Origin of the sequence: Nonomuraea sp. NPDC049646 (genome assembly GCF_044465525.1) — a bacterium.
In the GTDB taxonomy this organism is placed as follows: domain Bacteria; phylum Actinomycetota; class Actinomycetes; order Streptosporangiales; family Streptosporangiaceae; genus Nonomuraea.
On record NZ_JBITLU010000002.1, the window covers coordinates 500984 to 556182 of the forward strand.

Annotated in this window: 54 protein-coding genes and 1 riboswitch (1 of these 55 cut by a window edge); of the genes, 21 read left to right on the forward strand and 33 right to left on the reverse strand. The window is 72.8% G+C overall.

Annotation, left to right across the window (positions count from 1 at the left end; genetic code table 11):
* Positions 1-415: DUF2804 domain-containing protein (locus ACIBQ8_RS07200; RefSeq protein ID WP_397191438.1), on the forward strand; the 415-nt coding region annotated here is incomplete at its 5' end.
* A gap of 14 nt (positions 416-429) precedes the next feature.
* Here ACIBQ8_RS07200 and ACIBQ8_RS07205 read toward each other — a convergent pair.
* The 4 genes from ACIBQ8_RS07205 to ACIBQ8_RS07220 all read right to left on the reverse strand — a co-directional run bounded on the left by ACIBQ8_RS07205 (position 430) and on the right by ACIBQ8_RS07220 (position 6216).
* A complete protein-coding gene (locus ACIBQ8_RS07205) occupies positions 430-972 on the reverse strand; it encodes an FxsA family protein (protein ID WP_397174093.1) in 543 nt (180 codons plus the stop codon).
* A gap of 119 nt (positions 973-1091) precedes the next feature.
* The gene (locus ACIBQ8_RS07210; RefSeq protein WP_397174092.1) at positions 1092-1838 is read right to left on the reverse strand and encodes a polyprenol monophosphomannose synthase; all 747 of its coding nucleotides are present in this window, start codon (positions 1836-1838) and stop codon (positions 1092-1094) included.
* The gene (lnt, locus tag ACIBQ8_RS07215) at positions 1835-3529 is read right to left on the reverse strand and encodes an apolipoprotein N-acyltransferase (RefSeq protein WP_397191439.1); all 1695 of its coding nucleotides are present in this window, start codon (positions 3527-3529) and stop codon (positions 1835-1837) included. The genes ACIBQ8_RS07210 and lnt overlap by 4 nt, the downstream gene beginning before the upstream one ends.
* Positions 3530-4050: 521 nt before the next feature.
* A complete protein-coding gene (locus ACIBQ8_RS07220; RefSeq protein ID WP_397191440.1) occupies positions 4051-6216 on the reverse strand; it encodes a HelD family protein in 2166 nt (721 codons plus the stop codon).
* Positions 6217-6557: 341 nt separating this feature from the next.
* On the opposite strand from ACIBQ8_RS07220, the gene ACIBQ8_RS07225 reads away from it, so the two are divergent.
* The 6 genes from ACIBQ8_RS07225 to ACIBQ8_RS07250 are packed head-to-tail and all read left to right on the forward strand — an operon-like array spanning position 6558 to position 13198.
* Positions 6558-7754, forward strand: a complete 1197-nt coding sequence (locus ACIBQ8_RS07225) for an ROK family protein (protein ID WP_397174087.1) — start codon at positions 6558-6560, stop codon at positions 7752-7754.
* A gap of 47 nt (positions 7755-7801) precedes the next feature.
* Complete coding sequence (locus ACIBQ8_RS07230; RefSeq protein WP_397174086.1) at positions 7802-9133, forward strand: ABC transporter substrate-binding protein; 1332 nt, start codon at positions 7802-7804, stop codon at positions 9131-9133.
* A gap of 6 nt (positions 9134-9139) precedes the next feature.
* The gene (locus ACIBQ8_RS07235) at positions 9140-10081 is read left to right on the forward strand and encodes a carbohydrate ABC transporter permease (RefSeq protein WP_397174085.1); all 942 of its coding nucleotides are present in this window, start codon (positions 9140-9142) and stop codon (positions 10079-10081) included.
* Complete coding sequence (locus ACIBQ8_RS07240) at positions 10078-10968, forward strand: carbohydrate ABC transporter permease (protein WP_352350803.1); 891 nt, start codon at positions 10078-10080, stop codon at positions 10966-10968. The genes ACIBQ8_RS07235 and ACIBQ8_RS07240 overlap by 4 nt, the downstream gene beginning before the upstream one ends.
* Complete coding sequence (locus ACIBQ8_RS07245) at positions 10965-12224, forward strand: 6-phospho-beta-glucosidase (protein ID WP_397191441.1); 1260 nt, start codon at positions 10965-10967, stop codon at positions 12222-12224. Before ACIBQ8_RS07240 ends, ACIBQ8_RS07245 begins: the two co-directional genes overlap by 4 nt.
* Positions 12224-13198, forward strand: a complete 975-nt coding sequence (locus ACIBQ8_RS07250) for an N-acetylglucosamine kinase (protein ID WP_397191442.1) — start codon at positions 12224-12226, stop codon at positions 13196-13198. The genes ACIBQ8_RS07245 and ACIBQ8_RS07250 overlap by 1 nt, the downstream gene beginning before the upstream one ends.
* 212 nt (positions 13199-13410) lie before the next feature.
* Here ACIBQ8_RS07250 and ACIBQ8_RS07255 read toward each other — a convergent pair whose 3' ends face one another.
* From ACIBQ8_RS07255 to ACIBQ8_RS07275, 5 genes are all read right to left on the reverse strand, one after another.
* Positions 13411-13896: an Lrp/AsnC family transcriptional regulator gene (locus ACIBQ8_RS07255; RefSeq protein WP_352350809.1), complete on the reverse strand. Its 486-nt coding sequence runs from the start codon at positions 13894-13896 to the stop codon at positions 13411-13413.
* Between the two features lie 23 nt (positions 13897-13919).
* The gene (locus tag ACIBQ8_RS07260; protein WP_352326803.1) at positions 13920-14513 is read right to left on the reverse strand and encodes an ATP/GTP-binding protein; all 594 of its coding nucleotides are present in this window, start codon (positions 14511-14513) and stop codon (positions 13920-13922) included.
* 248 nt (positions 14514-14761) lie between these two features.
* A complete protein-coding gene (locus tag ACIBQ8_RS07265) occupies positions 14762-15628 on the reverse strand; it encodes a terpene synthase family protein (RefSeq protein ID WP_397191443.1) in 867 nt (288 codons plus the stop codon).
* Between the two features lie 292 nt (positions 15629-15920).
* Positions 15921-16685 (reverse strand): protein phosphatase 2C domain-containing protein, encoded by a 765-nt coding sequence (locus ACIBQ8_RS07270; RefSeq protein WP_397191444.1) that lies wholly within the window; start codon positions 16683-16685, stop codon positions 15921-15923.
* A 4-nt stretch (positions 16686-16689) separates the two neighbouring features.
* Positions 16690-17805 carry a M24 family metallopeptidase gene (locus tag ACIBQ8_RS07275; RefSeq protein ID WP_397174076.1) on the reverse strand — a complete coding sequence of 372 codons (1116 nt, stop codon included), beginning with the start codon at positions 17803-17805 and terminating at the stop codon, positions 16690-16692.
* Positions 17806-17981: 176 nt separating this feature from the next.
* Here ACIBQ8_RS07275 and ACIBQ8_RS07280 point away from each other — a divergent pair, with 176 nt between their 5' ends.
* Both ACIBQ8_RS07280 and ACIBQ8_RS07285 read left to right on the forward strand, forming a co-directional pair.
* Complete coding sequence (locus ACIBQ8_RS07280; protein ID WP_397191445.1) at positions 17982-19226, forward strand: PP2C family protein-serine/threonine phosphatase; 1245 nt, start codon at positions 17982-17984, stop codon at positions 19224-19226.
* 10 nt (positions 19227-19236) lie between these two features.
* Positions 19237-20130 (forward strand): 5'-3' exonuclease H3TH domain-containing protein, encoded by an 894-nt coding sequence (locus ACIBQ8_RS07285; protein WP_397191632.1) that lies wholly within the window; start codon positions 19237-19239, stop codon positions 20128-20130.
* Here the strand turns inward: ACIBQ8_RS07285 and menD are convergent.
* Together menD and ACIBQ8_RS07295 are read right to left on the reverse strand one after the other, a co-directional pair.
* Positions 20120-21781 (reverse strand): 2-succinyl-5-enolpyruvyl-6-hydroxy-3-cyclohexene-1-carboxylic-acid synthase, encoded by a 1662-nt coding sequence (gene menD, locus ACIBQ8_RS07290; RefSeq protein ID WP_387675445.1) that lies wholly within the window; start codon positions 21779-21781, stop codon positions 20120-20122. The genes ACIBQ8_RS07285 and menD overlap by 11 nt on opposite strands.
* Positions 21778-22671, reverse strand: coding sequence for an o-succinylbenzoate synthase (locus ACIBQ8_RS07295; RefSeq protein ID WP_397191633.1), 894 nt, complete (start codon positions 22669-22671; stop codon positions 21778-21780). The genes menD and ACIBQ8_RS07295 overlap by 4 nt, the downstream gene beginning before the upstream one ends.
* An 82-nt stretch (positions 22672-22753) precedes the next feature.
* Here ACIBQ8_RS07295 and ACIBQ8_RS07300 point away from each other — a divergent pair, with 82 nt between their 5' ends.
* From ACIBQ8_RS07300 to ACIBQ8_RS07310, 3 genes are all read left to right on the forward strand, one after another.
* Complete coding sequence (locus tag ACIBQ8_RS07300; protein WP_397191446.1) at positions 22754-23899, forward strand: AMP-binding protein; 1146 nt, start codon at positions 22754-22756, stop codon at positions 23897-23899.
* 44 nt (positions 23900-23943) lie between these two features.
* Entirely contained in the window at positions 23944-24294 is a 351-nt protein-coding gene (locus ACIBQ8_RS07305) for a hypothetical protein (protein ID WP_397191447.1), read from the forward strand.
* A gap of 171 nt (positions 24295-24465) precedes the next feature.
* Positions 24466-25803 (forward strand): RNA polymerase sigma factor, encoded by a 1338-nt coding sequence (locus ACIBQ8_RS07310; RefSeq protein WP_397191448.1) that lies wholly within the window; start codon positions 24466-24468, stop codon positions 25801-25803.
* 109 nt (positions 25804-25912) lie between these two features.
* Here the strand turns inward: ACIBQ8_RS07310 and ACIBQ8_RS07315 are convergent, their stop codons facing one another.
* Positions 25913-26311, reverse strand: coding sequence for a hypothetical protein (locus ACIBQ8_RS07315; RefSeq protein ID WP_352331214.1), 399 nt, complete (start codon positions 26309-26311; stop codon positions 25913-25915).
* Positions 26312-26420: 109 nt separating this feature from the next.
* Between ACIBQ8_RS07315 and ACIBQ8_RS07320 the strand changes: the two genes are divergently transcribed.
* Both ACIBQ8_RS07320 and ACIBQ8_RS07325 read left to right on the forward strand, forming a co-directional pair.
* Positions 26421-26981 carry a TetR/AcrR family transcriptional regulator C-terminal domain-containing protein gene (locus ACIBQ8_RS07320; protein ID WP_397174065.1) on the forward strand — a complete coding sequence of 187 codons (561 nt, stop codon included), beginning with the start codon at positions 26421-26423 and terminating at the stop codon, positions 26979-26981.
* A gap of 198 nt (positions 26982-27179) precedes the next feature.
* Complete coding sequence (locus ACIBQ8_RS07325; RefSeq protein WP_125637444.1) at positions 27180-27377, forward strand: DUF5999 family protein; 198 nt, start codon at positions 27180-27182, stop codon at positions 27375-27377.
* Here ACIBQ8_RS07325 and ACIBQ8_RS07330 read toward each other — a convergent pair.
* On the reverse strand, positions 27334-27969 hold the full coding sequence (locus tag ACIBQ8_RS07330) for an alpha/beta family hydrolase (RefSeq protein ID WP_397191449.1): 636 nt from the start codon (positions 27967-27969) through the stop codon (positions 27334-27336). The two genes, ACIBQ8_RS07325 and ACIBQ8_RS07330, sit on opposite strands and share 44 nt — an antisense overlap.
* An 82-nt stretch (positions 27970-28051) precedes the next feature.
* Between ACIBQ8_RS07330 and ACIBQ8_RS07335 the strand changes: the two genes are divergently transcribed.
* On the forward strand, positions 28052-28408 hold the full coding sequence (locus ACIBQ8_RS07335; protein WP_397174061.1) for a hypothetical protein: 357 nt from the start codon (positions 28052-28054) through the stop codon (positions 28406-28408).
* Between the two features lie 20 nt (positions 28409-28428).
* On the opposite strand, the gene ACIBQ8_RS07340 is transcribed toward ACIBQ8_RS07335, so the two are convergent.
* The 8 genes from ACIBQ8_RS07340 to ACIBQ8_RS07375 all read right to left on the reverse strand — a co-directional run bounded on the left by ACIBQ8_RS07340 (position 28429) and on the right by ACIBQ8_RS07375 (position 38379).
* Positions 28429-29229 (reverse strand): hypothetical protein, encoded by an 801-nt coding sequence (locus ACIBQ8_RS07340; protein ID WP_397174059.1) that lies wholly within the window; start codon positions 29227-29229, stop codon positions 28429-28431.
* 127 nt (positions 29230-29356) lie between these two features.
* On the reverse strand, positions 29357-32182 hold the full coding sequence (gene gcvP / locus ACIBQ8_RS07345; RefSeq protein WP_397191450.1) for an aminomethyl-transferring glycine dehydrogenase: 2826 nt from the start codon (positions 32180-32182) through the stop codon (positions 29357-29359).
* A gap of 166 nt (positions 32183-32348) precedes the next feature.
* A riboswitch (glycine riboswitch) is annotated at positions 32349-32445 on the reverse strand.
* Positions 32446-32493: 48 nt separating this feature from the next.
* Positions 32494-33114 carry a MerR family transcriptional regulator gene (locus ACIBQ8_RS07350; RefSeq protein WP_352325612.1) on the reverse strand — a complete coding sequence of 207 codons (621 nt, stop codon included), beginning with the start codon at positions 33112-33114 and terminating at the stop codon, positions 32494-32496.
* Between the two features lie 147 nt (positions 33115-33261).
* Positions 33262-33732, reverse strand: coding sequence for a bifunctional nuclease family protein (locus tag ACIBQ8_RS07355; RefSeq protein ID WP_090771501.1), 471 nt, complete (start codon positions 33730-33732; stop codon positions 33262-33264).
* Positions 33733-33864: 132 nt separating this feature from the next.
* Entirely contained in the window at positions 33865-34491 is a 627-nt protein-coding gene (locus ACIBQ8_RS07360; RefSeq protein WP_397174055.1) for a MerR family transcriptional regulator, read from the reverse strand.
* Positions 34492-34514: 23 nt separating this feature from the next.
* Positions 34515-35027: an FHA domain-containing protein gene (locus tag ACIBQ8_RS07365; protein WP_352325615.1), complete on the reverse strand. Its 513-nt coding sequence runs from the start codon at positions 35025-35027 to the stop codon at positions 34515-34517.
* A gap of 261 nt (positions 35028-35288) precedes the next feature.
* A complete protein-coding gene (locus ACIBQ8_RS07370) occupies positions 35289-37793 on the reverse strand; it encodes a sugar phosphate nucleotidyltransferase (protein ID WP_397191451.1) in 2505 nt (834 codons plus the stop codon).
* 4 nt (positions 37794-37797) lie between these two features.
* Positions 37798-38379: a CDP-alcohol phosphatidyltransferase family protein gene (locus tag ACIBQ8_RS07375; RefSeq protein ID WP_364337341.1), complete on the reverse strand. Its 582-nt coding sequence runs from the start codon at positions 38377-38379 to the stop codon at positions 37798-37800.
* Positions 38380-38537: 158 nt separating this feature from the next.
* Here ACIBQ8_RS07375 and ACIBQ8_RS07380 point away from each other — a divergent pair, with 158 nt between their 5' ends.
* Positions 38538-40172 (forward strand): hypothetical protein, encoded by a 1635-nt coding sequence (locus ACIBQ8_RS07380; RefSeq protein WP_397191452.1) that lies wholly within the window; start codon positions 38538-38540, stop codon positions 40170-40172.
* A gap of 31 nt (positions 40173-40203) precedes the next feature.
* On the opposite strand, the gene ACIBQ8_RS07385 is transcribed toward ACIBQ8_RS07380, so the two are convergent.
* The 5 genes from ACIBQ8_RS07385 to ACIBQ8_RS07405 all read right to left on the reverse strand — a co-directional run bounded on the left by ACIBQ8_RS07385 (position 40204) and on the right by ACIBQ8_RS07405 (position 44316).
* Entirely contained in the window at positions 40204-40953 is a 750-nt protein-coding gene (locus tag ACIBQ8_RS07385; RefSeq protein ID WP_397174049.1) for a GNAT family N-acetyltransferase, read from the reverse strand.
* Positions 40946-41536, reverse strand: coding sequence for a phosphoribosylanthranilate isomerase (locus ACIBQ8_RS07390; protein ID WP_397191453.1), 591 nt, complete (start codon positions 41534-41536; stop codon positions 40946-40948). Before ACIBQ8_RS07390 ends, ACIBQ8_RS07385 begins: the two co-directional genes overlap by 8 nt.
* A gap of 10 nt (positions 41537-41546) precedes the next feature.
* Entirely contained in the window at positions 41547-41966 is a 420-nt protein-coding gene (locus ACIBQ8_RS07395) for a hypothetical protein (protein WP_397174046.1), read from the reverse strand.
* Between the two features lie 62 nt (positions 41967-42028).
* Positions 42029-42727: a response regulator gene (locus tag ACIBQ8_RS07400; protein WP_397174044.1), complete on the reverse strand. Its 699-nt coding sequence runs from the start codon at positions 42725-42727 to the stop codon at positions 42029-42031.
* Positions 42724-44316, reverse strand: coding sequence for a sensor histidine kinase (locus ACIBQ8_RS07405; protein WP_397174042.1), 1593 nt, complete (start codon positions 44314-44316; stop codon positions 42724-42726). Before ACIBQ8_RS07405 ends, ACIBQ8_RS07400 begins: the two co-directional genes overlap by 4 nt.
* Before the next feature lie 128 nt (positions 44317-44444).
* Here ACIBQ8_RS07405 and ACIBQ8_RS07410 point away from each other — a divergent pair, with 128 nt between their 5' ends.
* On the forward strand, positions 44445-45035 hold the full coding sequence (locus ACIBQ8_RS07410) for a class I SAM-dependent methyltransferase (RefSeq protein WP_397174040.1): 591 nt from the start codon (positions 44445-44447) through the stop codon (positions 45033-45035).
* 26 nt (positions 45036-45061) lie between these two features.
* Complete coding sequence (locus ACIBQ8_RS07415; RefSeq protein WP_397174038.1) at positions 45062-46243, forward strand: acyl-CoA dehydrogenase family protein; 1182 nt, start codon at positions 45062-45064, stop codon at positions 46241-46243.
* A 6-nt stretch (positions 46244-46249) separates the two neighbouring features.
* Here the strand turns inward: ACIBQ8_RS07415 and ACIBQ8_RS07420 are convergent, their stop codons facing one another.
* Genes ACIBQ8_RS07420 through ACIBQ8_RS07435 form a run of 4 tightly spaced genes read right to left on the reverse strand, consistent with a single transcriptional unit; the run spans position 46250 to position 49232 of the window.
* On the reverse strand, positions 46250-46801 hold the full coding sequence (locus ACIBQ8_RS07420; protein ID WP_397191454.1) for a hemerythrin domain-containing protein: 552 nt from the start codon (positions 46799-46801) through the stop codon (positions 46250-46252).
* 44 nt (positions 46802-46845) lie between these two features.
* On the reverse strand, positions 46846-47625 hold the full coding sequence (locus tag ACIBQ8_RS07425; RefSeq protein ID WP_397174034.1) for an enoyl-CoA hydratase/isomerase family protein: 780 nt from the start codon (positions 47623-47625) through the stop codon (positions 46846-46848).
* Positions 47622-48536 (reverse strand): alpha/beta hydrolase, encoded by a 915-nt coding sequence (locus tag ACIBQ8_RS07430; RefSeq protein WP_397191455.1) that lies wholly within the window; start codon positions 48534-48536, stop codon positions 47622-47624. Before ACIBQ8_RS07430 ends, ACIBQ8_RS07425 begins: the two co-directional genes overlap by 4 nt.
* 9 nt (positions 48537-48545) lie before the next feature.
* Positions 48546-49232, reverse strand: a complete 687-nt coding sequence (locus tag ACIBQ8_RS07435) for a gamma-glutamyl-gamma-aminobutyrate hydrolase family protein (RefSeq protein WP_397191456.1) — start codon at positions 49230-49232, stop codon at positions 48546-48548.
* 349 nt (positions 49233-49581) lie between these two features.
* Between ACIBQ8_RS07435 and ACIBQ8_RS07440 the strand changes: the two genes are divergently transcribed.
* A complete protein-coding gene (locus ACIBQ8_RS07440; RefSeq protein ID WP_397174028.1) occupies positions 49582-50700 on the forward strand; it encodes a globin domain-containing protein in 1119 nt (372 codons plus the stop codon).
* Between the two features lie 22 nt (positions 50701-50722).
* Here ACIBQ8_RS07440 and ACIBQ8_RS07445 read toward each other — a convergent pair whose 3' ends face one another.
* Entirely contained in the window at positions 50723-51493 is a 771-nt protein-coding gene (locus tag ACIBQ8_RS07445) for a helix-turn-helix transcriptional regulator (protein ID WP_358009331.1), read from the reverse strand.
* 213 nt (positions 51494-51706) lie between these two features.
* Here ACIBQ8_RS07445 and ACIBQ8_RS07450 point away from each other — a divergent pair, with 213 nt between their 5' ends.
* Together ACIBQ8_RS07450 and ACIBQ8_RS07455 are read left to right on the forward strand one after the other, a co-directional pair.
* A complete protein-coding gene (locus tag ACIBQ8_RS07450) occupies positions 51707-52786 on the forward strand; it encodes a WD40/YVTN/BNR-like repeat-containing protein (RefSeq protein WP_397174026.1) in 1080 nt (359 codons plus the stop codon).
* 3 nt (positions 52787-52789) lie between these two features.
* Positions 52790-53110 carry a hypothetical protein gene (locus ACIBQ8_RS07455; protein ID WP_352330107.1) on the forward strand — a complete coding sequence of 107 codons (321 nt, stop codon included), beginning with the start codon at positions 52790-52792 and terminating at the stop codon, positions 53108-53110.
* 4 nt (positions 53111-53114) lie between these two features.
* Here ACIBQ8_RS07455 and thyX read toward each other — a convergent pair whose 3' ends face one another.
* Positions 53115-53897 carry an FAD-dependent thymidylate synthase gene (thyX, locus tag ACIBQ8_RS07460; protein ID WP_352350875.1) on the reverse strand — a complete coding sequence of 261 codons (783 nt, stop codon included), beginning with the start codon at positions 53895-53897 and terminating at the stop codon, positions 53115-53117.
* Positions 53898-54030: 133 nt separating this feature from the next.
* A protein-coding gene (locus ACIBQ8_RS07465; RefSeq protein ID WP_397191457.1) for a M4 family metallopeptidase crosses the window boundary here: on the reverse strand, positions 54031-55199 show its final stretch. Its footprint extends 1471 nt past the window's final position; the window shows 1169 of its 2640 coding nt (coding positions 1472-2640); its start codon lies beyond the right edge, outside the window — the gene reads right to left on this strand; the stop codon is at positions 54031-54033.

The window sequence follows — 55199 nt, forward strand, 5'->3', positions numbered from 1 at the left end:
CCGGGGGCGCGGGCGCGGGCCCGGCGACACCCGCTGGAACTGGGGCGCGGCCGCCGGGCGTCCCGGCGGCCGCGACGTCGCCCTGCAGCTCGGCGGCAAGTGGACCGACGGCACCGGCAGCGTGGAGAACGGCCTGATCCTCGACGGCCGCCTGCACAAGATCAGCGAGGAGCTGGTCTGGCGGTACGACACCACCGACTGGCGCGCTCCCTGGCGCATCGAGGGCGAGCGCGTGGACCTGGAGTTCGTCCCCGAGCACGTGCGCGAGGCCGACGTGCGGCGCGCGTTCTACATGCGCAGCCAGGAGGCCCAGGCGTTCGGCCACTACCGCGGCACGGTCGTCGCCGACGACGGCGAGAGCGTGACGGTCGACGGCCTGTACGGCTGGGCCGAGGAGGTCTACCGGCGCTGGTAGCGGCGGTGGCGCCGTCAGGCGTCGCGGTCGCGGCGGACGACCTCGCCGTGCACGACCCCGTCGCGCCCGGCCTCGTCCCGCCGGGGCTCGTCGTGGACGACCTCGCCGTGCACGACCTTGCCGCCCTGCGGGGCCCGGTCCGCTCCGGAGCCGGGCGGGAACAGGTTCGCGTACGGCGAGGCCGCCGCCATCCGCTTGACCCGCCGGTCGAAGAACCCCGAGGCCAGCCGCCGCATCAGCGGCCGGGTGAAGGGCAGCACGAAGACGAAGCCGACGAGGTCGGTGAAGAAGCCCGGGATCATCAGCAGCGCGCCGCCGGCCAGCAGCAGGCCGCCGTCGGCCAGCTCGCGGTCGGGCACCCGGCCCTCCGACAGGGCCGCCTGCAGACGCCGCCACACCCGGCGGCCCTCGCGGCGCACCAGCCAGGCGCCCAGCAGGCTGCCCGCGACGAGCAGGCCGACGGTCGGCCATCCGCCGATCATCGATCCGACCTGGATCAGCAGCCAGACCTCCAGCACCGGGACGCCCAGCAGGGCCAGCAACAGCAGCAGCCGCATCGTTTCCTCGATTCCGCGCACACGTACATCAGGAACAACGTCCGGCGGGCCGCGCGCGTTCCTGGACGCGGATCCTCAGCGCCCGCCAGCCGCCCCTCAGCCGCCCGTCAGCCGGCCGGTCAGCCGCGGGTGCGGCGCAGGCGGCGCGGCAGGCCGGTGACGCCCCACATGCCGATGCGCCACAACGCCTCGGACATGACCTTGCCGTTCATCTTGCTCTTGCCGACGGTGCGCTCGACGAACGTGATCGGCACCTCCACCACCCGCAGGCCGTGCCTGGCCGTGCGGAGCGTGAGGTCGACCTGGAAGCAGTAGCCCTGCGACTCGACCCCGGCCAGGCCCACCTTCTCCAGCGTGGCGGCCCGGTAGGCGCGGAACCCGGCGGTGGCGTCGCGCACCGGCAGGCCGAGCATCACCCGGGTGTAGATGTTGGCGCCCTTGGACAGCAGCTCGCGCCGGTGGGGCCAGTTGACCACCTTGCCGCCGGGCACGTAGCGGGAGCCGATCGCCAGGTCGGCGCCGTCGGCCAGCGCCTGCAGCAGCTTGGGCAGCTCCTCGGGCTGGTGGGAGCCGTCGGCGTCCATCTCGACCAGCACGTCGTAGCCCTCGCCCAGGCCCCAGCGGAACCCGGCGATGTAGGCCGCGCCGAGCCCCTGCTTGCCCGGCCGGTGCAGCACGTGGACGTGCTCGTCGGCCTCGGCCAGGGCGTCGGCGACCTCACCGGTGCCGTCGGGGCTGTTGTCGTCGGCCACCAGCACGTGCGCGTCGGGCAGGGCGGCGCGCACCCGCTCGACGATCGCGGGCAGGTTGTCGCGCTCGTTGTAGGTCGGGACGACGACCAGCACCCGGCCGACAGTCTCCATCATGAGCCGTTCCCCATTCGGTCGCCTCGCCTGCCGCGCCGTGCGGCGACTCCGACAGCCACCGCTCCCATCAACATCAATGCCCATTCAGGAAGCTCGCCCACCTTTGTGGCGATCGTTTCCTGGGTGCGCACGGGCACCTTGACCACGTTCATGTCAGGGACAAGTTCACGGGTCTGCCAGGAGACTTTACCGTCAGGCGTGACATATGCGGAGATCCCGGTCGTGGCGGCCGTAACGACGGCCCTGTTGTGCTCGACGGCCCGCAGCTTGGACATCGCGAGCTGCTGCGGCGGCAGGTTGGACAGCGCGTAGCTGGCGTTGTTGGTCTGCACCACCAGCGGGGTGCCGCCGGCGCGCACGGTGCCGCGCACGGTGTCGTCGTAGGCCACCTCGTAGCAGTTGACCGCGCCGACCGTGACCGGGCCGAGCTTCAGGTCGCCCGGCTTGGTGCCCGCGACCGACTGCCGGCCCACCAGGTTGGCCCGCTCCCACAGGGCCAGCACGATCTCCTTGAACGGCGTGTACTCCCCGAAGGGCACCAGGTGCTGCTTGTCGTAGTAAGCGCCGGGACCGCTCACCGGGTCCCACACCAGGCTGCGCGTGGCGCGGTGCTCGTCGCCGATGGCCACGACGGCGCCGACCAGGGTGGGGACGCCGACGTACTTGACCGACTCGTCGATGACCTGGCGGGCGAAGGCGCTGGTGTAGGGGTCGATGTCGGTGGAGTTCTCGGGCAGGACGACGATGTCGGGCCTGGGCAGGGCCCCGGCGCGCACGGCGTCGGCCAGCCGCTTGGTCTCCTCGGCGTGGTTGCGCAGGACGACGGCCGGCTCGTCGCCGAGCGGGTGCATGCCGCGCCCCGGGACGTTGCCCTGCACGATGCCGACGTTGATCGAGCGGCCCTCGTCGCCCGGCCGCGGCAGCGCGAGCGTGAGCAGCGGCACGGCCAGCGCCAGTGCCACCGGGACGGCCCTGCGCACGGCCGTGTTCACGGCCGGGTTAACGGCCTTGTCCACGGCCTTGTCCACGGCCTTGTCCACGCCGGCGGCGGGCCGCACCAGGACGGCGTGGGCCAGCAGGGCGCCGCACAGCGTGACGGCGAAGGACACCAGCGGCGCGCCGCCCAGCGCGGCGTAGGAGGTGAACAGCGACTCGCCCTGGCTGAAGGCCACCCGCGCCCACGGGAAGCCGCCGACGGGCACCAGGCCGCGGGCCCACTCCATCATCACCCACAGCGCGCCGAACCACAGCGGCCACAGCCGCAGCCGGAACACCAGGGCCGCCAGCGCGGCCATGACGGCGTAGAACACGCTCTCGGTGGCCACCAGCATGACCCAGACGTCGTCGCCGATCGTGCGCACCCAGGCCAGGGCCGGGAACAGGAACACGGCGCCGCCCAGATACCCCAGCCACGCGGCGCGCCGCGGACGGGCCCGGTAGAGGGCGGCCACGATCAGCCCGATGCCGACCGGCGCGCACAGCCACCAGTCGAGCGGCGGGAAGGCGGTGTAGAGCAGCAGCCCGCCGGCCACCATGGCCACGACCCGCGCGACCAGGACCCACCGGCCCTCGCCCGTGGCGCGGACCCCGTCGCCCTCACCCGAAGAAGAGGCGGCGGTGTCGGAGGCGTCCGCCTCGGGAGCCGGTTCGCGCCCGGGGACGGGCGGAACGCTCGTCTTGTCCTGAACCACGCCGGGTCTCCTCGCAAAATCGCACGCCTGCTTGCGAAAACGCTACCGCCCCCGGGCCGCGCTCAGACCGGCGGCGCACACGGAGATCGAAAACGGCCGCTCACAGGCGGCCGGCTGGGTGATCCCGTTTCGGGACGGGATCACCCGGCGCGATCCGCGATCCTGCGCACGAGAGCGGGAAGAGGGCCCGGAAACCCTTCGGACCGGACCCGTCTCGTCGGCGGCGAGCGCGGAATTCCGTTGTCTACTGGGCTCCCGGACCCGTCCCGGGTCCAACCCCCCAACCGGTTGGGGTGCCCCGACTCGACGGACCGACGGCCCTGCACCTGGCTGTGTGGACGAAGTCACGCTCCGTCACGGACGCAGGATCCGGCGATGTCAGAGACGGCCAACCGGCCAAGTCCCGTGCTGGACTGCGCAGCAAACTACCGACTCCACCTCAGATGTCAACCGTGTCCCGATCAGCGGGAACATCAAGTTTCCGCAGGTGGGACATGTTCGGCCTGCCGTCGTAAAGCGGGTCAAAGCCCATTTGCCGACGTCGGGGACCTGCCCGGCAGGCCCGACAGCGCCTGCGACAACGGCCCTTCGTGGACGACGCCCAGCCGTTGCGTGGCACGCGTCAGAGCAACATACAGGTCGCTCGGCCCGCGTGGCGACTGGGCGGCGATGAGGTCCGGCTCGGCCACGATCACCGAGTCGAACTCCAGGCCCTTGGCGTCGGCCACGCCCATCACCGCGAGGGGCGCGTCCAGGGCGGCGGCCCCGGCGGCCCGTCCGGCGCCGGGCGTGACCACCGCGGCGCCCTCCACGGCCGCGACCAGCCGCGCGCCGAGCGTGTCCAGCAGCGCGTCGGGCACCACCACGGCGACCTTGCCGCCCTCCCGGACCTCGGACCCGGCCAGCTCGGGCAGCGCGGCCAGCGGCGCCGACCAGGGCCGCGCGCCGAGCTCGCGCACGGACGTCGGCGCCTCCAGGGCCGGGTCGATGGTGGCCAGCACCCGCGCGGCCACCTCCATGAGCTCCACGGGCGTGCGGTAGTTGACCGTCAGGCGCTCCTGACGCCAGCGCCCGGCCACGTACGGGTCCAGCACCTGCGCCCACGAGCGCGCCCCTGCCGCCGAGCCGGTCTGGGCGATGTCGCCGACGATCGTCATCGACCGGGTCGGGCAGCGCCGCATGACCGCCCGCCAGGCCATCGGCGACAGCTCCTGCGCCTCGTCCACGATCACGTGCCCGTAGGCCCAGGTGCGGTCGGCGGCGGCGCGTTCGGCCGTGGTGAGGTAGGGGCCGTCGCCGCGCTGGCGATCGGCCAGCCGCTCGGCCTCCATGACGTCGGACAGCCCGGTCAGCTCCAGCACCTCGCGCGCGTAGGCCAGCTCGGCCTCGCGCTGGTGCTCCTCGGCCTGGCGGGCCGCGGCCAGCTCCTCCTCGGCCTGCATCGCCGAGGCGCGCAGCACGTGCTCGTCGATGTCGCCCAGCAGTTCGGCGGCCTCGTCCAGCAGCGGCACGTCGGCGTCGGTCCACTCGGCCGAGTCGCGGCGCAGCAGCGCCCTCTCCGCGGGGCTCAGGACGCCCCCCGCCGCGTCGAGCCGCTCGGGCGACCCGTACAGGCCCAGGAGCAGCCGCTGGGGCGTCAGGTACGGCCACAGCCGGTTCAGCGCCGCCTTGACCACCGGCTCGGTCCGCAGTTCCTCGCGCAGGTCGGCCAGCTCGTCGTCGTCGATGAGCCCCTTGCCGATCTTGCGGGCCTGCTGCCGGGCCAGCGCGTTCAGCAGCGACCTGACGAACACCGCGCGCGCCTGGTTGTGCGGGCGGCGCGAGCGCACGGCCTTGTTCTTGGCCGCGTCCAGCATGGCGCGGTCGACGGTGAGCGTCAGCCGCCCCAACGGCAGCTCGACGGGCTTGCGCGGCACCTTCTGCCGCTCGCGCACCGCGCGCTCGATCACCTGGGCCATCCGCGCGTCGCCCTTGACCGCGGCCACCTCCGGGCGGTCGCGCCGGGTCGCGGTCACGCCCGGGTACAGCTCGCCCACGGTGGACAGCAGCACGTCGGTCTCGCCGAGCGAGGGCAGGACCTGCTCGATGTAGCGCAGGAAGGTGAGGTTGGGGCCGAGGATGAGCACGCCGCGGCGCTCCAGGCGCTCCCTGTGGGTGTAGAGCAGGTAGGCGGCCCGGTGCAGGGCCACCACGGTCTTGCCCGTGCCGGGACCGCCCTGCACGACCAGGACGCCGTTGAGGTCGCTGCGGATGACGCGGTCCTGCTCGGCCTGGATGGTGGCGACGATGTCGCGCATGCGGCCGGTGCGGCGCTCGTCGAGGGCGGCCAGCAGCGCGGCCTCGCCGTTGAGGGTGGCGCGGTCGTCGTCGGTGAGCGCGTCGAGGTCGAGCAGGTCGTCGTCGACGCCGACGACGCTGCGCTCCCTGGTCTGCAGGTGGCGGCGCCTGGTCACGCCCATGGGCGCGGCGGGGGTGGCGCGGTAGAACGGCTGCGCGACGGGCGCGCGCCAGTCGATGAGCAGGCGGCGTTGCTCGTCGTCGGTGAGGCCGAGCTTGCCGATGTAGAGCCGGCCCTCCTCGACGTGGTCGAGCCGGCCGAAAACCAGGCCGCGCTCCACCGCCCACAGCCGGGCCAGCCGCCCGGCGTACATGTCGGCGAAGGAGTCGCGCTCGGATCTGTTCTGCATCGTGCCGACGGCGCCCGTGGCCAGCACCTCCTTGAGCCGGCGCTGGGTGCGCTCGCGCAGCTCGTCGAGGCGGTCGTACAGACCGGTGACGTAGGACTGCTCCTTGGCGAGCTCCGTTTGACGAGTTGCCGCCTGACCATTATTGTGGTTAATGGGACACTCCGGGCCATTCTGCTTGTTGTTGCGACAAACGATGACATTAGCACGCCTGTCGAGGCACTCCCATCTTCCCTTCCCCCTTCCGGGTCACGGCTTGGTTTCGCCCTCTTGACCAGCATGGGAGAACTCCCTATGTTCACGAGTTAGGAAAGTTTCCTAACTTCGTCGAAGGGGTCCTCCTGATGAGCGGTCCGGTTCCGGGAACGCCCAGTCTGCTGCGTGCGATCAACGACCGCGCGGCCCTGCGGGCGCTCCTCGAGCGCGGGTCGCTGACCCGTCCGGAGCTGGGCGCCCTGACGGGCCTGTCCAAGCCCACCGCCTCCCAGCTCCTGTCGCGCCTTCAGGACGCCGGGCTGGTGGTCCTGGACGGCATCAGGGAGGGCCTGCCGGGCCGTACCGCCGAGGTCTACCGGATCAACCCGGCGGCGGCCTACGTGGGCGCCCTCGACGTCACCCCCGACCGCATCGAGGCCCGCGTCGCCGACATCACCGGCACGGTCGTGGGCTCGTACACGCTGCCGACGGCGCGGCGGCCGGGCGGCGAGCTGGTCGACCGGCTGGGCGCGGCGCTGGCCGGCGCGAACCCGCCGGACAAGCTGCGCCGGGTCGTCATCGGCGTGCAGGCGGCGATCGACCCGGCCACCGGCCGGCTCGGCTACGCCGCCGCCAAGGACGTGCCCGGCTGGCAGATCGACGACCTCGTGCCCACCCTCAGCGCGGGTCTCGGCACGGCCGTGGACGTGGAGAACAACGTCAACCTCGTCGCGCTGGCCGAGCAGGCGCACGGCGCGGCGCGCGGGCACTCCGACTTCGTGCTGCTGTGGGCCGACGAGGGCATCGGCTCGGCCATCGTGCTCGGCGGGCGCATGCACAGGGGCGCGACCGGCGGCGCGGGCGAGGTGGGTTACATGCCGACCCCGGGCGCGCCGACGGCCCGCGAGGCCGGCCGCTACGCCAACCACGGCTACCAGGCGCTCACCGGCGGCCCGGCCGTGCTGCGGCTGCTGCGCTCCTACGGCGTGCACGGCACCGACTTCCGCCAGGCCATCGCCAAGGCGGTACGCGTGTCGGAGGGCTCGGGGCAGAAGGCCGACGACGCCAAGGCGGGGCTGCGCGACATCGCCGCCCGGCTGGCGGTGGGCCTGGCGGCCATCACCTCCGTCATCGACCCCGGCCTGATCGTGCTGACCGGCGGCGTCGTGCTGTCGGGCGGCGAGCCGCTGCGCGAGCTGGTCGAGCACGAGCTGCACGCGCTCACCATCCCCCGCCCCGTCGTGCGGCTGTCGCACGTGGAGGGCAACCCGGTGCTGGCGGGCGCGCTCGACCTGGCCCTGGACACCGTGCGCGACGAGGTCTTCAGCTCGACCGTCCCTTCGTGAGCCATTTTTTCCCTTTCATGATCCCCCAGCGGTAGGAGGCACCCCCCGTGCGCTTCGTCCCCCTGGCGGCTGTCGCGATCCTCGCGCTCGCCGCCTGCACCGCCGGCAGGGAGGCCGGGCCCTCGCTCGGCTCCCAGCCAAGGCCCTCGGGCTCGGCCTCCGCGGCCCTCCCGGCGGCCACGATCCAGCTCTGGCACGGATTCTCCACCGACGCCGAGGTCAAGGCGTTCGAGGAGGCCATCGCCGGGTTCCACGCCAAGTTCCCGCAGATCACCGTCAAGGCCACCAAGGGCGTCCAGGACGACCAGATCACGCAGGCCATCCGGGGCGGCAACGCGCCGGACGTGGCGGCCTCGTTCACGACGGACAACGTCGCCCAATGGTGCAGGTCGGGATCGTTCCAGGACCTCACCCCGGTCATCAAGCAGGACGGCATCGACCTGTCGGTGCTGCCCGAGGTGGCACGTTCCTACACCGGCTTCGGCGGCCGGCAGTGCACGCTGCCGCTGCTGGCCGACGCCTACGGCCTCTACTACAACAAGGCCCTGATGAAGGGCAACCAGCCGCCCAGGACGCTGACCGAGCTGGCCGAGCTGACCAAGAAGCTGACCGTGCGGGACGCGAACGGCGACATCAAGGTGGCCGGGTTCGTCCCCAGCACGCAGTACTACGAGAACAGCCCCAGCCACCTGGCCCCCATGGTCGGCGCCACCTGGTACAACTCCGACGGCACCTCGGCCATCGGCACCGACCCGGCGTGGAAGGCCCTGCTGCGCTGGCAGAAGGACCTCATCGACTGGTACGGATACGACAAGCTGGAGAAGTTCCGCAAGAGCCTGGGCGACGAGTGGAGCGCCGACCACCCGTTCTACAAGGGCAAGATCGCGATGGTCCTGGACGGCGAGTGGCGCAACGCCATGATCGCCAACGACGCCAAGAAGCTCGACTACGCCACCGCTCCCCTGCCGGTCGCCGACGACAAGCCCGACCTGTACGGCAGCGGCTTCACCGCCGGCACCGTCATCGGCGTCCCCAAGGGCGCCAAGAACCCGCAGCAGGCCTGGGAGCTGGTCAAGTACCTGACCACCGACACCAGCTCGCTGGTGACGCTCTCCAACGCCCTGCGCAACGTCCCCACGACCAAGGCGGCGATGGAATCGCCCGACCTGGCCAAGGACGCGAACTTCGCCACCTTCCTCGACGTCTTCTCCCACCCCAAGACCTCGACGCTGCCGCCGAGCGTCAACAGCGTGTTCAACCAGGAGGCGCTGGCGACCTTCGTCGTCAAGTGGGAGAAGGGCGCGGTCACCGACCTCGACGCCGGGCTCAAGGGCGTGGACAAGCAGATCGACGACAAGCTGAAGCTGTCCGGGGGCTGATCGGCGATGGCCTCCTCCCCCCACGCCGCGCCGCCCAGGCGGCGCGGCGAGGGCCTGCGCGCCCTGCTGTGGCTGTCGCCGTGGATCGTCGGCGTGTCGGTCTTCTTCGTCTATCCGCTGCTGTCCACGGTGTACTTCTCCTTCTACCGCTACGACATGACCAGCACGCCGGAGTTCATCGGGCTGGACAACTACGCCTACCTGCTGCACGACCCGCGGGTGGCGATGTCGGCCAAGAACACGCTGTGGCTGGTGGCGATCATGGTGCCGGCCACGGTGCTGTTCTCCCTGGCCCTGGCGCAGCTCGTGGTCCGCCTCAAGGCCGGCGTCGGCGTGCTGCGGACGATCTTCTACCTGCCGTCGCTGGTCCCGCTGGCGGCCGGGACGATCACCTTCGTCTTCCTGATGAACCCGGCCACCGGGCCGTGGAACAAGTTCCTGGCCCTGTTCGGCATCCACGGGCCCGACTGGTTCGGCGACCCGGCCTGGTCCAAGCCGAGCCTGACGCTGCTGTCGCTGTGGAGCTGCGGCCAGCTCGCCGTGATCTTCATGGCGGCGCTGCTGGACGTCCCCCGCCACCTGTACGAGGCCGCCGCCATCGACGGCGCCGGGGCCTGGCGGCAGTTCCGCAGCGTGACGCTGCCGACGATCGCGCCGGTGCTGATGTTCGCCCTGGTCACCAACGTCATCTACGCCCTGCAGTACTTCACCCAGGCGATGATCGCCTCGCGGGTGGCCTCGGGCTCGACCGACTCCCCCGGCTCCACCTTCACCCCCGGCTACCCGGACGAGTCGCTGCTGACACTGCCTCAGTGGCTCTTCCAGTCGGGTTTCCGCGACTGGACGATGGGCTACGCGTGCGTGCTGGCGCTGCTGCTGTTCGCCACGTCGATGATCTTCACGTTGATCCTGCTGCGGCAGTTCCGCCGGGCCGAGGAGGCGATATGAGCGCGACCATGACCGCCCCGGCCCCGCCCGCGGCGCCCGCGCGGCGGCAGGGGGTCAGGGCGCGGCGGCGGCGCACGCTGATGTGGATCGCCACGCACGCGACGGCGATCGTGCTGGCCCTGATGTTCCTGGCGCCGGTGGTGTTCCTGACGCTGACCGCGCTGATGACCGACGAGCAGGCGCTGACCGGCGACCTGTGGCCGCGCACGTGGAACTTCGACAACTTCGTGGTGGTGTTCGAGAAGTCGAAGCTGCTGCGCTGGGGGATCAACACGCTGCTGTACGCCGGCCTCGGCACGGTCTTCACGCTGGCCTCCTCGATCCCGGTGGCCTACGCGCTGGCCCGCTTCCGCTTCCGGGGACGCCGGGCGGCGTTCCTGCTGGTGATCACCGCCATGATGCTGCCGCCGCAGGTCATCGCGGTGCCGATCTACCTGGTGTGGGCCCGGCTGGGGCTGACCGACAGCCTGTGGCCGCTGATCCTGCCGATGCTGTTCGGCGACGCGTTCTCGATCTTCCTGCTCCGCCAGTTCCTGATCACGATCCCGCGCGAGTACATCGACGCGGCGAAGGTGGACGGCTGCTCGGACTTCAGGACGCTGGTGCGGGTGATCCTGCCGATGGCCCGTCCGGCGGTCGCCGCCGTCGCCCTGTTCCAGTTCTTCTACTGCTGGAACGACTACTACGGGCCGCTGCTGTACGCCGGCGTCGAGCAGGAGGGCTGGACGCTCTCGCTCGGCCTGGCCACGTTCAAGGCGTTCCACAGCGTCCAGTGGAACCTCACCATGGCCGCCACCCTGCTGGTGACCGCCCCGGTGATCATCGTGTTCTTCCTCGCCCAGAAAGTCTTCATCGAGGGCGTGACCTTGACAGGAGTGAAGGGTTGAAACTCGCCGTGGTCGGGGGCGGCTCGACGTACACGCCGGAGCTGATCGACGGGTTCGCGCGGCTGCGCGACGAGCTGCCCGTGACGGAGATCGCCCTCATAGATCCGGATCCGTCCCGTCTTGAGCTGGTGTCGGGGATGTCGCGGCGCATGCTGGCGCACGCCGGGCATCCGGCGCGCGTGCTGGCCACCTCCTCGGTGGCCGAGGGGGTCGCGGGGGCCGAGGTCGTGCTGTTCCAGCTCCGGGTGGGCGGGCAGGCGGCCAGGAACGTCGACGAGACGCTGCCGCTGGAGTGCGGCTGCGTGGGCCAGGAGACGACCGGCGCGGGCGGCCTGGCCAAGGCGCTGCGCACGGTCCCCGTCGTGCTGGAGCTGGCCGAGATCGTACGCCGGGAGGCCCCGGACGCCTGGATCATCGACTTCACCAACCCGGTCGGCATCGTCACCAGGGCGCTGCTCGACGCCGGCCACCGGGCCATCGGGCTGTGCAACGTCGCGATCGGCTTCCAGCGCCGCTTCGCCGCGGGTCTGGGCGTCGCCCCCGGCCGGATCTCGCTGGGTCACGTCGGGCTGAACCACCTGAGCTGGGAGCGTTCGGTCCACCTCGACGGCCGGGACGTGCTGCCCGAGATCATCGACCGGGCCGGTGAGGAGATCGCCGAGGCCCTCGGGCTGCGGGTGGAGCTGATCCGGCGGCTCGGCGTCATCCCGTCGTACTACCTGCGCTACTTCTACGCCCACGACGCGGTGGTGCGCGAGCAGCGCGCCAAGCCGTCGCGGGCGGCCGAGGTGGCCGAGATGGAGACCCGGCTGCTGGAGCTGTACGGCGACCCGTCGGTGGTGACCAAGCCGGAGCTGCTGGACCGGCGGGGCGGCGCGTTCTACTCCGAGTCGGCGGTGGCGCTGATCGCCTCGCTGCTCGGAGACCGGGGCGACGCCCAGGTCGTCAACGTGCGCAACCAGGGCACCCTGCCCTTCCTGGACGACGACGCCGTCATCGAGGTGCCCGCGGCCATCACCGCCGCCGGCGCCGCGCCGCTGCCGGTGCCGCCCGTCGAGCCGCTGTACGCGGGGCTGATCGCGCACGTGTCGGCGTACGAGGCCCTGGCCCTGGAGGCCGCCCGCCGGGGCGGCGCGGACCGCGTGCGCGACGCCCTGCTGGCGCACCCGCTGATCGGCCAGGACGACGTCGCCGAGGAGCTGACCGGCCTGCTGCTGGCGGCCAACCGCGAGCACCTGCCCTGGACGGTGGGCTAGTGGCGGGCCCCCGGCTGCTCCTGGCCGTCGACGGCGGCAACAGCAAGACGGACGTCGCGGTGGTCGCGGACGACGGCGAGGTGGTCGCGACCGGCCGGGCGGGCCCCTTCGAGCCGCAGAGCGCCGGCGTGGCGGCGGCCGTGGACGTGGTGGCCGAGGCGGCGGCCCGCACCGGCCTGCCGGCCCAGGCGTTCGGCCACGTGTCGGCCTGCCTGGCCGGGGCCGACTTCCCGGTGGAGGAGGAGGCGCTGGCCGCCGAGTTCGCCGCCCGCGGGTTCGGCGACGTGGTCGTGCGCAACGACACCTTCGCCCTGCTGCGGGCCGGTACGTCGGCCCCGTGGGGGGTCGCGGTGGTGTGCGGCGCGGGCATCAACGCGGTCGGCGTCTCCCCCGGCGGGCAGGTCGCCCGCTTCCCCTCGCTCGGCCGGATCAGCGGCGACTGGGGCGGCGGCCAGGGCGTGGCCGAGGAGGCGCTGTGGCACGCCGTGCGCGCCGAGGACGGCCGCGGCGCGCCGACGGCCCTGGCGGAGCTGGTCACGGCCCACTTCGGCACGGCCACCGTCGAGGAGCTGGTGCTCGACCTGCACTTCGGGCGCGTGGACGAAGGGCGGCTGCACGAGCTGGCCCCCGGCGTGCTGGCCGTCGCGGCGGCCGGGGACGCGGTCGCCCGGTCGCTGGTCCAGCGGCAGGCCGAGGAGGTGACCGTGATGGCCGAGGTCTGCCTGCGGCGGCTCGGCCTGCTGGGGACGCCGGTCGAGGTGGTGCTCGGCGGCGGCATGCTGACGGCCCGTGACCCGCTGCTGACGCCGCTGCTGGAGGCGGCGTTCGCGGCCAGGGCGCCGCAGGCCGAGCTCGTGGTGGCCGACCTGCCGCCGGTGGCGGGGGCGGCGCTGCTGGGGCTGGAGCACCTGGGTGCTCCGGAGGCCGCGCTGGCCCGGCTGCGCTCGCACTTCGCGCTCCCGGTCACCCGCTGACGGGCCCGTCCCGCTCATCGGGTACGCCCCCGGGCGCCGGTCCTGCGGGGACGGCGCCCGGCTGGGCGTTCAGGGGAAGGCGTTTCACGGTCGGGCCCGGCGGGCGTTCCGGCAGAAGGGGCACCGGCCGGGCCCGGCGGTCTTCGGGGGAAGGCGTTCCGGTCGGGCCCGGCGGTCTTCGGGGGAAGGCGTTCCGGTCGGGCCCGGCGGCTTCAGGCGGAGGCGTTCTGGTCGGGCTCGGCGGGGGTGACGTCGGGGGCGACGACGGGGGCGCGGTGCTCGTAGGGCGTGCTCAGGACCACGGTGGTGCGGGTGGAGACGTTGGCCGAGGCGCGGATCTGCTGCAGCAGGTCCTCCAGCGCCACCGGCGAGGCCACGCGGACCTTGAGGATGTAGCTCTCGTCCCCGGCGACGCTGTGGCAGGCCTCGATGGCGCTCAGATGGGCCAGCCGCTCGGGGGCGTCGTCGGGCGCGGCGGGGTCGATCGGCTTGATCGACACGAACGCGGTCAGCGGCAGCCCGATCGCGTCGTGGTCGATGACGGCGGCGTAGCCGCGGACGACGCCGCGCTTCTCCAGGCGGCGTACGCGCTGGTGGACCGCGGAGACGGAGAGGCCGGTCTCCCTGGCCAGGTCGGTGAAACTCATGCGGCCGTCGTGGGCGAGCAGCGTGACGATCCGGCGGTCGATCTCCTCCATCGGTCAAAGGTAGCCGGTGATGGTCACGACATGGTCCCGACGGGAGCGACCCCTCGGTTCATCGCGTGCTCGACCAGGGTGATGAGCACCTGGCGGCCGGAGTCGCGCCGGCGGGCGTCGCACAGCACGATGGGCACGTCCGGTTCCAGCCCGATGGCCGAGCGCACCTCGCCGACGGTGAACGGGCGGGTGCCCTCGAAGCAGTTGAGCGCGATGATGAACGGCTGCTCGCGCTTCTCGAAGTAGTCGACGGCCGGGAAGCAGTCGGCCAGGCGGCGGGTGTCGGCCAGCACCACGGCCCCGAGCGCGCCCATGGCCAGCTCGTCCCAGACGAACCAGAAGCGTTCCTGCCCCGGGGTGCCGAACAGGTAGAGCATGTAGTCGTCGCGGATGGTGATGCGGCCGAAGTCCATCGCGACGGTGGTGGTGAGCTTGCGCTCGACGCCCGACAGGTCGTCGACGTGCGTGCCGACGTGGGTGAGCGCCTCTTCCGTGCGCAGCGGGCGGGTCTCGGAGACGGCGCCCACCATGGTGGTCTTGCCCGCGCCGAAACCGCCGGCGATCAAGATCTTGATCGCGGTCGGCAGCCGCCAACGGTCGACGCGACCGAATTCCATCCAGCACCGCCCGTACAGGTCCCGCGCACGTCGCGGCCTTCGCGCATGGTCAGTGATATCTGTCAAGGCGCGTGGTGAAGGCCGTTCGACGTGCCTGGCATCGAGTCACCCTAGCAACGCCACATTTTCCACTCAAGACATAAACTTTTACAACGAACCAAATGTCACGATTTATCGTCGCTAGTCCCATAAATCGCCTGGCGGGCGACGGGCGGTCAAGAGACTTGTCAGCTTATTCGACGAGATCGTTAGGTCGCGGGGCCCAGGTCCGAAATGCCGGTGAAGCCGGCGTTGAAGCCGATCCGTCGGCCCAGGTAGGCGGCCGTCCGCGGGCTGCAGCCGCACAGCGCCTCGATCAGGCCGGTCGCCTCGCCGGCCAGGGCGGCCATCGCCGTGGTGACCTCGCCGCCGGTGACCCCGAGCCCCAGGACGTTCAGGTCGCCCCAGCTCAGGTCCCTGCGGTAGGAGGCGACGTCGCCGAGCAGGTGCAGGTATCGCTGCACCTGGCGGCTGACCGTCCGCAGCTCGTCCAGGTGGCCCCTGGTCCAGCCGTCGCCGGTGTAGATCCAGTGGGACAGGTCCACGAAGCAGGAGCCGCGGCTGTCGGCGTTGTCGAGGTAGCGCTCCAGCGTGGGCACGGCCCTGGTGTCCCGCCACACCCAGGCCCTGGCCATCCCGGCCAGCGTCCGGGCGAGCTGGTCGTGCCAGAGCCGCCGCGCGAGGCCGAACCCCTCGACGGTGGCCAGCTCGTCACGCAGGTCGGCCAGGAAGCGGGTGACCGGCGACCGCGGCACCGCGCCGCCGGCGACCTCGACGCACTCGCGCGTCAGCCGGTCGACCTGCTCGCGGGTGGTGGCGGTGTGGTCGACCAGACGGCCGACGGCCAGCACCCACAGGGCGCTGCGGTTGACCGCCTTCAGCCCGCCCGCGCCCGCCCAGGGGGCGCTGAAGGCCGTGCCGAGCGTCAGGGCCTGGTAGAACTCGGCGTCGAAGGCGGCGCCGGGGAACAGGCCGTCGTACAGCTGGGCGCAGCGCCGCAGGTCCCTGCCGCACTCGGCGGCCAGGGCGCAGGTGCGGCCGAGCCGGTACGCCTCCTCCAGCTCCTCGCCGGGCACCCTAGGGCCACCCGCACGGTACACGGCTCATGGCGACGCCCCCCAACCCCCCGGCCGGACGAATGCACCTGCCGAAGAATTCTTTCATGATCACATACACCCCATCAACCCATCCCCCGGCAACGCGGAAGGCGGCATCACATGGGAGCGGCGCCGGGTGGGAGCGGGGGGAAGTCAAGGGACAGGGAAGGCAGCCCAGAGAGCCGGGGCGGCGCCGGGTGAGAGCGGGGCGAAGTCGGGACGGAGGCAAGGCGGCCCAGAGGGCCGGGGCGCCGGGCGAAGCGGGGCGAAGTCAGGAGGGAGGGAAGGCGGCCCAGAGGGCGGTGGCGTCGTCGTGGGGCTTGCCGCGGACCGCCCCGCGTTCGGCCTCCAGCCCCCGTACGGCCGAGATCACCGCCCCCGGCCCCCCGGCGGACAGCTCGGCCAGCACCGACTCCCAGCTCCACCCGTACCACTCCACCAGCCGGGTCACCCCGTCGGTGAACAGCCCGGCCCCCAGCAGCCCGGACGCCTCCACGACCCCGCTGACCGCCTGACCGGCGGCCTCGGGCCGGGTGGAGGCCACCCAGAACCCGCCCTCGGCGTTGCGCATGCGCCGCACCAGCTCCGGCGAGTACGGCCGCCCGCCCGGCAGCCGCTCCACCCGGTCGTCGCCGATGACCTCGGCCCCGCCGTCGGCCCGCGCGAGCACCACCGGGGAGTCCCCCAGCACGAGGTACTCCACCGCTCCCCCGCCGAGGCGCATCATGGCCACGGTCGTGGACGGCGAGTCGGGGTCGCCCAGGTCGCACGTGCCCGCATGGGCGCCCATGGTGACGGAGATGGCCTCGGCCAGGATGTCGGCCAGCGGCGAGCGCCCGCCGGCGGCCAGCCCGGCGGCCAGCGCCCCGCCGAGCCGCCCGACCAGCCAGGCGACGCCATGGGCGCAGCCGCCGCCGGCCCCGGCCGCCGCCGTGGCCCCGTCGAGCACGACCGCCCACGAGGGCCCGGCCACCGCCAGGTCCTCGTTGGGCCGCGCCGACCCGGGCCGGGTGGCGTACCTGACCTCGGTGAACATGCCGTTACGGCTGGACGGTCACCAGCTCGCGCGGCGTGTTGTTCAGCCGCTCGCCGCCGGTCTCGGTGCAGACCACGATGTCCTCGATGCGGGCGCCGTGGCGGCCGGGCAGGTAGATGCCGGGCTCGACGGAGAAGGCGAACCCGGCCTCCATCGGCTCGTCGTTGCCCGCGACGATGTAGGGCTCCTCGTGCGTCTCGATGCCGATGCCGTGGCCGGTGCGGTGGATGAAGTAGTCGCCGTAGCCGGCCTCGGCGATGACCTCGCGGGCCGCCGCGTCGATCGACTCGCACGACACGCCCGGCCGCACCGCGGCGCAGGCGGCTTCCTGGGCGCGGCGCAGCACCTCGTAGTAGGCGGCGAACTCGGCGGGCGGCTCGCCCACGCAGTAGGTGCGGGTGGAGTCGGAGCAGTAGCCGTTGTGGAGCTGGCCGCCGATGTCGACGACGACCGGCTCGCCGGCCTGGATCACCCGGTCGGACACGTCGTGGTGGGGGCTGGCGCCGTTGGGCCCGGAGGCGACGATGACGAAGTCGACCGTGGCGTGGCCGGCGGCCAGGATCGCCTCGGCGATGTCGCGGCCCACCTCGCGCTCGGTGCGGCCGGCGCGCAGCAGCTCGGGCACCTGCCGGTGGACCGCGTCGATGGCCTCGCCGGCCTCGCGCAGGGCCGCCACCTCGGCCGGCGACTTGCGCATGCGCAGGTCGCGCAGCACCGTGCCGGCCAGCACCTGCTCGGCCTCCGGCAGCACGTCGCGGAAGCGCAGCGACGACATGGCCCACATGCGGTCGGCCAGCCCCACCTTGGCCACCCGGCCCAGCCGGGCGGCGGCGATGGCGTAGGGGTCGTCGGTCTCGTCCCAGGCCACGAACTCCAGCCCGAGCCGGGAGGCGGGCGAGGCCTGCGCGGCCGGCAGCTCAAGGCGGGGCACCATCATGTACGCCTCCCCCGAGGCGGGCACCACGAGGCAGGTCAGCCGCTCCAGCGGCTTGGCGTCGTAGCCGCTGACATAGCGCAGGTCGGGCCCGGGGGTGAGCAGCAGGGCGTCGAGACCGGCCTTGGCGGCGGCCTCCTGCGCGGCGGCAAGACGGGACACGGGATACAGGTCTGAGGACGTCACGAGCCAAATCTACTCGGACGCCCGGCGCCCCCACTCCAGCAGGCCGCTTGTCCGCCGAGGGCTAAAATCCGCGAAAACTTCTCACAACATGAGAGCCCATGACTACACTCCGTTCCACATTGATCACGTAGTGTGGGACCAATTGTCCAGTTCCACTGCACTTTGAGAGTGAGGCCATGGTCGACTTCGCAGGCGCGGCAGAGCTGGTCAGGGAGGCCCCGCACGGGCGGGCGCGCACGGCGGGGGCGGAGCTGCTGGCCGTCCGGCTGGCCCACGCCGAGCGGCTGGGCAACATGGGCTGGGCCGAATGGAACCTGCGCACCGGGGCCGCCATCTGGTCCGACCAGGTCTACGCGATCTTCGGAAGAGACCGTGAGGAGGGGCCACTGTCCCTTCCCGACCTGGCCGCCATGGTCGAGCCGGCCGACCTCGACGCGCTCGACCGGCTGCTGTGGCACGTGGTGGAGGGCGTCGAGCCCGTGCACGCCGAGTTCCGCGTCAGGCGCGGCACGGGCGAGCTGCGCGACCTGCGCGTCGTGCTCGAACCGCTGATGTCACCCGGCGGCCCGGTCGGCATGCACGGCGTCATCCAGGACATCACCGGCCGCCGCAGGGCCGAGCGCATGATGTCGGAGTCGCGCCGCCAGCTCCTGGAGGCCCGCGAGCAGGCGGCCGAGGAGCGCCACGTGATGCTGGCGCTGCGCGAGGCCATCCTGCCCGCGCCCACCGGCTGCCTCGATCTGCCGGGGGCCAGGATCGCCGTCCGCTACGTGCCGGCCGAGAAGACCGCGAGCCTGGGCGGCGACTGGTTCGAGGCCGCCACCACGCCCGACGGCCGCCTGCTGCTGGCCATCGGCGACGTGTCGGGCCACGGGCTGCCCGCCATCGCCCACATGGCCCACCTGCGCCACGCCCTCGTCGGCCTCGCCATGACCGGCGGGCCCGCCGACCGCCTGCTGTCGTGGCTCAACGACCTCGTCCTGCACCAGCTGAAGGACACCACCGCCACGGCCGTCATCGGCCACCTCGACCCCGGCGCGCTGCTGTTCACCTGGGGGCAGGCGGGCAACCTCGCCCCGATCCTGGTGCGCGAGGGCCGGGCGTCCCTGCTGGAAAGGCCGCTGGGCGTGCTGCTCGGCGCGGTCTCCGGGCGGCCCTACGAGCTGGCCCGCACCCGGCTGCGCCCCGGCGACCTGCTGCTGATGTTCACCGACGGGCTGGTCGAGCGGCGCACCCGCGACATCGACGTCGGCCTGGAACTGGTGCTGGCGGCCGCCGCGGGCCTGTCCGCCCACGACCTCGAGGCCGGGCTCGACCGCCTCCTGGCCGACATTGGCGGCCCCAACCCCGAGGACGACGCGTGCCTGCTGGCCGTCGCCGTCCCGGAGCCGGACGGGAGGGCGGCGGGAGTGCGACCATAGACGGGTGCTCATGCTTCTGGACACACCGTCCCTCTACTTCCGCGCCTTCTACGGCGTGCCCGAGTCGGTCAAGGCGCCCGACGGCTCCCCGGTCAACGCGGTGCGCGGGCTCATCGACATGATCGCCACGCTGGTCCGTCAGCACTCCCCGGCGGCGCTGGCCGCCACCATGGACGCCGACTGGCGGCCCGCCTTCAGGGTGGCGGCGATCCCGACCTACAAGGCGCACCGGGTGGCCCACGGCGACGTCGAGGAGGTGCCCGAGGCGCTGGTGCCGCAGATCGCCGTGATCAACCAGGTCCTCGACGCCGTGGGCATCGCCCGTCCCGAGTCGCCCGGCTACGAGGCCGACGACGTGATCGGCACCCTCACCCACCAGGCGCGCGGCGCCGTCGAGATCGTCACCGGCGACCGCGACCTGTTCCAGCTCGTCGACGACTCCCGCCCGGTCCGCGTCCTGTACACCGCGCGCGGCATCCGCAACCTGCAGTTCGTCGACGAGGCGTTCGTCACCGCCAAGTACGGCGTCCCCGGCCGCGCCTACGCCGACTTCGCCACCCTGCGCGGCGACCCCAGCGACGGCCTGCCCGGCGTGCCCGGCGTCGGCGAGAAGACGGCGGCGGCCCTGATCACCCGGTTCGGCTCGCTCGCCGCGCTGCTGGAGGCGCTCGACTCCGGCGTCACCGAGGGCTTCCCGGCCGGCAGCCGCAACCGCCTGGCCGCCGCCCGCGACTACCTCGACGCCGCGCCCGCCGTGGTCGAGGTGGCCTCCGACGCGCCGCTGCCCGGCGCCGACCTCACGCTGCCGGACAAGCCGCGCGACCCGGAGGCCCTGGTGGCCCTGGCCGACCGCTACGGCCTCGACAGCCCGCTCAACCGCCTGCTGGAGGCGCTCAGGAGCTGAGGAACTCGCGCACGGCGTCCTGGGCCGCTTCGCGCAGGCGGCCGTGCACGGCGGCGTTCTCCTCGCGGTCGGTGCGCACCTCCACCACCCGCGGCCCCTCGCCGCGCATCGCCTTGGACAGCTCGCTGACGTCCCCGAGCAGCGTGTACGGCGTCCCGCTCGCGGCGGCGGCGTAGGCCAGGTCCACGCCGTGCGGCGTGCCGAAGACGCGCTCGAACGGGTCGCGCACCGCCGCCTGCGGCAGCAGCGAGAAGATGCCGCCGCCGTCGTTGTTGACGACCACCATGCACAGGTCCGGCCTGGGCTCGCGGGGGCCGAGGATCAGCCCGTTCTGGTCGTGCAGGAACGACAGGTCGCCGAGCAGCGCGTACGAGGGCCCGTTGTGCGCCAGCGCGGCCCCCATGGCCGTGGACACCAGCCCGTCGATGCCCGAGGCGCCGCGGCTGGCCATGAGCCTGATGCCGCGCCGCGGCCGCATGAACTGGTCGAGGTCCCTGATCGGCATCGAGGAGCCGCAGAACAGCAGCGCGCCGTTGGGCAGCGCGTCGGCCAGGTCGCGGGCCAGGCGCGGCTCGGAGGTGCCGGAGACGTCCAGGACCGCGTCGAGGGCCGACCGGACGGCCGCGTCGGCCTGCCGCCAGGCGTGCAGCCAGCTGTCGTCGCCGGAGGCCACCGGGATCTCCACGGCCTGCGCGACCTGGGTGGCCGACCGGGTCGGGTCGGGCCAGCGGTCGAGGTCGGGGGCGACCACGATGTGCTCGTCCGTCCGCTTCAGCCACGACAGCAGCGGCCGTGACAAGCCGGGGCGGCCCAGCGTGACGACCACGTCGGGGCGGTGGGAGTCGGCGAACTCGGGCGTGCCGAGCAGGTAGTGGTAGCTGGAGATGGAGTGGTCGCCGTAGCGGGCGCCGCCGTTGGGCTCCGACAGCACCGGCCAGCCGGCCATGCCGGCGGCGGCCACGTAACGCCGGACGTTGGCCGCGCCGTCGCCGACGACCAGCACGCCGCGCCTGGTGGGCGGGATGTGCAGGGCGATGGGCGGGGGCGCGACGCGGGCCCGCACCCAGGGGCCGTTCGCGCCGCCGTCGAGCGGCTCGGACCAGCTCGTGTCGCCGTCGGGGATGAGCGGTTCCCGGAAGGCCAGGTTGAGGTGGACGGGGCCGGGGTTGGCCGCCCCGGCGGCCCGCTGGTAGGCGCGGCAGGCCAGCGAGCGCCAGTAGGCGACCATGCCGGGACGGTCCTCCGGCACGCCGACCTCGGCGAACCAGCGGACGGCGGTGCCGTACAGCTTGATCTGGTCGATGGTCTGGTTGGCGCCGGTGCCGCGCAGCTCGGGCGGACGGTCGGCGGTCAGGACGAGCAGCGGCACGCCCGACTCGTCGGCCTCGATCACGGCCGGATGGAAGTTGGCCGCGGCCGTGCCGGAGGAGCAGATCAGCGCCACCGGCCGCTCGGAGCGCTTGGCCAGGCCGAGCGCGAGGAAGGAGGCCGAGCGCTCGTCGATGCGCACGTGCAGGCGCACCCGCGACTCGGCGTGCAGCGCCAGGGCGAGGGGGGCCGAGCGGGAGCCGGGGGCGAGCACCACGTCGGTCAGGCCACAGCGCACCAGCTCGTCGACGAGCACGGTGGCCAGCGCGGTTGCGGGGTTCAAAGTGACGCCTCCTGCATCCGGCCGAGCCACTGGGGAGATTCAATCTCAAATTCCGACAAATGCTGAAAATTCACCGAGGGGCGGCGCACCGGGAGCCATCCGTCCACGGGCACCAGCGAGTCCTCCACCACGTCGCCCGCCAGCAGCGACATCGTGCCCAGCCCGCACGCGTACGGCAGCGACGGCAGCGCCGCCGCCAGCGCGACCCCCGCGGCCAGCCCCACCGACGTCTCCACGGCGCTGGAGACCACGGCGGGCAGCCCGCACGCCTCCACCACCCGCAGCGCGGCGCGCACCCCGCCCAGCGGCTGCACCTTGACCACCGCGATGTCGGCCGCCTCGGCCGCCCTCACCTTCAGCGGGTCCTCGGCGCGCCGGATCGACTCGTCGGCCGCGATCGGCACGTCGACCGCCTTGCGCACCGCCGCCAGCTCCTCCAGGGTCGCGCACGGCTGCTCGGCGTACTCCAGGCCGAACCGGTCGAGCTGCTTGAGCCGGGTGACGGCCTCGCCGACCTCCCAGGCGCCGTTGACGTCGACCCTCAGCCGCCCGGACGGCCCCAGGGCGTCGCGCACCGCCTCCACCCGCGCCAGGTCGTCGGCGAACGTCTGGCCGCGCTCGGCCACCTTGACCTTCGCCGTGCCGCAGCCGGCCCCCCGCACCAGCTCGTGGGCCTGCTCGGCGTCGACCGCGGGGACGGTGGCGTTGACCGGGACGCGGTCGCGCACCGGCTCGGGCCAGCCGTCGAAGGCGGCCTCACGGGCGCACGCCAGCCAGCGGGCGCACTCGCGCGGACCGTACTCGGGGAACGGGGAGAACTCGCCCCAGCCCGCCGGGCCGTGCAGCAGCACGCCCTCCCTGACGGTCTGCCCGCGAAACCGCGTCCGCATCGGAATCCGGAAGACCACGGGAGAACGCGTCACGACCCTACCCTGCACCTGTGTCCGACCTGTCGCCATTAACCTTACGAGCATGTGGAGGAACCCGTCGCATCCGGACCGTCCGCTGCATGCCATTGTGCAGCCTCCCGGCCCCGGCCTTTTCACCGCGATCCGCGACGCGCTCTCCGGCGACGGCCCGGCCGTCCTGCCGCTCCAGCCGGGCCACGAGCACCAGGCCCTCCAGGCGCTGCGGCCCACGCACGCCGGCGGTGAGCCGCGGCCCGGCGGCGAGGGCGTCCCCGCCGACGTGGCGGTCGTCATCGCCACCAGCGGCAGCACCGGCGTGCCCAAGGGCGTGCAGCTGTCGGCCACAGCCCTGCGCGCCTCGGCGTCGGCCTCGCTGAACAGGATCGGGGCCGCCGAGGGCGACCGGTGGCTGTGCTGCCTGCCCGTCTCCCACGTCTCCGGCCTGCAGGTGCTGGTCCGCGCCCTGCTGTCGGGCAGCGAGCCGATCATCCACCCCTCCTTCGACGTGCGGGCCGTGCTGACCTCCGGCGCCCACCACGTCTCCTTGGTGCCGACGCAGCTCCACCGGCTGGTCGAGACGGGCGCCGACCTGTCGGTGTTCCGCACGATCCTGCTCGGCGGCGCGGCGCCCAGGGCGGGGCTGGTCGAGCGGGCCGTGGAGCTCGGCGCCCGGGTGTTCACCACGTACGGGATGAGCGAGACGTGCGGCGGCTGCGTCTACGACGGCCGCCCCCTTTACGATGTAGATCTCAAAATCGGCGAGGACGGCCTGATCAGGATCGCCGGGCCCGTCCTCTTCTCCGGCTACCGCTTCGCCGGTCGTAGCGCCTTCGACGGCGACTGGTTCGTCACCTCCGACCTCGGCGAGCTGCACGAGGGCCGGCTGCGCGTGCTCGGCCGGGCCGACGACGTCGTCAACACCGGCGGCGAGAAGGTCGTGGCCGCCGTGGTCAGCGCGGTGCTCGGCACCCACCCCGAGGTCGCCGACGTGGCCGTGGCCGGCCTGCCCGACCCGGAGTGGGGCGAGGCGGTCACGGCGTTCGTGGTGCCGGCCGACCCGGCCGCGCCGCCCACGCTGGCCGAGCTGCGCGCCTACTGCCGCGACCGGCTGCCCGCCCACGCCGCGCCGCGCGACCTGCGGCTCCTCCCCCGCCTGCCGCTGCTGCCCAACGGCAAGACCGATCTCGTACGGCTGCGCACAGGAACCTGACGCGGTGCGGCTGCGTCATAACGGGGAGAAGGAAGGGAGCCTTCATGAACCAGACCCGCAAGATGTGGGCGTCCGCGGCGGTCGTCGGCGCGATCGTCGTCGGCGGCGCGTCGGTCGCGGCGGCCGCCTCGGCGGGCAAGCTCGACGCGGTCGCCAGGGAGACCCGGGCCGTGGTCGACCAGACAGCCGAGCAGGCGGCCGACCAGGCAGCCGAGCAGGCGTCGCCGACCGGCCGTCCGGTGCCCTCGCCCGGCGACACCGACGGCGTCGTGGTGTCCACGGAGGTCAATCCCGACCCGCGCGAGGTCATCGACTACTGGACCGACAAGCGCATGGAAGAGGCCGAGCCGATGCCCATGCCCGAGGGGACCGGAAGCTTCGAGGTGGCGGAGTAGTTCCCGCCTTCCAGGGGGTGGCACGCCCTCTGGGCATTCCGCCCCTTTTTCATCCCTCCGGGAACAAATAGCGGTGGATGGCGTTATTGATACTGGTGCGCCGTGCGGAGTGACCACCGCCCCACCACAACCTGCCTGATCGCTTCGACTCCGTACGGAGGAGGTGTCCTCATGCCCAGAACCGCCGTGGCGACCCCACCCGCGACTCTCGACCAGCTCATTGAACGAGGGCGAGCCCAGGGTCACCTTTCTCTGGCGGAGCTGCGCGACGCGTTCGCCGAGGCCGGCATCAGCCCCTCGGAAGGCCGCACGATCCTGCGCGAGCTCTCGGAGGCCGGTGTGAGCCTGGCTGCCGAGAACGAGCCGTCGCTGACCAAGACCGCCGCCAGGAAGACCACCCAGAAGACCGCGACCAAGAGCGCCCCCAAGCCGAGGAAGGCTTCCGGGGCAAAGGCTACCGGCCGCACGGCCGCCGAGGCAAAAAACCCGGTGGACGGCAAGCCGGAGCACGAGGAGGACGTGGCCCCCGACGACCTCGAACTGACGGCCGAGGACGCCGAGATCGAGACCGAGGCCATGGACCTCGACGACAACCAGTCCGTCATGGGCGACTCGGTGCACACGTACCTGAAGTCGATCGGCCGCCGGACCCTGCTCACCGCCGCCCAGGAGGTCGAGCTGGCCCGCCGGATCGAGGCCGGCCTGTACGCCGAGTACAAGCTGGAGACCGACCCGGACGTGCCGCCGTCCGCGCGCGACGACCTGCACCTGGTCATCGAGGACGGCCGGCAGGCCAAGGACCACATGCTGGAGGCCAACCTGCGCCTGGTGGTCTCGGTGGCCAAGAAGTACACCGACCGCGGCATGTCCCTGCTGGACGTCGTCCAGGAGGGCAACCTGGGGCTGATCAGGGCCGTGGAGAAGTTCGACTACACCAAGGGCTTCAAGTTCTCCACCTACGCCATGTGGTGGATCCGGCAGGCCATCCAGCGCGGCTTCGCCGACTCCGCCCGGACGATCCGGCTGCCCGTGCACGTGCTGGAGATGCTCTCCAAGCTGTCGCGGGTCGAGCGGGACATGCACCAGAGGCTGGGCCGCGAGCCCACGCCCGAGGAGCTGGCCGTCGAGCTCGACAAGACGCCGGACCAGATCGAGGAGCTGCTGCGCACCAGCCGCCAGCCGATCTCGCTCAACGCGACCATCGGCGAGGACGGCGAGACCACGATCGGCGACCTCATCGAGGACGTCGACTCGCCGGAGGCGTCGGAGATCGTCGACCGCCAGCTGCTGGGCGACCAGCTGCGCGGCGTGCTCGACAACCTCTCGCCCCGCGAGTCGAAGATCATGGCCCTGCGCTTCGGCCTGGTGGACGGCAAGCCGCACACGCTGGACGAGATCGGCAAGCGCCTCGGCCTGACCCGCGAGCGCATCCGCCAGCTGGAGAAGGAGTCGCTGTCGAAGCTGCGCCACCCGAGCAACACCCGCCCGCTGCTCGACTGGGCCAGCTGATCCGTACCACCCGGGCCGTCAGCCCTTGGCGGTGACGGCCCGGAACGCACGAAGAGCCCCGGCGCGCACGGCGCCGGGGCTTTCGTGTGCCTTCGGTCGGACCCTCCGGTCAGACGGTGGCGGGCACCGGCCGGGGCACGCGCGGGATGCCCCACATGCGGTTCTCCTCGCGCAGCGTGCGCAGCCGGTCGACCTCGGCCGTCCACATGGCCCCGCGGGGGGTGGCCCTGGCCTTGCGGCGCGCGATGCGGTCGTCGTAGGAGCGCACGCCGAACGTGGCCCGCTGCCCCGCCTCGGCGGCCCGCAGCGCCTCGGTCAGCGCGACGTCGAACGCCCGGCCCGCCGCCAGCAGCTCGATCTCGTCGGCCGCGGCCGCACGCAGGTCGCGCACGATCTGCTCGGCCTGCCTGGCCTTGTCAAGCAGCTGCGGGAAGCCCTTGGAGATCTCCTGGTCCGCGTGGTAGCGAACCTCGGCCTCCCGGCTCACCCGCGGACGGAAAAACGCCATCGACCCTGCCCTTCACGCAGTCTTTGCTGTTCAACCCACAAGGGTACGCCGTCCGACACCGCCCCCGAACACCGGGCGACGGACGGGGCCGCCCAGTAAGATGATCACCATGCCCGCAAAGAGACCTCCCGTCCCACTCTCCCGCGAGCGCATCATCGAGGCCGCACTCCACATCGCCGACAGCCAGGGGCTGCGCCGGCTCACCATGCGCCGGCTGGGCGACGCCCTGGAGGTGGAGGCCATGGCCATCTACCACCACCTGCCCCGCGGCAAGGAGGCGCTGATGGACGCGCTGGCCGAGCACGTCACGTCCGTGCACGTGGAGCAGGCGGCCACCTGGCAGGAGACGGCCAGGGCGTGGTGCCGGGCGGGCCGGGAGCTGCTGCGCGAGCATCCGGGCGTGCTGGCGCTGGCCCTGACCAAGCCGCCCAAGGGCGCCACCGCCGTCGCCATCAGGGAGCAGACCGAGCAGCTCGCCGACGGCGGCCTGAGCGACGCCCCCGAGGCCGTGCGCGCGCTGCGGGCGTTCGTGTTCGGCAGCGTGGCGGTCGAAGTCCAGCAATCCGGATGGGCTGACCCGGAAGTCGATGAATGGGTCAGGCGGGACGAAAGGGCGGATGTGGACTTCGAAAGAGGGCTCGACGCTTTGCTCAAGGGGTTGCAAACGTAGTGCGCGTGTCGCGCTTGGCCCGTTATCCTGCATAAGGCACGCTGTGTCGAAGGTCACACGACCGGGGGATCCTCCTGTAACAGTCCGAACGGGCTATGTCGGACCGTGTGACCCACGTCGCACACTTGCCAGAACAACAAACCCGAGCCGCTCCCGTCCCTCTCCCGGGAGCACCCACGAGATATCGGAGGCACGCCGATGTGCCCGCACGACCCGGCCTGTCCGTCTGCCGAGGCGCCGGACCGCGAGGCAGCACGCACCCTCGCATGCCACCCCGAGCAGGGGTGGAGCCTTCTCTGCAACGGCGTCGTCCTGTTCGAGGACACCGGGGAGCTGCTGCCCAGCGGCACCGTCATCGCGCCGCACCGGCCCGACCCCCTGGTGGGCGCCGCCTGACGGCGGCGTAATCACCGATCCACCGGGCCACGACCTCGCCCACCCGGGCGGGGTCCCGCTTCAGGTCGTGGCCCTCGCCCGGCAGCACCACCAACCGGGCGCAGTCCGCGGGATCCGGCACTCCGAACGGATCCCGGTCCCCGTTGACCACCAGCACGTCGACCCCGGCCCCGCGCAGCTCCTCGGCCCTGGAACGCTCCGGCCTGCCGGGCGGGTGCAGCGGGAAGGCCAGCGCCACCACCGCCGCCGCGCCCACCGCCGAGGCCGTACGGCAGGCCACCCGGGCGCCGTTGCTCCGGCCGCCCTGCACCAGCGGCAGCCCCGGCCACCCGGCGCGCAGCTCGCCCAGCACCACTTCCCAGGCCTCGTCCTGCCGGGCGGCCGAGCCCGGCGCCCGCGCCCCCGCGACCCGGAACGCCTGTGACACCCTGGCCACGGTCGCCCCCGCCCCCAGCGCGGCGTCACGGACGGCCAGCAGGTCGGGCGCGTCCACTCCCCCGGCCGAGCCGTGGGTCAGCACCAGCAGCAGCCGGGGCTCGGCCGCCTCGTCGACCTGCACCAGCGCCGGCCCCCGCGGAGTCATGATCTCCATGGCAGCACCGTACCTGGGGAGGATCCGCCGTTGGCTCCCAGGTCTGATGACGGCGCGCCGGACAACCGGGATGATGGCTTGCATGCCAGAGATGCGCCCCATCCGGGATGACCTGCAGGCCACCCTCGACGCCCGCCGCGACCTCGGCCCCGACTACGAGGCCGCGCTCGTCGAGTCCTTCGTCGAACGGCTCGACGCCACCATCGCCGCCCGCGTCCAGGCCGAGCTGAGCGGCCACGACCTCACCCCGGCCAAGCCCAAGCAGCGGCAGAACAACGGCGCGGCCATGATCCCCGTCGCGCTGGGCTCGATGGGCCTCGGCATCCCGCTGACCGCCATCGCGTCCGGCAACTCGGGGCTGGTCGGCCTGACGATCACGTGGCTGGCGATCGTCGCCATCAACGTGGCCGCCGCCGTGGCCATCATGCGCCGCGGCTGAGCCTTCCCCTCAGGCGGCGCTCAGGCGTCGCGGTGGAAACGCAGCCGGACCTCGGCGGCCATGGTCTGGTCCTCGTGCTCCAGGCCGTAGGTCCACACCTGGCCGGCGTCCTCGGTGCGCCCGCGCAGCGGCAGCGTGCGCGCCAGCAGCTCGATGGCCAGCGCGCCCGTCTGGGGGTCGGCCCCGCTCTCGACGGCCTCGGCGAACTCGGCGCAGGCCAGTTCCAGGTGCGCGATGCCGAGCAGCACCCGCAGGCCCGGCAGCTCCCGCGCCGGGGCGAACTCCAGCGCGTCCAGCAGCAGCCCGGCGGCCTCCCCCGGGTCGCCGTACTCCAGCAGCGTCTCGGCGAGCTGGCGGGCCGCGTGCGCGGCGGCCTCGGCGTCGCCTGAGTCAAGGCTCGCGTCGAGGGCCGAGCGCAGCTCCTTGCCGGCCTCCTGCGGGCTGCCGGCCAGCCGGGCCAGCGCGAGGTGCGCCAGCGGGACGTAGGCCGGGGTGCCGACGCCGAGCACGGCCTGCCAGGCGGCCCTGGCCTGGTCGTCGCGGCCCTCGCGCTCGAAGCCCTGGGCCAGGTGGCAGGCGGCCTGGGCGGCGTACTCGGGATGGCCGGTGGCCAGCGCGGTGCGGGCCGCGGCGCGGGCGGCCTCGGTGTCGCCGCGCTCGTCGAGCACCACGGCCAGCCCCACGGCGGCCTGGGCCCGGTCGGGGCTGTCGGGGTCGGCGACCAGCTCGGTCAGGATCGCCGCCGCACCCTCCAGGTCGCCGCCCTCGGCCAGCCGGCGGGCGGTGTCGAGCGGCGGGGTCTGCAGCTCTGAGAACGTCAAGAGAGCTCCTTCCGGCGACGGATCGCACCGAGCCTAACGGCTCGTCGCGATCATGTCTGCTCACTTGACGGTGCAGGACTGGGCCGGGTCCGGCGCGGGCCCCCGGGCGGGGACCCGCGCGGGCGGATCAGTCCTCGTACGCCTCCAGCGGCGGGCAGGAGCACACCAGGTTGCGGTCGCCGTACGCCTGGTCGATGCGGCGCACCGGCACCCAGTACTTGCCCTCGCGCAGCGAGGCCACCGGGTAGGCCGCCTCGGTCCGCGAGTACGGGTGGGCCCACTCGTCGGCGGTGACCGACTCGGCCGTGTGCGGCGCGTTGCGCAGCGGGTTGTCGGTCTTGTCGTAGTCGCCGGAGGCCACCTTGGCGATCTCGCCGCGGATGGCGATCATGGCGTCCACGAACCGGTCGAGCTCGCCCAGGTCCTCGCTCTCGGTCGGCTCGATCATCAGCGTGCCGGCCACCGGGAACGACATGGTCGGCGCGTGGAAGCCGTAGTCGATCAGGCGCTTGGCCACGTCGTCGACGGTGACGCCGGTCTCCTTGGTGATCTGGCGCAGGTCCACGATGCACTCGTGGGCCACCAGGCCGCCGCGGCCGGTGTAGAGCACCGGGTAGTGCGGGGCCAGCCGCCTGGCCAGGTAGTTGGCCGACAGGATGGCCTGCTCGGTGGCCGCGGTGAGGCCCTCGGAGCCCATCATCCGCACGTACGCCCACGAGATCGGCAGGATGCCCGCCGAGCCGTACGGGGCGGCCGAGACCGGGCCGACCGGGCTGCCGTCGCGCAGCGGGTGGCCGGGCAGGTAGGCGGCCAGGTGGCCGCGGACCGCGACCGGGCCGACGCCGGGGCCGCCGCCGCCGTGCGGGATGCAGAACGTCTTGTGCAGGTTCAGGTGGGACACGTCGGCGCCGAACTCGCCCGGCTTGGCCAGGCCCACCAGGGCGTTGAGGTTGGCGCCGTCGACGTAGACCTGGCCGCCGGCCTCGTGCACCTTGGCGCAGACCTCGGTGATCGACTCCTCGTACACGCCGTGCGTGGACGGGTACGTCACCATGATCGCGGCGAGCTTGTCGCGGTGCTTGGCGATCTTGGCGTCGAGGTCGGCCAGGTCGATGTTCCCGTCGCTGTCGCAGGCCACGACCACGACCCGCATGCCCGCCATGACGGCGCTGGCCGCGTTCGTGCCGTGGGCCGAGGACGGGATCAGGCACACGTCCCGCTCGGTGTCGCCGTTGGCCTGGTGGTAGGCGCGGATGGCCAGCAGGCCGGCGAACTCGCCCTGGGAGCCGGCGTTCGGCTGGATGGAGACCGCGTCGTAGCCGGTCACCTCGGCCAGCCAGCCCTCCAGGGTGCCGACGAGCTCCCGGTAGCCCTCGGTCTGGGCCTCCGGCGCGTACGGGTGCACGCCGGCGAACTCCGGCCAGGTGATCGGCTCCATCTCGGTGGTCGCGTTCAGCTTCATCGTGCACGAGCCGAGCGGGATCATCGAACGGTCGAGCGCGATGTCCTTGTCCTGCAGCCTGCGCAGGTAGCGCAGCATCGCGGTCTCGGAGCGGTGACTGTGGAAGACCGGGTGGGTCAGGTAGTCCGACTCGCGCAGCAGTTCGGCCGGCAGCGCGTCGGCCTCCAGCGCCACGTCCTCGCGCTCGACGCCGAAGGCGGCCCACACCTTGACCAGTTCGGCCGCGCCGGTCTTCTCGTCGCAGGCGATCGAGACGTGGTCGTCGCCGGCCTGCCACAGGTTGACGCCCCGCTCGGCGGCGGCGGCCACCACCTCGGCGGCCCTGCCGGGCACACGGACGAGCACGGTGTCGAAGAACTCGCCGTGCACGACCTCCAGGCCGGCCTCGCGCAGCCCGCCGGCCAGCGCGACGGCGTGCCGGTGCACGCGGTGCGCGATCCGGCGCAGGCCCTCGGGGCCGTGGTAGACGGCGTACATGCCGGCGATCACGGCCAGCAGGACCTGGGCGGTGCAGATGTTGCTGGTGGCCTTCTCGCGGCGGATGTGCTGCTCGCGGGTCTGCAGGGCCAGCCGGTAGGCGGGGTCGCCGTCGACGTCGACCGACACGCCGACCAGGCGGCCGGGCATCTGCCGCTGCAGGCCCTCGCGTACGGACATGTAGGCCGCGTGCGGCCCGCCGAACCCGAAGGAGACGCCGAAGCGCTGGGAGGAGCCGACGGCGATGTCGGCGCCCAGCTCGCCGGGGGCGGCCACCAGCGTGAGGGCCAGCAGGTCGGCGGCGGCCACGACGAGCGCGCCCGCCTCGTGCGCCCTGGCGGCCACGTCGCGGAAGTCGCGCAGGCGGCCCGAGGCGCCCGGGTACTGGACGAGCACGCCGAAGCACTCCGGCAGCTCGCCGTCGAGGTCGTGCTCGACCAGCGTGATGCCGAGCGGCTCGGCGCGGGTGGCCAGCACGGCCTTGGTCTGGGGCAGCGTGTCGGCGTCGACCACGAACACGTCGCTCTTGGACCTGCCGGCCCGGCGGGCCAGCGTCATGGCCTCGGCCGCGGCGGTGGCCTCGTCCAGCAGGGAGGCGCCCGCGACGTCGAGGCCGGTCAGGTCGGAGACGACCGTCTGGAAGTTCAGCAGCGCCTCCAGGCGGCCCTGCGAGATCTCCGGCTGGTACGGCGTGTAGGCGGTGTACCAGCCCGGGTTCTCCAGCAGGTTGCGCCGGATGACGGCGGGCGTGACGGTGTCGTAGTAGCCCAGGCCGATCATGGAGGTCAGCACCCGGTTGCGGGAGGCCAGCTCGCGCAGCTCGGCGATGGCCTCGGTCTCGCTCGCGGCGGCCGGCAGCTTGAGCCGGTCCTTGACCCTGATGGCCTCGGGCACGGCCACGGCCACCAGATCGCCGACGGACTCGAAGCCCACGGCCTCGAGCATGCGCTGCTGCTCGGACTCGGATGGGCCGATGTGCCTGGACGAGAACGGCGGAGCGGACAGGTCGGTCATGGAGGTTGCCTCCCGAGGCTTGGAGACCGGCGCCAGGGCGCGGGCGAGTGCCGGATCTCCCCCTCTGTCATCGCGACGTCATCGCGACCTGAGAGCTTCACCCCACCATGGGGCTTGCACCGTCGGTGAGGTGCGCCTGGCGGGCGCACCTGCTTTCCAGAGTTGCCTCACCCGAGCGGTACGGGATGCCTGAGAGATTCCGGGGAGGGTTGCTCCTTCGGCGCCCCAGGACCGAAGCCCAGGGACTCTCCCGCACGGGGTCATCAGCCTTACTCTGTCCTAGATTACTACGGTGTGTTCAGCGGTTCAGCTCACCCCGTGCGGCGTGCGCGACGCCGCTTGGCGAGCTCGTCAGCGGGATGGTCGGCCGGGACGGTGTCCTCGACCGCCGCCCGTTCCCCCGGCAGCTCCGCGAGGGAGCCCTCGACCTCTCGCCAGACCCGGCCGAGCGCGATGCCGAACACGCCCTGGCCGCCCTGGAGGAGATCGATCACCTCGTCGGCCGAGGTGCACTCGTAGACGCTGACACCGTCGCTCATGAGCGTGATCTGCGCGAGGTCGGCGACCCCGCGGTCACGCAGATGCTGCACCGCGGTGCGGATCTGCTGCAACGACACCCCGGTGTCGAGCAGCCGTTTGACGACCTTGAGCACCAGGATGTCGCGGAAGCTGTAGAGCCGCTGCGAGCCCGAGCCGTGCGCGGCTCTTATCGTGGGCTCGACCAGGCCCGTGCGCGCCCAGTAGTCGAGCTGCCTGTAGGTGATGCCGGCCGCCGAGCAGGCTGTGGGCCCGCGGTATCCGATGTCGTCGGGCACCGTCGCGGGCTGCTCGTCGAAGAGCAGTCCCTGCTCTCCGGCACGCTGCCGCGCGCTCTCGCGCCGCACCGGATCTTCCTGGCCGGCCGTCTTTCCCTCGCCGCTGCTGACCGCCACGCGGACCTCCGGCTTTCTCTCATCCCATGGCCTGATCTGGGGGTTCGTAAAGGGCGACCACGGGTTTCACTTGCACCGTAGGACCGTGACCATGCTCAGTCAACGATCCGGCTCGGCGCGTCGTGAAGCGTAAATGCACTGAAATACCTACCCCGCCCTGCCGAAGTCCTCGGGAGTGATCGTGTCAAGGAACTCCCTGAACTTCTCCACCTCGTCCTCCTGGTCGTCAGGGATGATCACACCGGCCTCCTGGACGACCTCTTCGCTGGCGAAGATGCGCGCGCCGGTGCGCAGCGCCAGGGCGATGGAGTCGGAGGGGCGGGCGCTGACCTCCACGCCGTTGGAGAACACCAGGTCGGCGAAGAAGATGCCGTCACGCAGGGCCACGATGTTGACCGCGCGCAGCCCGACGCCGAGCGCGCTCAGCACGTCCCTGAACAGGTCGTGGGTGAGCGGCCGGGGCGGCGGCTCCTCGGCCTGCGCCAGGGCGATCGCGGTCGCCTCGGTCATGCCGATCCAGATCGGAAGGAACCGTTCCCCGTGTGCCTCCTTGAGCAAGACGATCGGCTGATTTGTGGGCATCTCAACTCGAACGCCCACGACCTCCATCTGCAACACGGGCTGCTCCGTATTCGGCCGGCCGGTCACCCGGCACAGCTGTTGACTGGGTCGTTTCTGCTACACGCCTATGCATTTCAACGTAACACCCGGCAGGCCTGGAATGTGCCCCGGCCTTCCAGCTCTGTGCCCTCAGCGGCCCAGGACAGACCTGACGCCGAGACGGACCAGCGAGGCGTGCAGGTCGAGCAGGAGCGTGGACAGCTCCCTGGCGGCCTCGTCGGCCTCGCCGATGGCACCGGGCGCGCGCCGCTTGAGTATGGGCGCGACGGTCTGCTCGACCAGCCCGCACTCCCGCTCGGCGGCGGCCTTGACCGCGCGCAGATGGCGGGCGTGCAGGCCGAAGCGGGCCAGGGCGCCGACGCTGCGCGCGATCTTCAGCGCCTCCTCGTCGTAGCGCCTGGCCACGGGGGCGAGCAGGCCGTAGTCCTCCAGCTCGGCGAGGGTCTCCTCGTCGATGCCGGCCGCCTCCAGCAGCTGGGCCCGGTCGTACCGGATCTCCTGGGTCTGCTGCACCGCGCGCGGACGGCCGAAGCTCTCGGCCATCCTGTCCTTGATCACCCGCAGCGGCAGGTAGTGGTCGCGCTGCTCGGTCAGGATGAAACGCAACTGCTCGACGTGGAGATGGGTGAACTTGCGGTAGCCCGAGGGGCTGCGCTCGGGCTCGATCAGCCCCTCACCCTCCAAGAAGCGGATCTTGGACACGGTGACGTCGGGGAACTCGCCCTGCAGCAGGGCGAGCACCTCCCCGATGCTCATGTGCGAGCGTGCCGCCTGTGAGCTCATGCGCCGGCGTTGACCCTCATCAGGAAGACGAGGCGGAACTTGCCGATCTGCACCTCGTCTCCGGAGTGCAGGGGAACCTCCTCGATGCGCTCCCGGTTGACGTAGGTGCCGTTGAGGCTGCCCACGTCGCGTACGGAGAACTGGCCGCCGCGGTGGCGGTAGAACTCCACGTGGCGGCGGGAGACGGTGATGTCGTCGAGGAAGATGTCGCTCTCCGGGTGGCGCCCGGTCGTGGTGAGGTCTTTGTCCAGCCGGAACCGGCTGCCCTGGTTGGGCCCTCTGGTCACCGTGAGCAACGCCGTGCCGGGCGGGAGCTGTTCGACCAGCGCCCGTTCGGCCAGGAGCATGTCGCCTGTCTCAGCCTCGTACGCCTCGATTCCCGCGACCGAGATCGTCGACGTGGTGTCCCCGGAGACCTCGGGTCTGGTCAGCGGTGACCCACAGCGGGAACAGAAACGGGCATCCTCGGGGTTGGCGTGCCCGCACTGCGTGCAGTAGACGCTCGGCATCGATCGGCTCGGCCTCCTACCGCGAAGACGCGGCGACGGTGCTGGGGACGCGCCTGCCTTCGCTCTTCAAGTTTGCGAATGCCGCAACTTACGCTGATCAGCGGCAAAGGTCAAGGCGGGGCGCTGGACTGCGGTTCGGACGCTGACAAAGTTACCGCCGCCCCCACCCCGTGGTCCATGCCGCCGCGCGTTTCTACATTACGATCTTGCGGCACTCCGCGCGCACATCTCGGGCGAAGGCTTTTCCGCTACTCTACGTGATCAGACGGCCGCCTGCTCGACCACGCGGGCCCACCGTTCGAGCAATGCCTGCGCGCCGTCCATGTCGGGGGCCTCGGCCCACAGCTCGGTGACCGGCTCGGCGGCGGCGGGCAGGATCAGCACCCACGACCCGTCGTCGCGGGCGACCCGCACGCCGTCGGTGGTGTCCACGCGCCAGCCGTCGGGCTCGGCCTCGGCGGCCTCGATGACCGAGCGCATCACCGCGCCCTTGGCCGCCCACTGGGTCGGGACGCTCCGGCGCAGCAGCTTGACCTCGGGGATCCTGGCGTCGATCTGGCTGAGCGACAGCCGGGTGCGGGCCACCAGGCCCAGCAGGCGCATGAACGCGGCCAGGCCGTCGATGGCGGGGCTGAACTCCGGCACGACGAACCCGCCGCGCCCGTCGGCCGCGAAGATCATGTCGGGGCCCTGGGCGGCGGAGGTCAGGGCGTCGAGCGCGGTCGAGGTCCACTGCACCTGCACGCCGTGGAAGCGGCAGACCTGCTCGGCGACCCGCGTGGTGGTGACCGGCAGGGCCACCCGGCCGCCCCGGCGCTCGGCCGCCACCAGGTCCAGCACGACCAGCAGGGCGCGCTCCTCGCTGATGAGCTGGCCGGTCTCGTCCACCAGCGCGATGCGCTCCCCGACCGGGTCGAAGCGGACGCCGAAGGCCGCCCGCGAGGAGCTGACCAGCTCCGACAGGCGTTGCAGGTCGCGCCGGCGCTCGGCCAGCGTCTCGGTGGGCGAGACGTCGTCCAGCCGGGCGTTGACGGTGAGCACCTCGACGCCGGCGCGGCTGAGCAGCGTGGGCATCACCAGGGAGGAGGTGCCGCCGGCGCAGTCGACCACGACCTTCATGTCCCTGACGCCGGTGACGCCGATGGCCCGCATCAGCTCGTGCGTGTAGCCCTCGACGGCCCTGGCCGGGTAGTGCAGCTCGGCGATCTCGCCGGGGAAGGCCCGCCGGTACTCCTGGCGGGAGAAGACCCGCTCCAGCTTGCGCTGGGCGGCCGGGGGCAGGTCGGCGCCGCGGTCGTCCATGATGACGATGTCGACGCTCTGTGGGTCGCCGGGCGTGGTGCGCAGCGCGATGCCGCCGGCGGCCGACTCGCGGGCGGTGTGGAAGCGGGCCACGGGCAGCGGCGCGGCCTCCAGGTCCAGGACGTTGATCGCGGCGGCGGTCAGGGCGCCGATGACGGCCCGCTTGAGCGCCCTTGCGGCCAGGGAGCAGTCGCGGGAGGTGACGACGTAGGCGCCCTTGCGCAGGGTGGTGGCGTACGCGCCGGCCAGCCGGACGCACAGCTCGGCGGTGATCTCGACGTTGACCAGGCCGCTGACCCCGCGCGGGCCGAACAGGTTGCGCTGGCCGCGCGACTCCCAGATGACGCTGGTGTTGACGACCGCGCCGGCCTCGATGGTCTTGAACGGGTAGACCTTGACGCCGCTGGAGACGTACGCCTCGGCCTCGATGACGCACTCGTCGCCGATGACGGCGTTCTCCTCGACGCGGGCGCCGCCCATGACGTCGGTGCTCTTGCCGATGACGCAGCCGCGCAGGTGGGCGCCGGGGCCGAGGTAGACGTTGTCGTGGACGACCGCGCGGTGCAGGAAGGCGCCCTCGCGCACGACCGCGTTGTTGCCCAGCACGGTGTACTCGCGCAGTTCGGCGCCCGCCTCCACCTTGGCGTAGTCGCCGATCAGCAGCGGGCCCTTCAGGACGGCGTCGGGGTCGACCGTGGCCGAGTCGGCCACCCAGACGCCCGGGGAGAGCTCGAAGCCGCCGATGTCGAGGCGGACCCGGCCGGACAGCGCGTCGGCCTGGGCCTTGAGGTAGCTGGCGTGGGTGCCGACGTCCTCCCAGTAGCCGTCGGCGACGTAGCCGTAGATGGGGGCGCCGCGTTCCAGGAGGGCGGGGAAGACGTCCGAGGACCAGTCGACCGGTTCGCCGTCGGCCACGGCGTCGAGGATCTCGGGCTCCATGACGTAGATGCCGGTGTTGACGGTGTCGGAGAAGACCTGGCCCCAGGTGGGCTTCTCCAGGAAGCGCTGAACGCGTCCGTTCTCGTCGAGGATGATGATCCCGAATTCGAGCGGGTTGGGAACGCGCTTCAGACCGATGGTGACAAGAGCCGAATTTTCGCGATGAAAACGGATCATGTCGGATAAGTCGATATCTGTGAGGGCGTCGCCGGAGATGACCAGGAAGCGGTCGTCGCGCAGGCGGGCGGCGGCGTTCTTCACGCTGCCCGCGGTGCCGAGCGGCAGGTCCTCGGTGGCGTACTGGAGGTTCATGCCCAGCTCGTCGCCGTCGCCGAAGTAGTTGCGCACGAGGGCGGCCAGGAACTGCAGGGTGACGACCGTCTCGGTGATGCCGTGCCGTTTGAGCAGGCGCAGGACGTGTTCCATGATCGGGCGGTTGGCCACCGGGAGCAGAGGTTTGGGCTGGTTGGCGGTCATCGGACGCAGCCGAGTCCCCTCCCCGCCCGCCATGACGACCGCCTTCACCCGATCACTCCTTCGTGGTCGCGGTTACGAGTTGGCGCACCTGCACCACATACAGGATCCCTGCCCACCAATACAGGCCGGTGCCCCAGATCGCGAAGGCCCACCCGGCAATTCGCGCTATATCGGCATACCACCCGGTGTGGGAGGCGAGGAAGAGCAGCGGGAAGGCGTACATGAGGTTGAACATGGCGGCCTTGCCCAGGAAATGCACCTGAAGTGCCTTATATCCGTGTTTGCGAAGTACGGGGAACGAACAGGCGACGAAGAGCTCCCGCGCCACGATGACGGCCACCAGCCACCACGGGATGACCTCGCGCAGCAGCAGCGCCAGGATCGTGGCGAAGACGTACAGCTTGTCGGCGGCCGGGTCGATCACCCGGCCGAGCTTGCTGGTCTGGTTGAACGCGCGAGCGATCTTGCCGTCGAGCCAGTCGGTGAACCCGGCCACGATGAGGATGCCGATGGCCCACCCGTCCGCCCTGGGCCCCAGAACCAACCAGAGGAACACGGGCACGCCGAGCAGGCGCAGGAAGCTCAGCAGGTTGGGAACCGTCCAGATCCGGTCCTCGGCGGAAGTTTCGCTCACGCAGAGACCCTACTGCGTGGAACTCCGGCACAGACGCCCCACCAGCGACCATTCCCCGCGGGGCCGGTGGGGGTTGATGGCGTTTCGCGGCATGTGGGGGCGGGAAAAGCCTGGATGATCGATCCCCCCGCGCTGCCGGCCTGCCTTGGGGGGATCGGATGTGGCCCTGGGAGTCCGGCGTGCTGCGGGACGCGCCGGAGATCGCCTTGTTCCTCTGCCTGGCCCTCGGGTTCGCCCTGGGCCGGCTCAGGTTCCGCGGGGTGGCCCTCGGCGGCGCGGCCGGGACGCTGGCCGTCGCCCTCGCCGCGGGGCTGCTGACCGGCGGCGTCGAGGTCCACCAGCAGGTGCGCGTGATCGCCTTCTCGATCTTCGCCTTCACCCTCGGCTACACCCTCGGGCCCGCCTTCTTCGCCGCGTTCACCGGGAGCAACCTGCGGTACCTGTGGTTCACGGTCGTCGAGGTCGTCGGGGCGCTGGCGGTCGCGGCGCTGGTGGCGGACGCGCTCGGGCTCGACCCGGGCACCACGGCGGGGCTGGTCGCCGGGGCGGCGGCCGGGCCGGTGGCGCTGGGCACGGCGTCCGACGCCCTGCAGGCCGCCGGGATCGCGCACCAGGCGCTCGGGCCCGCGTACGTCCTGTCCTACCTCCTCGCCCTGGTCACCGTCGCGCTGCTGACCGTCAGGGCCGCGCCCGCGGCGCTCCGGTTCGACCCCGGGGAGGAGGCCGCGGCGCTGTGGCGGCGGCTGGACGGCGCGGAGGAGACGCCGCCGCCTTCGGTGCTGGGCCGGGCCCACCAGGTCACCACCGGCGAGGGCAGGACGGTCGGGCAGGCGGAGATCGCCATGGGCACCCGGGTCTCGGTGGAGCGGCTGCGCAGGAACGGCCGCCCGATCCCGTTCGGCCCCGACACGCTGCTCCAGCGGGACGACGAGGTCGTGGTGGTCGGCGTGCGGCAGGACGTCGTCAACGCCGGCGCGGTGGTCGGGCCCGAGGTGCCGGGCGGGCGGGAGCTCGACCTGGACGTGGAGGTGGCCGACGTCATGCTCGGAAGCCGGCCGCCGGCGACCGTGCGCGACCTGCGCGCCGGGCTGTCCGGCCAGGGGGTGCAGGACCTGCACGTGTGCGAGGTGCGGCGGGTGGGGTGCCGGTTGCCGGTCAGGCCGGGCACGCGGCTGTGCGCCGGTGACGTGGTGCGGGTGACCGGGCTGAAGCGGGACGTGGACCGGGCGGCGTCCTGGCTCGGGGCGCGGGCGGAGGCCGGGCGGCGGGCCGACGTCGTCTACCTGGCCGCCGGGCTCGTGGCGGGGCTGGTGGCGGGCCTGGCGGGCGGCCTGACGGCCTCGCTCGGCTGCCTGGCGGCCGGGCTGGTGTTCGGCCGGGCACGGACCGGACGGGCCGGCTTCGGCCAGTACGACGCCGGCGCCGCCCGGGTGGTGGGCGAGGTGGCGCTCGGCGTGTTCGTGGCGGCGCTCGGGCTGTCGGCCGGCCCGGCGGCGGTGGAACTGGTGGCGCGGCACGCCTGGCAGGTGGCCCTGGGCGCGGTCGCCACGGCGGCGGTGCCGGTGGTGATCTCGCTGGCGCTGGGGGCCAAGCTGATGATGCTGCCGCCGCCGCTGGTGCTGGGCGCGGTGACCGGGCAGCACGGCCTGACGACCGTCCTGGGCGGGGTGCGGGTGAGGTCGGGGAACGGGACGCCGCTGCTGGCGTACACGGTGGTGCACGCGTTGTCGGGGGCCGTGCTGGCCCTGCTGGGCCCCGCCGCGGTGGCCCTGGCCCGCTGGGTGGGCGCCTGAGCGCCCGGCCCCAGGGCGGCCGGGCGGGCGGTCAGGTGCGCAGGAAGGCGTGGGTGTATCCCACGGGCTCGAAGCCGAGGCGGGCGTAGAACTCGCGTGGCCAGTCGGCGGCGTCGGCGACCAGGAACGTCAGCTCGGTGTCGGCCGTGGCGGCCAGCAGCGCGGTCAGCAGGGCGCGGGCGTGGCCCTGGCCGCGGTGGCGGCCGAGGGTGTAGACGTTCTCGATCTGGGCGACGCCTTCGTGCACGTAGAGGTCGGCGTGCGCGGCGATCTGCCCGCCGGGGGCGCGTACGGCGTGGAACTCGACCCGGTCCGCGCCGGACACGCGGGCCGCGGCGCGGGCGGCGAGCCCGTCGGCCACGCCCGGCGACGCCTGCGGCAGCGACTCGCGCCACTCCTCGCGCAGCACGGGCAGCAGCTCCTCCAGCGTGAGCGGCTCGGTGGCGACGGCGGGCGCGGCGGGACGGGCGCCGCGGAAGGCCATGACGACGTTGGTCTCGTGGCCGTAGCCGGCGGCGGCGAAGGCGGGCCGGAACTCCTGGCCCAGCCGGTCGTCGTCGACGCACACCAGCCGGTGGCCGAGCCCGGCGAGCCGCTCCTCGGCGGCCGCGAGCACCGGCTCCGGGCGGCCGCTGCGGACCACGAGCTTGTTGTCGTCGTGGGACATCGGGTAGCGCTCGTCGAGCACCGCGAACCCGCCGGGCACCGGCGCCACGACGGGCGCCTTGCGCCGGGCGAAGCCGTGCACGAAGGAAAGGGCCCGCGCCAGCTCGTCAGCCACCGCGCGCGGCCCGCAGGAAGGCCCTGATCAGGGCGAAGTCCTTGACGCCCGGCGCGGTCTCGACGCCGCTGGACACGTCGACCCCCCACGGGCGGGCGGCCTCGACGGCCTCGGCCACGTTGGCCGGGTCGAGCCCGCCGGCCAGCATCCACCGGCCGGACGGGCGGCCGCGCACCGCCGCCCAGTCCCACGGCTCCCCCGAGCCGGGACGCGGGGCGTCGACGATGAGCAGGTCTTCGTCGTAGGCGCCGCACCGCAGGTCGGCGGCGGCGTCGACGGCCCGCACGAGCGGCCGGCCGAGGTCTTTCAGCGCGGTGAAGTCGGCGTGCGGGTGGTGGCCGTGGAGCTGCACGGCGCGCACGCCCGAGGCCAGCGCGGCGGCCCGGACCTCCTCGGGGGTCTCGCCCCGGAAGACGCCCACGGTGAGCACGTGGGCCGGGATCGGCGCGGCCAGCTCGGCCGCCCGCTCGGGCGTGACCCTGCGCGGGCTCCGGGTGAGCACGAACCCGATGGCGTCGGCGCCCGCCTCGACGGCGGCCTCGACGTGCTCGGGCTCGCTCAACCCGCAGATCTTCACATACACACCTCAGACCTTAGCGGCGCCGCGCGGCCGACGGCGACCACGACCAGACCAGCAGCGCGCCGATGAGGCCGAACAGCAGCACCCCGTTGGGCAGGTGGGCGCCCAGCCAGAGCCAGGTGACGTGCTGGAGCCCGCCGACGACGAACAGCGCGACGCTGGCCCACACCGGCCAGCCGGCGCCGCGGCCGGGCCGCCAGACCAGGATCGCCAGCACGATCTGCACGAGCGCCACCAGGTGGACGACCATGCCCGCCATGACGTGCGTCTCGGCCACCGGGCCGCCGCCCGCCGACACGGCCTGCCCGGCGAACGAGGCGGCCACGAGCAGCGCGGCCGCCTGGGCGATGATGGCGACGCGCAGGCTGTGGAGCAGCCCGGCCGACACCTGCCGGGTCGTGCCGGGACGAGGCATGACCTGTGTCTCCCCCATGATGTGGATCCTTTCTGCGAACGAAGGACCCATATCGTGTCGAGGGCGGCCGCACACGGTCGTCAGCCTGCGGGATGACCCCCCGGTCCCCCACGTGGCGGACGGACCGGGCGGAAGGCGGCGTCCACGAGACCGGAGCGGTGGGCGACCACGGCGGCCTGGATGCGGTTGCGCAGGCCGAGCTTGTCCATGGCGGCGGCGATGTGCGTCTTGACGGTGGTGACGCCGACGTGCAGCTCCTCGGCGATCTCGGCGTTGGACAGGCCGGTGCCGACCAGGGCGAGCACCTCCAGCTCCCGCTCGGTCAGCCCGGACGGCGGCGGCGCGGCGGCCTGCTCCTCGGCGGCCAGGAAGCGTTCCACGACCCGGCGCAGCACCGAGGGGGCCAGCAGCTGCTCCCCCGCGGCGGCCCTGCGCACGGCGTCGACCATGCGTTCCGGCTCGTCGTCCTTGACCAGGAAGCCGACGGCGCCGGCGCGCAGGGCGGCGTGCACGTCGGCGTCCTCGGCGAAGGTGGTGAGCACGACCACGCGGGCGCCGGGGCGGGCCGCCAGCACCCGCCTGGTCGCCTCCAGGCCGTCGACGCGGGGCATGCGCAGGTCCATGAGGATGACGTCGGGCACGTGGCGTTCGGCCAGGCGGACGGCCTCGGCGCCGTCCTCGGCCTCGCCCACGACCTCCATGTCCCCCGCGGCCTGCAGCAGCATGCGCACGCCCGCGCGGACCAGCGCCTGGTCGTCGGCCACCAGGACGCGGATCACGCGGCGCTCCTGGCGGGCAGGCTGGCCAGCAGCAGCCAGCCGCCGTCGCCGTCGGGGCCGGCGCTGAGGGTGCCGCCGAGGGCGCGCACCCGCTCGCGCATGCCGGCCAGGCCGCGGCCGGAGGAGGGCAGCCGCTCGATGGCGGTGGGCGGGCGGCCGTTGCGGATCTCGATGGACAGCCCTTCCTGCGCGGGGGCCACGGTGACGCGGACCCGGGTGCCGGGTCCGGCGTGTTTGAGCACGTTGGTGAGACCTTCCTGGACGATGCGCGCGGCGGAGGCGCGGGCGATGAGCGGGGCGCGGTCGCTGGCCGGGTCGAGGTCGAGGTCGACGACGAGGCCGGCGGCGGCCATGCGTTCGGCGGACTCGCGGACGACGTCGGCCGGGTTGGCCAGCAGGTCGGGGCCGCGGTCGGGGTCGCGCAGCAGGTCGAGCAGGTCGCGCAGGTCCTGCAGCACCTGGTGGCCGGTCTCGCGGATGTCGGACAGCGCGTCGGCGACCGGCCCGTCGGGCGCGGTGTAGCGGGCGGCGCTGGCGCGCAGCACCATGGCGCCGACGTGGTGGGCCACGATGTCGTGCACGTCGCGGGCGATGCGCTCGCGCTCGGCGAGCTGGTCGGCGCGCACCTGGGCGACCGCGAGCCGGGCCGACTCCTCGGCGCGCAGGCGTTCGGCGGCGGCGGCGGCCTGCCGCATGCCGAGGTAGCGGCCGATCGCGATGGGCGTGGCCACCAGCGTCATCAGCACGCCGACGCGGAGCGGGGTGATCTCGGTGCCGTCGCCGACGACGGCGATGGCGGCCAGCAGGCAGCCGGTGAGGTACGCGGCCCCCGTCCAGGCCCAGGAGGCGACGCGCATGGAGAACACGCCGATCGCGATGAGCGTGAGGATCAGGCAGGTGTTGACGGCGTCGTTGAGGTAGGTGTCGGCGGCGATCAGCAGCACCCCCTGCAGCAGCAGGACCAGGCCGGGCAGGCGCCGGGCGACGCCGAGCGACAGCCCGCCGACCACGGCCAGCAGGCCGATCACCCACACGGGCAGGGCGCCGCTGTGCCAGGAGGTCCAGGTGCTGAGCACGGTGATGGCCACGCCGCCGGCGGCCAGCAGCGCGTCGGGCGTGACGTCGGGCTCCTCCAGGCGCTCGGCCGAGCTGCGCAGGTAGGCTCCGAGCACGGTGGGGAAGACGGGCAGCAGCACCGAGTACATCCAGGTGTTGCCGGTCATCGCGATGCCGGGGTCGGCGATGTTGACCGCCGTGGCCAGGACGGTGGCGCCCACGCCGGCCATGGCGGGCCGCGACGGGACGCGGAAGCCGACCACGCCGAGCGCGACGCAGATGAGGATCTGCGCGGTGTTGGAGGTGTAGGAGCCGAGCTGGTCGCTGAGCACGAGGAAGGCGGCCAGGTAGAAAGTGACGGCCAGCGGCCGCCGCCGCACGAACCCCATGGGCAGGCCCACCAGGAGGGCCATGGGGATGTTCATCGCCGCCGGCAGGTACGCGGTGTCGCCCGCGTGGGCCGTCGTCAACAGGTCCAGCCCCACGCCTGATGCCGCGAGCAGGACATCGAGCGGCACACCACGCCAACGCATGGCCTCACGCTATCCACCCTCGGCCGATACCTGATCCTCCGCGCGGAGGACCCCGTCTCCTCCTACTGGCCGCAGGTTCGTCCAGAGGGGGGAGCGCAGAGGGTGATCTTCCCGATACGTTCGAGGCCATGTCCAACGACACCGCAATGTTCCTCGGCCAGTTCCTGCGCGCCCCCGCCGTGATCGGCGCCGTCGCCCCGAGTTCGCGCCGGCTGGCCGCCGCCGTCTGCGCGCCGGTCCCGGAGCGCGGCGAGCCGACCGTGGTGGAGCTCGGGCCGGGCACGGGCCCGTTCACGGCGGAGATCCAGCAGCGGCTGGCCGGGCGCGGCCACCACCTGGCCGTCGAGGTGAACGAGCGGCTGGCGAGGCTGCTCGCCGCACGGTTCCCCGCCGTGGACGTGGCCCACGCGGACGCGGCGCGCCTGGGCGAGCTGCTGGCCGGGCGCGGGCTGAGCCACGCCGACGTCGTGGTGAGCGGCCTGCCGTGGGCGGCCTTCCCCACGGGGCTGCAGCACGAGCTGCTGGACGCGGTGACGTCGGTGATGAGCCCCGGCGCGGCCTTCACCACCTTCTCCTACATCCACGCCATCCCGCTCAGCTCGGCCCGGCGGTTCCGGGCGCTGCTGGCCGAGCGGTTCGAGGAGGTCGTGCCCGGACGCACGGTGTGGCGCAACACGCCGCCGGCCTTCGTCTTCCACGCCCGCAGACCTCGACCCTGAACAGAACGAACTTCTACGATGGCGTGATGGATTTCACCCTTCCCGAGAGCGCCCAGGCCGTCCAGCGCGGCGTCGCCGAGATCTGCGCCCGCTACGACCTCGACTACTGGCAGCGGTGCGAGAGCGACAAGCGCTGGCCGGAGGAGGTCTGGGCCGACCTGGCCAAGGGCGGCTGGCTGGGCCTGGCCGTGCCGGAGGAGTACGGCGGGGGCGGGCAGGGGCTGCTGGAGCTGGCGGTGGCCACCGAGACGCTGGCGAGCTCGGGCGCGGCGGGCGGCTCGGCCTTCACGTACGTGCTCACCCCCGGCTTCGGCGCGCTCACCCTGGCCCGGCACGGCACCGCCGAGCAGCGGGCCGAGCTGCTGCCCCGGCTGGCCACGGGCGAGGTCGAGACGTGCTTCGCCCTGACCGAGCCGGACGCCGGCTCCAACTCGCTGGCGATCACCACCTCGGCCCGCCGCGACGGCGGCGACTACGTGCTCAACGGCCAGAAGATCTGGATCACCGGCGTGCAGCGCGCCACCTGGATGCTGCTGGTGACCAGGACGGTCCCGGCGGCCGAGGCCAGGCCGCGCACCCACGGGCTGACCGTGTTCCTGGTGAACGTGCCCGAGGCGGTCGCCGCCGGGCAGCTGTCCTTCCGGCCGATCCCCAAGATGGGCGCCAACACCACGCCGTCCAACATGGTGTTCGTCGACGACCTGCGGGTGCCCGCCACCAGCGTGGTCGGCGAGGTGGACGGCGGCGCGGCCGTGCTGTGGGACGTCCTCAACCCCGAGCGGGTGCTGCTGGCCGCCTCCGCGCTGGGCGGCGCCGAGGTGGCGCTGCGGGTGGCGGTCGGCTACGCCAAGGAGCGCGAGGTGTTCGGCCGCCCGATCGGCGCCAACCAGGCCATCGCGTTCCCGCTGGCGCAGGTCAAGGCCAAGATCGAGCTGGCGCGGCTGATGCTCTACAAGGCGGCCTGGTCCTTCGACCGGCGGCTGCCGTGCGGCACCGAGGCCAACATCGCCAAGCTGACCGCCTCCCAGGCCGCGTGGGAGGCGGCCGACGCCGCGTTCCAGACGCACGGCGGCATGGCGTACTCGCTGGAGTACCCGGTGGCCAGGTTGCTGGCCGACGCCCGTATCGGAAGGGTGGCACCCGTGACGGAGGAGCTTCTGCTCAACTACCTCGCGACACAGGTGCTCGGGTTGCCCCGGAGTTTCTGACGGACCTCAGGCCCTGCCCGTCGCCTTGCGGATCACGTCACGGGCCCTGTCCATGATCGCGGCGGGCGGGCCCGCCAGCAGGTTCTTCGGCTCGGTCTCGACGCCGGCGTGCGGGTGCGTGGGCGCGAGCGCCTCGGCGGCCTTGACGCCGATCGCCATCGCGTGCAGCTCCTTCTCACCGGCGGCCTGCCTCAGCCTGGGGAACTCCTCGCGTTCCTCGGCCTCGGCGTGCTCGACGACGGCCTTGCGCAGCGTGGCCAGGTTGGCCGCGAACTGCGGGTCGTCGACGCCCGCCCGCTCCATCAGGGTGAGCATGTCCTTGGCCGCGTTCTCCTCGGCCAGTCGCTCGTCCACCAGGTCGTCGCCGTCGTCGACGTGGCGGCGCGCGTACGGGTGGACGATCTCCTCCTCTGCTGTCTCGTGGACGGCCAGCAGGCGCACCAGCCTCTGGAAAGCCGCTGCTTTGTCCTCGGGGGCAGCGTTCTCGACCTCCGTGAACTGGCTCTTGATCTGCTCGTGCTGGCGCACCAACAGGTCGACCACATCGTTGTCCGTCATGAGGGTGCGCCTACCCCGGGCCCGGACAAGCACACGCGCCCGGCTCAGCCGAAGGAGGGCGGCCGCTTCTCGCGCACCGCGCGCACGCCCTCGACCACGTCGGGGCCGGTGAAGCCGAGGAACTCCATCGCCAGCGAGGCGTCGAAGGACGGGCCGGCCAGGCGCAGCCAGTTGTTGAGCGAGTACTTGGTCAGCCGGATCGCCTCCTGGGAGCCCTGGGCGAGCCGGACCGCGATCTCCATCGCCTTGTCGTGCACCTGGTCGTCGTCGACGCACAGGCTGACCAGGCCCATGCGCTCGGCCTGCTCGCCGGTGACGGGCTCGCACAGCAGCAGGTGGTACTTGGCCTTGGCCATGCCGCACAGCAGCGGCCAGATGATCGCGGCGTGGTCGCCGGCGGCGACGCCGAGCCGGGTGTGGCCGTCGATGATGCGCGCGGTGCGGCCGGCCACCGAGACGTCGGCCAGCAGCGCCACCGCGAGCCCGGCGCCCACGGCCGGGCCCTGGACGGCCGAGACGATGGGCTTGGAGCAGTTGAGCACGTTGTAGACGATGTCGCGGGCCTCGGCGAACACGCGCATCCGGGTGGCGTGGTCGCGGGTCATCTCCTCGATCATCGACAGGTCGCCGCCGGCCGAGAACGCCGTGCCCTCGCCCCTGACCACGATCGCCCGGACGGAGTCGTCGCGGTCGGCCTCGCGCCAGATCTCGCTCAGCTCGCGGTGGCCGGTCATGTCGACGGCGTTGAGCCTGCCGGGCTCGCTGATCGTGACACGCAGCACGCCCTCGGCCGGGGTGTCGAGCTTGAGCTTGGTGAAGGTCACAGGTGCTCCCGCAGGCGGTCGGCGATGTACTGCCTGGCCTCGGCCGCCTGGTCGAACAGGCCGGGCAGGCCGAAGAAGCCGTGGATCGCGCCGTCGAACCTGCGCGCCTCCACCGGCACGCCGGCGTCGGCCAGGCGGCGGGCGTAGTGTTCGCCCTCGTCCCTGAGCACGTCGCACTCGGCGGTCAGGACGGTGGCCGGCGGCAGGCCGGTCAGGTCGGCGATGCGCAGCGGGCTCAGCAGCGGGTCGGCGGGGTCGGCGCCGGACGCGTAACGCTCGGCGAACCAGGCCATCTCGGCGGCGTCGAGCCCGAAGCCCTTGGCGTAGACGTGGTAGCTCGGGGTGTCCATGGCCGTGTCGAGCACCGGGTAGACCAGCGCCTGGTGGGCCAGCCGGATGCCGGACCCGGCGGCCCGCCAGGCGGCGACGGCGGCCAGGTTGCCGCCCGCGCTGTCGCCGACGACGGCCACGCTGCCGTTGCTCTGGTAGAAGGCGGGTCTGGCGAAGACGTCGCGCACGACGGTCCAGGCGTCGTCGGCGGCGGCCGGGAAGGGGTGTTCGGGGGCCAGCCGGTAGTCGGCCGAGACGACCACGGCGCCGGTGCGCAGGGCCAGGTCGCGGCCGAGCGCGTCGTTGCGCCTGACGCTGCCGAAGACCCAGCCGCCGCCGTGGAAGTAGACCACGACGGGCAGCAGGCCGTCGCCGGGGTCGGCGCGGTAGATGCGGATCGGCACGTCGCCGGCGAGCTCGTCGCGGACGAACGGGAGTTTGGTCAGCGGCCCCCGCTGGGCCGCGAAGCCGTCGTGCGCGCGCATCTCCTGGATCGTGGCCAGGTCGAGCGTGGCCAGGTCGGCGTTGAGGTCCGACGGGTAGAGGGCGACGTAGTCCCGCGCCTGGGGGTGCAGCGGCATGAGCGCAGCCTAGCGGGCCGCCTCGACGAACGCATCGAAGAGCCGATTGTCCCCGCCGCGTTCGGGATGCCACTGGACGCCGACGCAGAACCGGTGGCCCTGGAGCTCGACGCCCTCGACGATCTGGTCGTCGGCCCAGGCGACCGCGAGCAGGCCGCTGCCCAGGCGGCGCACGGACTGGTGGTGCGGCGCGACCGCCTCGACGTGGTCGCCGACGGCCTTGCCGAGCCTGCTCGACACGCTCACCTGGATGTCGTGCGCCGCGCCCGGCTCGCCGTGCCGCCCGTGGCCGAGCACCTCGGGCAGCCACGGGATCAGCGTGCCGCCCTGGGCGACGTTGAGGACGTGCAGGCCGCGGGCGATGGCCAGGATCGGCAGGCCGGCCCGGACGGCGGCCCTGGCCAGGGCCAGCTCGTACCGGTCGCGGTGGGCCTGCGGCTCGGGCGCGCGCTCGTCGTGCCCGCCGCCGTAGGTGGCGGCGCCGAGGCCCGCGCCGCCGGCCAGCAGGACGCCGGACAGGCCGCCGACGTGGTCGCCGGCGACATGGGGGTCGAGCGGCGGCAGCAGCACCGGCGCGCCGCCGGCCCGCTCGACCGCCTTGGCGTAGGACGGCGGTGACAGCACGGCCTCGCGCACCCAGTCGCCCCAGCGGGCGGCCTCCAGGTAGGCGGTGATGCCGATGAGCGGTCGGGACATGCGGATCTCCAGGGGCGGGTCAGGGCAGGCGGGAGGCCGTCCCGGCGGTCAGCCGGGCCTCGCCGGGCCGGGGTGGAGGACCGCCATGGCGGGATGTTACGCCTGCGCCGTCCGGCGGGAAACAGCGGAAACCGAAAGACGAAAATCACTTTTATTCGTTTTCTCCGCCGGAAAAGCCCATATCGCAATTGGGGTGAATCGGTTGTGACGCATCAGAGGTGGTGTAAGACTCATTTCCGAGCGCGCCGGATGTGCCGGGGCACGCAGCGCGTTCACGACCCGGAGCCGTCAGGAGGTGGCCGACGCGGCCGGAATCGATTTTCCGGTCCAATGGGGTGGGGTTGAGTGCATGTCGTTGAATCCGCGACTGGTGAAGGAGAGCTTCTCACTCGTCGAGCCCGTGGCCGACAAGGCGACCGCGTACTTCTACGGGCGGCTGTTCGCCGCGAGCCCGCACCTGCGGGGGATGTTCCCGCCCGCGATGGACGTCCAGCGCGACCGGCTGTTCGGCGCGCTGACCCGGATCGTGTGGAGCCTGGACAGCCCGGACGGCCTGGCCGCCTACCTCGGCCAGCTCGGCAGGGACCATCGCAAGTACGGCGTGCTCGCCGAGCACTACACGGCCGTCGGCACCGCCCTGCTGGCCACGATCCGGCGCTTCGCCGCCGAGGTGTGGAACGACGAGATCGAGGCGGCGTGGGTGTCGGCGTACACGGCGGCGGCGAACCTGATGATCGAGTCGGCCGAGTCGCAGGCGGGCCTGTCGCCGGCCTGGTGGCCGGCCGAGGTGGTCGACCACGAGCTGCGCCGTCCCGACATCGCGGTGATCACGCTGCGGCCCGCGCAGCGGCTGCCGTACACGGCGGGCCAGTACGTCACCGTCCAGACCGCGCGCTGGCCGCGGGTGTGGCGCACGTTCTCCATCGCCAACGCGCCGCGCCCGGACGACACGGTCACGCTGCACGTGCGCTCGGTGCCGGGCGGCTGGGTGTCCACGGCGCTGACCAGGCACACCAGGATCGGCGACACGGTCATGCTCGGGCCGCCGATGGGCTCGATGACGCCGCGCGAGCACAGCGCCCGCGACCTGCTGTGCGTGGCCGGCGGCACCGGGCTGGCACCGCTGAAGGCGATCGTCGAGCACGTCATCGCCTCGGGCCGCCGGCCGCGGATCCACCTGCTGCACGGCGTGCGCACCGCCGACGAGCTGTACGACCTGCCCGACCTGCTGGCGATGCAGGCGTCCTTCCCGTGGCTGCAGGTGCTGCCGGTGGTCTCCGGCGACCCGTCCTACGCCGGGATGCGCGGCCACCTGCCCGAGGTGACCGCGCGCTTCCACTCCTGGCGCGAGCACGACGTGTACGTCTGCGGCCCGGGCGGCATGGTGGACGCCACCGTGCGCCGCCTGCGGGACGACGGCGTGCCGCTGTCGCGCGTCCACCGCGACGTCGTCCCGGGCGAACGCTAGGACGCGCTCCCGGAAGGTACGGTCAGGAGGCCGCCGGGTCGCGGCGGAAGGCGGCGGCGGTCTCCTCGTCGGCCGGCCAGAACGTCTCGATGGCCAGCTCCGAGACGGTCACGTCCATCGGCGTGCCGAAGGTGGCGATGGTGGTGAACATCGACAGCACGCGGTCGCCGTCGGCGATGCGCAGCGGCAGCAGGATGTCCCCCGGTCCGGGCACGTGGGCCACGTTGAGGTTGACGCCGGGGTAGGTGTAGGCGGCCAGCTCGTCGTGCAGCTCGGCAAGGCGGCCGTCGGCCGACGCCTCGGCCTGCCTGCGGAGCTGGTGCAGCAGGTACGCGCGGACCTCGGCCAGGTTCAGCAGCCTGCCGCCCATCGCGTCGGGGTGCAGCGACAGCCGCATCACGTTGACCGGCTCGGCCAGCAGCTCGGCGGGCACGCCCGCCATGAACATGGCGGCCGCCGAGTTGGCCGCCACCAGGTTCCAGGCCGCGTCCACCACCAGCGCCGGGTACGGCTCGTGCCCGGCCAGGATCTTGTCCAGCGCCTGGCGCACGACGGCCATCTCCGGGGCGCGCACCTCGCGCTCGGGGAAGACCGGCGCGAACCCGGCGGCGACCAGCAGCCGGTTGCGGTGGCGCAGCGGCACGTCGAGCTCCTCGGCCAGCCGCATCACCATCTCGCGGCTGGGCCGGGCGCGGCCGGTCTCCAGGAAGCTGACGTGCCGGGAGGAGACGTCGGCCTCGATGGCCAGGTCGAGCTGGCTCACCCGGCGCCGCTGCCGCCACGAACGCAACAAATCACCAAAAGTCTCTTCTTGTATCGCTAGTGCTCCCATGTCAGGAAATCTAGCGGTGAGAGGGAAGTATCACGATTACCTGCCGGGTAATGCCCTGACTGTCCCGGCCGTCCGCGGGCGGCCGGGCGGCCGGCGTGCGGCAAATCTCCCAGTCCTCGGCACCGCCGCCGCGCGCGTGGCACGATGGCGGCAAGCGAACATGGGAGCGATGCTATGAGTGACGCAGTCCTCGCGATCGGCACCCGCAAGGGCCTGTTCCTCGCCCGTTCGGCGGGCGGCGGCCCGTTCGAGATCGAGCCGATCCGGTTCTCCACGGTCGCGGTGCCCTCGGTGGCCATCGACACCCGGGGAGGCGCACCCCGGTTGCTGGCCGGCATCGAATACGGCCATTTCGGTCCGTCCGTCATGTACTCCGACGATCTCGGCGAATCGTGGGGCGAGGCGCCCCAGCCGCCCATCGCCTTCCCCGACAAGACCGACGCGACGCTGGCCCGGGTGTGGCAGCTCACGCCCTCGCCGTCGGAGCCGGGCGTGGTGTGGGCCGGCGTCGAGCCGGCCGCGCTGTTCCGCTCGGAGGACAACGGCGTCAGCTACCGGCTGGTCGAGGGCCTGTGGGACCATCCGCACCGGCCGCGATGGCAGCCGGGCGGCGGCGGGCTGTGCCTGCACACGATCGTGCCCCACCCCACCGACCCCGAGGTCATGGGCATCGCGATCTCGGCGGCCGGCTTCTACCGCACCCGCGACGGCGGCATGTCGTGGGAGGCCGCCAACCAGGGCATCCGGGCGCCGTTCCTGCCCGAGGGGCAGCAGTATCCCGAGTTCGGGCAGTGCGTGCACAAGGTCTGCCTCGACCCCGCCCGGCCCGACCGGCTCTACCTCCAGCACCACTTCGGCGTCTACCGCAGCGACGACTTCGGCGGGAGCTGGCACGACATCGGCTCCGCGCTGCCCTCCGACTTCGGCTTCCCCATCGTGGTCCACCCCACCCGCCCCGACACGATCTTCGTGCTGCCGCTGACGGCCGACGTCGACCGCACCCCGGTCGGCCACCGCTACCGGGTCTGCCGCAGCCAGGACGCCGGCGCCACCTGGCAGGAGCTCGGCGAGGGCCTGCCCGAGGGCCCCGTGCACGCCACCGTGCTGCGCGACGCGATGACCGCCTCCCCCGCCGGGCTGTTCTTCGGCACCCGCGACGGCGAGGTCTACTGCTCGCGCGACGACGGCGAGAGCTGGTCGCAGGTCGCCCGGCACCTGCCCGACGTGCTGAGCGTGCGCGCGGCGGTGCTCTGACCGATGGCCAGGTCATTCACCAAGCCCGTGACGATGGTCGTGTTCGTGCTGCCCAGCTCGCTGCGGCGGTGGGTGAGCGGGCGCACCGAGGTGAAGGTGTTCGCGGTCGGCGCCGACCGCGACTCCCCGCCCACGCTCGGCTCGGCGCTCGACATGCTGCGGCGCACCCATCCGCTGCTGGAGGAACGGCTGCGCGACGACTACGGCCGCATCCGCCGGCACATCAGCATGATCGTGTGCGGGGAGAACGCGCGCGGGCTCGGCGGCCTGGACTGCGCCCTGCCGCCGGGCGCCGAGGTCTACGTGCTGCCCGCGCTCGCCTGACGCCTCAGACCTTGCGCCAGCCCGGCACCCAGGCCCCGTCCTCGACGACATAGTCGCCGAACAGGGCGGGCGCCTCCTTGCGCATGAGCTCGCCGATGCGCTGGAACAGCAGGCGGATCTCCTCCTCCGCGCCGACGGCGGTGCGGGCCTCGATCGTGTGCCGCAGCGTGCGCACGTTGGCCGTCCAGACCAGGCCGGTGGCCAGGCCCTCGGGGGCGAAGCGGCGCATGAACGACGTGCGGTGCTTCTTCTCCGAGAACGGCACGCCCTCCTCGTCGAGGCCGAAGTGCCCGGCCATCCAGAGCTGGAACTGCTCCAGCTGCTCCAGCACGGCCGTGGCCCGCTTCATCAGCTCCGGGTCCTGCTGGGCCCACTCGGGGAACCAGAACGGCAGCTCGTCGAGCCGGACGAAGCGCAGCGACTCCTGGGAGATGGCCACGCCGGGCCGGTGGCGCACCAGCTCGTGCGTCAGGACGCGGCTGACGTTGTGCAGCACGAAGCTGAAGCTGACGTGTTCGAGGACCGAGCCGTGCGCGCTGGCCAGGATGTTGCGCAGGTAGTCGTCCTGGTTCTCCCTGATGCGCACCACGTTGGGGTTGAGGCCCGGCTCGAAGGAGCGGTAGCACAGGCGGCCGGCGAACTCGGCGAGGTTCTGGGCGTCGAGGTCGCCGCGGTCGAGCCGCTCCAGCCAGCTCTCGCCGCCGACCTCGCCCAGGTAACGGGCGAGCTCGTCGTAGTCAAGCTCAGGACGGGCGACGATGAAGACCTCGGGTTCGACACTGCGCATAAGGGAGCCCCCCGCTCGGGTTCTGTGGTTTGTGACGGGCTCAAGCAAACCAGCTCGCGGGGCTGCGCGCGACTCGGCGCCCGCCGTCCCCCTCCGGAGGGCACGGCGGGCGCCGGGCGGACGCCCTGCCAGGTCAGCAGCGGTGCGCGGGCCTGTCGCGCGTCACCAGGTCGGTGTCCCCGGCGGTCCCGTCCAGCCACAGGACGCGGCCCGCCGCGCCGGCGGCGAACAGCGCCTGCTCCCCGCGGTTGCAGGAGTAGCGCTCAAGGGCCCCGCCGGCGACCGGAACCTGGTAGATCTTCGTCAGGTTCGCGTTCTCCAGCGTGGTCCCGTCGGGCTGCACGCCGACGGTCACCCGCGACTCGCTCGCGTCGAGCCAGGTGGCGTACGGCGCCTGCGGCCCGTCCGGCACGACCGGCGTCCGGCCGGTGCCGTCCAGGGCGGCCCGCATGACGCCCATCCGGCCGTCGCGGTCGGCGTCGTAGAGCCAGACGACGTGCCCGGCGGTCAGCGACGGATAGACCGACAGCGACGGGATCGCGCCGGCCGGCGGCACCTCGGGCACCACGACCTCCTTGCCGGTCGCCAGGTCGTGCACGACGGGCGTGCTGTGACCGCCGCCGGAGCCGAAGCTCACCCGCACGTAGACGAGCCGGCCGCCGGTGATCGAGGGCATGTACCCGGCCACGCCCTTGCCGTCGGTGAGGTTGACCGGGGCGGCGTTCCCGCGCTTGAGCCACATCTCGACCTCGCCGGTCGCGGGGTCCTCGCCGGACCAGGCCACGGCGTCGCCCGAGACCGCGGCGGCGTAGACGTAGCCGGTGGTCTCGTGCAGGACGGTGGACGGCGCCGAGGCGTCGAGCGGCCGGGCGCGGACCTGGAAGCGGCCGGCCTCGGGGTCGAGAGCGACCCACACCGCGCGCCTGCCGTCGGTGGCGGGCGTCCAGTCCCAGCGGCCGTCGTCGGACACGGTGGTCGCGGGGCCGCCGCCGACGCGCCCGGTCCGGATGACGGTGGGGCCGTTCGCGTCGGGGGTGCTGTCGGTGACGGCGTACCGGTCACCGGCCAGGGCGGGCGGGTCGATGGCGTCGGTGAGGCCGTCCAGGACGACGCGGCTGTCGGTGCGGATCAGCCGCTCCCAGCCGGGCCTGATGCCGTGCCGCTCGAAGGCCAGCGCGATCGCCAGCCGGTCGCGCGCCGGCAGGCGGGCGGCGCGGGCGGCAGACTCGACGGCGCGGCGGCCGTCGGCGAAGTCGTCGAGCGGGGTCATGTACTCGGTCAGCGCCTTGTAGACGATCTTGT

Excerpts from the sequence above, each read along its gene's own strand:
- ACIBQ8_RS07205 (WP_397174093.1), bottom strand. The coding sequence starts at position 972 with ATGCGGCTGCTGCTGTTGCTGGCCCTGCTGGGCGTCCCGGTGCTGGAG.
- ACIBQ8_RS07210 (WP_397174092.1), bottom strand. The coding sequence starts at position 1,838 with ATGATGGAGACTGTCGGCCGGGTGCTGGTCGTCGTCCCGACCTACAAC.
- ACIBQ8_RS07220 (WP_397191440.1), bottom strand. The coding sequence starts at position 6,216 with ATGCAGAACAGATCCGAGCGCGACTCCTTCGCCGACATGTACGCCGGG.
- ACIBQ8_RS07225 (WP_397174087.1), top strand. The coding sequence starts at position 6,558 with ATGAGCGGTCCGGTTCCGGGAACGCCCAGTCTGCTGCGTGCGATCAAC.
- ACIBQ8_RS07235 (WP_397174085.1), top strand. The coding sequence starts at position 9,140 with ATGGCCTCCTCCCCCCACGCCGCGCCGCCCAGGCGGCGCGGCGAGGGC.
- ACIBQ8_RS07240 (WP_352350803.1), top strand. The coding sequence starts at position 10,078 with ATGAGCGCGACCATGACCGCCCCGGCCCCGCCCGCGGCGCCCGCGCGG.
- ACIBQ8_RS07255 (WP_352350809.1), bottom strand. The coding sequence starts at position 13,896 with ATGGAGGAGATCGACCGCCGGATCGTCACGCTGCTCGCCCACGACGGC.
- ACIBQ8_RS07260 (WP_352326803.1), bottom strand. The coding sequence starts at position 14,513 with ATGGAATTCGGTCGCGTCGACCGTTGGCGGCTGCCGACCGCGATCAAG.
- ACIBQ8_RS07270 (WP_397191444.1), bottom strand. The coding sequence starts at position 16,685 with ATGTTCACCGAGGTCAGGTACGCCACCCGGCCCGGGTCGGCGCGGCCC.
- ACIBQ8_RS07280 (WP_397191445.1), top strand. The coding sequence starts at position 17,982 with ATGGTCGACTTCGCAGGCGCGGCAGAGCTGGTCAGGGAGGCCCCGCAC.
- ACIBQ8_RS07285 (WP_397191632.1), top strand. The coding sequence starts at position 19,237 with ATGCTTCTGGACACACCGTCCCTCTACTTCCGCGCCTTCTACGGCGTG.
- ACIBQ8_RS07295 (WP_397191633.1), bottom strand. The coding sequence starts at position 22,671 with ATGCGGACGCGGTTTCGCGGGCAGACCGTCAGGGAGGGCGTGCTGCTG.
- ACIBQ8_RS07300 (WP_397191446.1), top strand. The coding sequence starts at position 22,754 with ATGTGGAGGAACCCGTCGCATCCGGACCGTCCGCTGCATGCCATTGTG.
- ACIBQ8_RS07305 (WP_397191447.1), top strand. The coding sequence starts at position 23,944 with ATGAACCAGACCCGCAAGATGTGGGCGTCCGCGGCGGTCGTCGGCGCG.
- ACIBQ8_RS07310 (WP_397191448.1), top strand. The coding sequence starts at position 24,466 with ATGCCCAGAACCGCCGTGGCGACCCCACCCGCGACTCTCGACCAGCTC.
- ACIBQ8_RS07315 (WP_352331214.1), bottom strand. The coding sequence starts at position 26,311 with ATGGCGTTTTTCCGTCCGCGGGTGAGCCGGGAGGCCGAGGTTCGCTAC.
- ACIBQ8_RS07320 (WP_397174065.1), top strand. The coding sequence starts at position 26,421 with ATGCCCGCAAAGAGACCTCCCGTCCCACTCTCCCGCGAGCGCATCATC.
- ACIBQ8_RS07325 (WP_125637444.1), top strand. The coding sequence starts at position 27,180 with ATGTGCCCGCACGACCCGGCCTGTCCGTCTGCCGAGGCGCCGGACCGC.
- ACIBQ8_RS07330 (WP_397191449.1), bottom strand. The coding sequence starts at position 27,969 with ATGGAGATCATGACTCCGCGGGGGCCGGCGCTGGTGCAGGTCGACGAG.
- ACIBQ8_RS07335 (WP_397174061.1), top strand. The coding sequence starts at position 28,052 with ATGCCAGAGATGCGCCCCATCCGGGATGACCTGCAGGCCACCCTCGAC.
- gcvP (WP_397191450.1), bottom strand. The coding sequence starts at position 32,182 with ATGACCGACCTGTCCGCTCCGCCGTTCTCGTCCAGGCACATCGGCCCA.
- ACIBQ8_RS07360 (WP_397174055.1), bottom strand. The coding sequence starts at position 34,491 with ATGAGCATCGGGGAGGTGCTCGCCCTGCTGCAGGGCGAGTTCCCCGAC.
- ACIBQ8_RS07365 (WP_352325615.1), bottom strand. The coding sequence starts at position 35,027 with ATGCCGAGCGTCTACTGCACGCAGTGCGGGCACGCCAACCCCGAGGAT.
- ACIBQ8_RS07380 (WP_397191452.1), top strand. The coding sequence starts at position 38,538 with ATGTGGCCCTGGGAGTCCGGCGTGCTGCGGGACGCGCCGGAGATCGCC.
- ACIBQ8_RS07395 (WP_397174046.1), bottom strand. The coding sequence starts at position 41,966 with ATGGGGGAGACACAGGTCATGCCTCGTCCCGGCACGACCCGGCAGGTG.
- ACIBQ8_RS07405 (WP_397174042.1), bottom strand. The coding sequence starts at position 44,316 with ATGCGTTGGCGTGGTGTGCCGCTCGATGTCCTGCTCGCGGCATCAGGC.
- ACIBQ8_RS07410 (WP_397174040.1), top strand. The coding sequence starts at position 44,445 with ATGTCCAACGACACCGCAATGTTCCTCGGCCAGTTCCTGCGCGCCCCC.
- ACIBQ8_RS07415 (WP_397174038.1), top strand. The coding sequence starts at position 45,062 with ATGGATTTCACCCTTCCCGAGAGCGCCCAGGCCGTCCAGCGCGGCGTC.
- ACIBQ8_RS07420 (WP_397191454.1), bottom strand. The coding sequence starts at position 46,801 with ATGACGGACAACGATGTGGTCGACCTGTTGGTGCGCCAGCACGAGCAG.
- ACIBQ8_RS07430 (WP_397191455.1), bottom strand. The coding sequence starts at position 48,536 with ATGCCGCTGCACCCCCAGGCGCGGGACTACGTCGCCCTCTACCCGTCG.
- ACIBQ8_RS07435 (WP_397191456.1), bottom strand. The coding sequence starts at position 49,232 with ATGTCCCGACCGCTCATCGGCATCACCGCCTACCTGGAGGCCGCCCGC.
- ACIBQ8_RS07440 (WP_397174028.1), top strand. The coding sequence starts at position 49,582 with ATGTCGTTGAATCCGCGACTGGTGAAGGAGAGCTTCTCACTCGTCGAG.
- ACIBQ8_RS07450 (WP_397174026.1), top strand. The coding sequence starts at position 51,707 with ATGAGTGACGCAGTCCTCGCGATCGGCACCCGCAAGGGCCTGTTCCTC.
- ACIBQ8_RS07455 (WP_352330107.1), top strand. The coding sequence starts at position 52,790 with ATGGCCAGGTCATTCACCAAGCCCGTGACGATGGTCGTGTTCGTGCTG.
- thyX (WP_352350875.1), bottom strand. The coding sequence starts at position 53,897 with ATGCGCAGTGTCGAACCCGAGGTCTTCATCGTCGCCCGTCCTGAGCTT.